This window comes from Clostridium sp. DL1XJH146 (genome assembly GCF_054819755.1).
In genome coordinates this window covers 1-57,671 of record NZ_JBTVVN010000014.1, presented here as the reverse complement: position 1 = coordinate 57,671, position 57,671 = coordinate 1, and the positions used below count along the sequence as shown (strand labels likewise).

At 29.9% G+C, this 57,671-nt stretch carries 54 protein-coding genes, 2 pseudogenes and 1 riboswitch (1 of these 57 running past the window's edge); of the genes and pseudogenes, 47 read left to right on the top strand and 9 right to left on the bottom strand.

The features are described from left to right. The 4 genes from ACVHXK_RS08785 to ACVHXK_RS08770 form a co-directional block, all read left to right on the top strand. A protein-coding gene (locus tag ACVHXK_RS08785) for an Ig-like domain-containing protein (RefSeq protein ID WP_461206006.1) crosses the window boundary here: on the top strand, window positions 1-2,497 show its 3' portion. 3,371 nt of this gene lie to the left of the window's left edge; the window shows 2,497 of its 5,868 coding nt (coding positions 3,372-5,868); the start codon falls outside the window, past its left edge; it ends in the stop codon at window positions 2,495-2,497. A gap of 180 nt (window positions 2,498-2,677) precedes the next feature. Continuing rightward, window positions 2,678-3,709, top strand: a complete 1,032-nt coding sequence (locus ACVHXK_RS08780; protein ID WP_461206005.1) for a TRM11 family SAM-dependent methyltransferase — start codon at window positions 2,678-2,680, stop codon at window positions 3,707-3,709. Window positions 3,710-3,859: 150 nt separating this feature from the next. Further along, window positions 3,860-4,825 carry an MYG1 family protein gene (locus ACVHXK_RS08775; protein ID WP_461206004.1) on the top strand — a complete coding sequence of 322 codons (966 nt, stop codon included), beginning with the start codon at window positions 3,860-3,862 and terminating at the stop codon, window positions 4,823-4,825. Window positions 4,826-4,930: 105 nt separating this feature from the next. Next, window positions 4,931-5,671 (top strand): nitroreductase family protein, encoded by a 741-nt coding sequence (locus ACVHXK_RS08770; RefSeq protein ID WP_461206003.1) that lies wholly within the window; start codon window positions 4,931-4,933, stop codon window positions 5,669-5,671. 24 nt (window positions 5,672-5,695) lie between these two features. On the opposite strand, the gene ACVHXK_RS08765 is transcribed toward ACVHXK_RS08770, so the two are convergent. Further along, window positions 5,696-6,376 carry a Crp/Fnr family transcriptional regulator gene (locus ACVHXK_RS08765; protein ID WP_461206002.1) on the bottom strand — a complete coding sequence of 227 codons (681 nt, stop codon included), beginning with the start codon at window positions 6,374-6,376 and terminating at the stop codon, window positions 5,696-5,698. A 97-nt stretch (window positions 6,377-6,473) separates the two neighbouring features. Between ACVHXK_RS08765 and ACVHXK_RS08760 the strand changes: the two genes are divergently transcribed. From ACVHXK_RS08760 to ACVHXK_RS08720, 9 genes are all read left to right on the top strand, one after another. After that, window positions 6,474-6,893: a DMT family transporter gene (locus tag ACVHXK_RS08760; protein ID WP_461206001.1), complete on the top strand. Its 420-nt coding sequence runs from the start codon at window positions 6,474-6,476 to the stop codon at window positions 6,891-6,893. Between the two features lie 9 nt (window positions 6,894-6,902). Beyond that, window positions 6,903-7,355 carry a DMT family transporter gene (locus ACVHXK_RS08755; protein WP_461206000.1) on the top strand — a complete coding sequence of 151 codons (453 nt, stop codon included), beginning with the start codon at window positions 6,903-6,905 and terminating at the stop codon, window positions 7,353-7,355. 138 nt (window positions 7,356-7,493) lie between these two features. Then, window positions 7,494-8,156 (top strand): DUF4363 family protein, encoded by a 663-nt coding sequence (locus tag ACVHXK_RS08750; protein ID WP_461205999.1) that lies wholly within the window; start codon window positions 7,494-7,496, stop codon window positions 8,154-8,156. A gap of 357 nt (window positions 8,157-8,513) precedes the next feature. Next, window positions 8,514-9,356 carry an XAC2610-related protein gene (locus tag ACVHXK_RS08745; protein WP_461205998.1) on the top strand — a complete coding sequence of 281 codons (843 nt, stop codon included), beginning with the start codon at window positions 8,514-8,516 and terminating at the stop codon, window positions 9,354-9,356. A 170-nt stretch (window positions 9,357-9,526) separates the two neighbouring features. Continuing rightward, a complete protein-coding gene (locus ACVHXK_RS08740) occupies window positions 9,527-10,189 on the top strand; it encodes a response regulator transcription factor (RefSeq protein ID WP_461205997.1) in 663 nt (220 codons plus the stop codon). Between the two features lie 117 nt (window positions 10,190-10,306). Continuing rightward, entirely contained in the window at window positions 10,307-11,509 is a 1,203-nt protein-coding gene (locus ACVHXK_RS08735; RefSeq protein WP_461205996.1) for a sensor histidine kinase, read from the top strand. 94 nt (window positions 11,510-11,603) lie between these two features. After that, a complete protein-coding gene (locus ACVHXK_RS08730) occupies window positions 11,604-12,368 on the top strand; it encodes a hypothetical protein (RefSeq protein WP_461205995.1) in 765 nt (254 codons plus the stop codon). A gap of 397 nt (window positions 12,369-12,765) precedes the next feature. Beyond that, window positions 12,766-13,749 (top strand): hypothetical protein, encoded by a 984-nt coding sequence (locus ACVHXK_RS08725; RefSeq protein WP_461205994.1) that lies wholly within the window; start codon window positions 12,766-12,768, stop codon window positions 13,747-13,749. A 119-nt stretch (window positions 13,750-13,868) separates the two neighbouring features. Continuing rightward, window positions 13,869-14,678 (top strand): hypothetical protein, encoded by an 810-nt coding sequence (locus tag ACVHXK_RS08720; protein WP_461205993.1) that lies wholly within the window; start codon window positions 13,869-13,871, stop codon window positions 14,676-14,678. Between the two features lie 71 nt (window positions 14,679-14,749). Here ACVHXK_RS08720 and ACVHXK_RS08715 read toward each other — a convergent pair whose 3' ends face one another. Then, complete coding sequence (locus tag ACVHXK_RS08715; RefSeq protein ID WP_461205992.1) at window positions 14,750-15,703, bottom strand: D-2-hydroxyacid dehydrogenase; 954 nt, start codon at window positions 15,701-15,703, stop codon at window positions 14,750-14,752. Window positions 15,704-16,463: 760 nt separating this feature from the next. Here ACVHXK_RS08715 and ACVHXK_RS08710 point away from each other — a divergent pair. The 8 genes from ACVHXK_RS08710 to ACVHXK_RS08675 all read left to right on the top strand — a co-directional run bounded on the left by ACVHXK_RS08710 (window position 16,464) and on the right by ACVHXK_RS08675 (window position 27,742). Then, window positions 16,464-16,892, top strand: coding sequence for a MarR family winged helix-turn-helix transcriptional regulator (locus ACVHXK_RS08710; protein WP_461205991.1), 429 nt, complete (start codon window positions 16,464-16,466; stop codon window positions 16,890-16,892). A gap of 68 nt (window positions 16,893-16,960) precedes the next feature. Continuing rightward, window positions 16,961-17,617 carry an oxygen-insensitive NAD(P)H nitroreductase gene (gene nfsB / locus ACVHXK_RS08705; RefSeq protein ID WP_461205990.1) on the top strand — a complete coding sequence of 219 codons (657 nt, stop codon included), beginning with the start codon at window positions 16,961-16,963 and terminating at the stop codon, window positions 17,615-17,617. A 206-nt stretch (window positions 17,618-17,823) separates the two neighbouring features. After that, entirely contained in the window at window positions 17,824-18,240 is a 417-nt protein-coding gene (locus ACVHXK_RS08700) for a MarR family winged helix-turn-helix transcriptional regulator (protein ID WP_461205989.1), read from the top strand. A 57-nt stretch (window positions 18,241-18,297) separates the two neighbouring features. Next, window positions 18,298-20,553: an endopeptidase La gene (lon, locus tag ACVHXK_RS08695; RefSeq protein WP_461205988.1), complete on the top strand. Its 2,256-nt coding sequence runs from the start codon at window positions 18,298-18,300 to the stop codon at window positions 20,551-20,553. A 23-nt stretch (window positions 20,554-20,576) separates the two neighbouring features. Continuing rightward, window positions 20,577-23,924: an Ig-like domain-containing protein gene (locus tag ACVHXK_RS08690; RefSeq protein WP_461205987.1), complete on the top strand. Its 3,348-nt coding sequence runs from the start codon at window positions 20,577-20,579 to the stop codon at window positions 23,922-23,924. Between the two features lie 379 nt (window positions 23,925-24,303). Then, entirely contained in the window at window positions 24,304-26,376 is a 2,073-nt protein-coding gene (locus tag ACVHXK_RS08685; RefSeq protein ID WP_461205986.1) for a hypothetical protein, read from the top strand. Window positions 26,377-26,419: 43 nt separating this feature from the next. Beyond that, window positions 26,420-27,223, top strand: a complete 804-nt coding sequence (locus ACVHXK_RS08680; protein ID WP_461205985.1) for a prolipoprotein diacylglyceryl transferase family protein — start codon at window positions 26,420-26,422, stop codon at window positions 27,221-27,223. A 219-nt stretch (window positions 27,224-27,442) separates the two neighbouring features. After that, window positions 27,443-27,742, top strand: coding sequence for a hypothetical protein (locus tag ACVHXK_RS08675; protein ID WP_461205984.1), 300 nt, complete (start codon window positions 27,443-27,445; stop codon window positions 27,740-27,742). A gap of 86 nt (window positions 27,743-27,828) precedes the next feature. On the opposite strand, the gene ACVHXK_RS08670 is transcribed toward ACVHXK_RS08675, so the two are convergent. Further along, window positions 27,829-28,065: a hypothetical protein gene (locus ACVHXK_RS08670; protein ID WP_461205983.1), complete on the bottom strand. Its 237-nt coding sequence runs from the start codon at window positions 28,063-28,065 to the stop codon at window positions 27,829-27,831. A 250-nt stretch (window positions 28,066-28,315) separates the two neighbouring features. Between ACVHXK_RS08670 and ACVHXK_RS08665 the strand changes: the two genes are divergently transcribed. From ACVHXK_RS08665 to ACVHXK_RS08645, 5 genes and pseudogenes are all read left to right on the top strand, one after another. Beyond that, entirely contained in the window at window positions 28,316-28,579 is a 264-nt protein-coding gene (locus ACVHXK_RS08665) for a hypothetical protein (RefSeq protein ID WP_461205982.1), read from the top strand. 181 nt (window positions 28,580-28,760) lie between these two features. Then, a riboswitch (molybdenum cofactor riboswitch) is annotated at window positions 28,761-28,878 on the top strand. Window positions 28,879-28,924: 46 nt separating this feature from the next. After that, window positions 28,925-29,164: an aldehyde ferredoxin oxidoreductase N-terminal domain-containing protein gene (locus ACVHXK_RS08660; RefSeq protein ID WP_461206037.1), complete on the top strand. Its 240-nt coding sequence runs from the start codon at window positions 28,925-28,927 to the stop codon at window positions 29,162-29,164. Between the two features lie 11 nt (window positions 29,165-29,175). Beyond that, complete coding sequence (locus ACVHXK_RS08655; RefSeq protein ID WP_461206036.1) at window positions 29,176-29,586, top strand: aldehyde ferredoxin oxidoreductase C-terminal domain-containing protein; 411 nt, start codon at window positions 29,176-29,178, stop codon at window positions 29,584-29,586. Continuing rightward, window positions 29,565-29,903, top strand: a complete 339-nt coding sequence (locus tag ACVHXK_RS08650) for an FIST N-terminal domain-containing protein (RefSeq protein ID WP_461206035.1) — start codon at window positions 29,565-29,567, stop codon at window positions 29,901-29,903. Before ACVHXK_RS08655 ends, ACVHXK_RS08650 begins: the two co-directional genes overlap by 22 nt. Window positions 29,904-30,068: 165 nt before the next feature. Then, window positions 30,069-30,182 (top strand): annotated as a pseudogene (locus tag ACVHXK_RS08645) (hypothetical protein); the annotation flags it as partial. A gap of 220 nt (window positions 30,183-30,402) precedes the next feature. Here the strand turns inward: ACVHXK_RS08645 and ACVHXK_RS08640 are convergent. Together ACVHXK_RS08640 and ACVHXK_RS08635 are read right to left on the bottom strand one after the other, a co-directional pair. Further along, complete coding sequence (locus ACVHXK_RS08640; protein WP_461205981.1) at window positions 30,403-32,130, bottom strand: methyl-accepting chemotaxis protein; 1,728 nt, start codon at window positions 32,128-32,130, stop codon at window positions 30,403-30,405. Window positions 32,131-32,148: 18 nt separating this feature from the next. Then, window positions 32,149-32,640 (bottom strand): chemotaxis protein CheW, encoded by a 492-nt coding sequence (locus ACVHXK_RS08635; RefSeq protein WP_461205980.1) that lies wholly within the window; start codon window positions 32,638-32,640, stop codon window positions 32,149-32,151. Window positions 32,641-33,057: 417 nt separating this feature from the next. Here ACVHXK_RS08635 and ACVHXK_RS08630 point away from each other — a divergent pair, with 417 nt between their 5' ends. The 3 genes from ACVHXK_RS08630 (at window position 33,058) to ACVHXK_RS08620 (ending at window position 34,172) form a co-directional block, all read left to right on the top strand. Continuing rightward, a complete protein-coding gene (locus ACVHXK_RS08630) occupies window positions 33,058-33,384 on the top strand; it encodes a PAS domain-containing protein (RefSeq protein ID WP_461205979.1) in 327 nt (108 codons plus the stop codon). A 93-nt stretch (window positions 33,385-33,477) separates the two neighbouring features. After that, window positions 33,478-33,777, top strand: a complete 300-nt coding sequence (locus ACVHXK_RS08625) for a PAS domain S-box protein (protein ID WP_461205978.1) — start codon at window positions 33,478-33,480, stop codon at window positions 33,775-33,777. 20 nt (window positions 33,778-33,797) lie between these two features. Then, on the top strand, window positions 33,798-34,172 hold the full coding sequence (locus ACVHXK_RS08620) for an EAL domain-containing protein (protein ID WP_461206034.1): 375 nt from the start codon (window positions 33,798-33,800) through the stop codon (window positions 34,170-34,172). 80 nt (window positions 34,173-34,252) lie between these two features. Here the strand turns inward: ACVHXK_RS08620 and ACVHXK_RS08615 are convergent, their stop codons facing one another. Further along, window positions 34,253-34,429, bottom strand: coding sequence for an IclR family transcriptional regulator domain-containing protein (locus ACVHXK_RS08615; protein WP_461205977.1), 177 nt, complete (start codon window positions 34,427-34,429; stop codon window positions 34,253-34,255). Between the two features lie 473 nt (window positions 34,430-34,902). On the opposite strand from ACVHXK_RS08615, the gene ACVHXK_RS08610 reads away from it, so the two are divergent. Together ACVHXK_RS08610 and ACVHXK_RS08605 are read left to right on the top strand one after the other, a co-directional pair. Beyond that, window positions 34,903-36,570 (top strand): SulP family inorganic anion transporter, encoded by a 1,668-nt coding sequence (locus ACVHXK_RS08610; RefSeq protein WP_461205976.1) that lies wholly within the window; start codon window positions 34,903-34,905, stop codon window positions 36,568-36,570. Between the two features lie 90 nt (window positions 36,571-36,660). Further along, window positions 36,661-37,098 (top strand): DMT family transporter, encoded by a 438-nt coding sequence (locus tag ACVHXK_RS08605; RefSeq protein ID WP_461205975.1) that lies wholly within the window; start codon window positions 36,661-36,663, stop codon window positions 37,096-37,098. A 79-nt stretch (window positions 37,099-37,177) separates the two neighbouring features. Here ACVHXK_RS08605 and ACVHXK_RS08600 read toward each other — a convergent pair whose 3' ends face one another. Next, window positions 37,178-37,861, bottom strand: a complete 684-nt coding sequence (locus ACVHXK_RS08600; RefSeq protein ID WP_461205974.1) for a hypothetical protein — start codon at window positions 37,859-37,861, stop codon at window positions 37,178-37,180. Window positions 37,862-38,064: 203 nt separating this feature from the next. On the opposite strand from ACVHXK_RS08600, the gene tpx reads away from it, so the two are divergent. Both tpx and ACVHXK_RS08590 read left to right on the top strand, forming a co-directional pair. After that, window positions 38,065-38,574: a thiol peroxidase gene (gene tpx / locus ACVHXK_RS08595; RefSeq protein WP_461205973.1), complete on the top strand. Its 510-nt coding sequence runs from the start codon at window positions 38,065-38,067 to the stop codon at window positions 38,572-38,574. 232 nt (window positions 38,575-38,806) lie between these two features. After that, the gene (locus ACVHXK_RS08590; RefSeq protein ID WP_461205972.1) at window positions 38,807-40,258 is read left to right on the top strand and encodes a leucyl aminopeptidase; all 1,452 of its coding nucleotides are present in this window, start codon (window positions 38,807-38,809) and stop codon (window positions 40,256-40,258) included. 209 nt (window positions 40,259-40,467) lie between these two features. On the opposite strand, the gene ACVHXK_RS08585 is transcribed toward ACVHXK_RS08590, so the two are convergent. Then, window positions 40,468-41,196, bottom strand: a complete 729-nt coding sequence (locus ACVHXK_RS08585) for a YaaA family protein (protein WP_461205971.1) — start codon at window positions 41,194-41,196, stop codon at window positions 40,468-40,470. Between the two features lie 405 nt (window positions 41,197-41,601). Beyond that, window positions 41,602-41,667: pseudogene (locus ACVHXK_RS08580) on the bottom strand (helix-turn-helix domain-containing protein); the annotation flags it as partial. Window positions 41,668-41,774: 107 nt separating this feature from the next. Between ACVHXK_RS08580 and ACVHXK_RS08575 the strand changes: the two are divergent. The 14 genes from ACVHXK_RS08575 to ACVHXK_RS08510 all read left to right on the top strand — a co-directional run. Further along, complete coding sequence (locus ACVHXK_RS08575) at window positions 41,775-42,416, top strand: TetR/AcrR family transcriptional regulator (protein WP_461205970.1); 642 nt, start codon at window positions 41,775-41,777, stop codon at window positions 42,414-42,416. Between the two features lie 13 nt (window positions 42,417-42,429). After that, on the top strand, window positions 42,430-43,284 hold the full coding sequence (locus tag ACVHXK_RS08570) for an ABC transporter ATP-binding protein (RefSeq protein WP_461205969.1): 855 nt from the start codon (window positions 42,430-42,432) through the stop codon (window positions 43,282-43,284). 1 nt (window position 43,285) lies between these two features. Continuing rightward, window positions 43,286-44,320, top strand: a complete 1,035-nt coding sequence (locus ACVHXK_RS08565; protein WP_461205968.1) for an ABC transporter permease — start codon at window positions 43,286-43,288, stop codon at window positions 44,318-44,320. 11 nt (window positions 44,321-44,331) lie between these two features. Then, window positions 44,332-45,333 carry an ABC transporter permease gene (locus tag ACVHXK_RS08560; RefSeq protein ID WP_461205967.1) on the top strand — a complete coding sequence of 334 codons (1,002 nt, stop codon included), beginning with the start codon at window positions 44,332-44,334 and terminating at the stop codon, window positions 45,331-45,333. Between the two features lie 217 nt (window positions 45,334-45,550). After that, entirely contained in the window at window positions 45,551-45,757 is a 207-nt protein-coding gene (locus ACVHXK_RS08555) for a hypothetical protein (protein WP_461205966.1), read from the top strand. 311 nt (window positions 45,758-46,068) lie between these two features. Next, entirely contained in the window at window positions 46,069-47,133 is a 1,065-nt protein-coding gene (locus tag ACVHXK_RS08550) for a GGDEF domain-containing protein (protein WP_461205965.1), read from the top strand. Window positions 47,134-47,409: 276 nt separating this feature from the next. Next, entirely contained in the window at window positions 47,410-49,467 is a 2,058-nt protein-coding gene (locus tag ACVHXK_RS08545; RefSeq protein ID WP_461205964.1) for a methyl-accepting chemotaxis protein, read from the top strand. Between the two features lie 243 nt (window positions 49,468-49,710). After that, on the top strand, window positions 49,711-51,162 hold the full coding sequence (gene rlmD / locus ACVHXK_RS08540; protein WP_461205963.1) for a 23S rRNA (uracil(1939)-C(5))-methyltransferase RlmD: 1,452 nt from the start codon (window positions 49,711-49,713) through the stop codon (window positions 51,160-51,162). Between the two features lie 136 nt (window positions 51,163-51,298). Further along, complete coding sequence (locus ACVHXK_RS08535) at window positions 51,299-51,562, top strand: class B sortase (protein ID WP_461205962.1); 264 nt, start codon at window positions 51,299-51,301, stop codon at window positions 51,560-51,562. Between the two features lie 284 nt (window positions 51,563-51,846). Further along, window positions 51,847-53,016 (top strand): 5-bromo-4-chloroindolyl phosphate hydrolysis family protein, encoded by a 1,170-nt coding sequence (locus ACVHXK_RS08530; protein WP_461205961.1) that lies wholly within the window; start codon window positions 51,847-51,849, stop codon window positions 53,014-53,016. 77 nt (window positions 53,017-53,093) lie between these two features. Beyond that, window positions 53,094-54,179 (top strand): toxic anion resistance protein, encoded by a 1,086-nt coding sequence (locus ACVHXK_RS08525; protein WP_461206033.1) that lies wholly within the window; start codon window positions 53,094-53,096, stop codon window positions 54,177-54,179. A 14-nt stretch (window positions 54,180-54,193) separates the two neighbouring features. Next, the gene (locus ACVHXK_RS08520) at window positions 54,194-54,805 is read left to right on the top strand and encodes a nitroreductase family protein (RefSeq protein ID WP_461205960.1); all 612 of its coding nucleotides are present in this window, start codon (window positions 54,194-54,196) and stop codon (window positions 54,803-54,805) included. A 169-nt stretch (window positions 54,806-54,974) separates the two neighbouring features. Then, a complete protein-coding gene (locus tag ACVHXK_RS08515; RefSeq protein ID WP_461205959.1) occupies window positions 54,975-55,688 on the top strand; it encodes a LytR/AlgR family response regulator transcription factor in 714 nt (237 codons plus the stop codon). A 286-nt stretch (window positions 55,689-55,974) separates the two neighbouring features. Beyond that, window positions 55,975-57,671: InlB B-repeat-containing protein (locus ACVHXK_RS08510; protein ID WP_461205958.1), on the top strand; the 1,697-nt coding region annotated here is incomplete at its 3' end.

Sequence of the window (57,671 nt, the reverse complement as noted above, 5' to 3'; positions counted from 1 at the left end):
AGAAGTACATTATACCTGGTTTTCAGATGTGAATCCAATAGGTGATTTTAGAGTAGAGGACAATAAAATTTACTACAAACCTAGAAAAGATAGGAATGGTACAGTTAATCTTGCTTATAAAATATCTGATGGCAGGGGAGGTACAACTACAGGGAATATTCAAATTATTGTAGAGCCAGTAAGTGATTATGATCCGGTGGCGTATGATGACCAATATCAAACATCAGAAGATAGTTCTTACAATATATTTAAGGTATTAGAAAATGATAAGGATGAAGATGGGGATAATCTTACAATAGAGAGTGTTAATCAAAGTCAGAATTCAGGAGTAAGTGTTAGCCAAGATAAAAAAGAGTTGTATTATTATCCTAATAAAGATTTTAATGGTGAGGATACCTTTACTTATACAATTAATGATGGATATGGGAACCTGGCAACAGCTACAGTTAAGGTGATAGTTGAGTCTGTGAACGATGCACCGAAAGTAGAAGGCGATAGTTTTGAAGTAGATGAAGATACTCAAGGTAATATCTTCAATGTACTAGACAATGATTGGGATGTTGATGGAGATAATCTAACAATAGAAAGTGTTGTAGAAAGTCAAAATGGGGTAGCCACAATTGGAAATATTGAGGATGGAAATAATACGATTGAAAATAAAACAATAGTATATACTCCAAATAAAGATTTCAATGGGCAAGATTCTATAACTTATACTGTTAATGACGGTAATAGTGGTAAATCAACAGCTACTATAAATATAACAGTAAAAGCTGTAAATGATGCACCAGTAGCAGAGGCTGATCAATTAACATTAGATGAAGATAGTGTAGAAAATGAAATTGACGTACTAAGTAATGATTGGGATGTTGATGGAGATAATCTAACAATAGAAAGTGTTGTAGAAAGTCAAAATGGGAAAGCTACAATTGGTGATATTGAGAGTGGAAATAACACTATTGAGAACAAAACAATAATATATACACCAAAGGCAGATTTCAGTGGAGAAGATGTTATAACATACACCATTAATGATGGAAATGGTAAAACTTCAAGTGCTACAGTAAATATCATTGTAAATAATATAAACGATGCACCAAAATGCGGTAATCATTATTATACGGTTAATGAAAATAGTGAAGTTACTGTACTTGATGTATTAAAAGATGATACTGATGCAGATTCTGATCAATTAACTATTGAAAAGGTTCAAGCAGCAGGGTCAGAGAGTAAAGGTACATTTGCTATAGTGGACAATAAAATTCAGTATAAACCTAATAAAAATGTATATGGTGATGATGAACTTAAATACACTGCATCTGATGGAAATGGTGGAACTGATATTGGATATATTTTTGTGACAATAAAGAGTGTTAATGAAGCACCTATAGCTCAGAATGACCAGTATTCTGTTGATGAATTTAGTATTGATAACGAATTTGATGTATTACTAAATGATTTGGATTCAGATGGAGATACTTTGAGTATCACTTCTGTAGATGATCCAGAGGGATTTGCTACAATAGTGAACAATAAAGTTTCTTATAATGCAAGTAGTGAAGGTCAGCACGTAATTACTTATACTATTACAGATGGTAAAGGAGCAACTTGTACAGCAACAGTAACTATAATAGTTAATTCAGTTAATCACGCTCCAGTAGCTAAAGACGATAAAATTGATATAGAAATGTATAGCGTTAATACCTTGCTAATAGATGTACTTGCTAATGATTCTGATGCGGATAATGATATTTTAACAATTGATTCTGTAACTAAACCAATATATGATGGGGAGGTTTTTATAGAAGGAAATAAGATAAGATATGCTCCATATAATTACGATAATGGAATAGATTCTTTTACCTATACTATTAAAGATGAGAATGGACTTACATCTACAGCTACAGTAGAAATAACATTTGTGCCAATGAACAATCCACCAACAGCTCAAGATGATCAATATGAAGTAGACCAAGGAAGTAACTACAATGAATTTAATGTAGTTGCTAATGATGAGGATATTGATGGTAATATACTAACTATAGAAAGTGTTGGTGAAAGCCAAAACGCCGCTGTTGAAATTTTCAATAACCAAATATTATATACTCCAATTCCATGGTTTACTGGACAAGACACTATTACTTACAAAATAAATGATGGCAAAGGATATACTTCAGAGGCAACAATGTATGTAACTGTAAATCAACGAGATACTATATTTGAAGCTAAAAATGATAAATATGAAGTAGAATCAAACAGTATAAATGATTTGAATGTATTGTCTAATGATCTTAATTGGAGTGGAAATACCTTTTGGATTGAGTCGGCTAGTGACAATACAATAGGTTCCGCTTCATTAGTAGGTAGGAGTATTGAATACAGTTCATATGGTATTGATGATGAAACATATGATTCTTTTACTTATACAATAAAAGATGCTATAGGACAAACATCTACAGCAAAGGTGTTTGTACACGTCATACCTGCTGATGAATAATATTTTACTATTGGATTAGGTACAAAATTAGTCTCAACCTCTTAGGGTAAACTAAAAGTGGTTGAGATTTTTTTGTTCACTTTTTTTGAGTGATGTATTAAGTTTTATCTATTAATGGTATAATGTTAAAAACAAAATGTTAACAAATAATAAAGATAGTAAGAAATGAGGAGTTTTAATATGAATAGATACGCAATACTTGCAAATCCAGGACATAATCGCATTTATTTTGATGCAGCACTTAAGATTGCTATAGCTGAGCTAGAAGCTATTGCTACATCTTATGATATGGAGATTAGTGAAATTGAAGAGGGAAATATAGATCTTCCTGCTTCAATATGTTTTACTTCCAATAAAGAACTTAAAGAGGAAGCTTTTAAAGCTTTAGGTTTTTCATCAATCTATTATGCACTATTTGAAATAGTGCATGGAGGACTTTTAAAACCTATTAATGTACCTGATTTTCGTACATTTCCAGAAAGTATGGTTCAAATTTTGAAATACAATGGTAAGACAAATGAGCAATTTACTAGACTTATGGTAAATATTGCACTTAGTGCATGTAATACAGGTAGTGACAAGATTACTATATTTGATCCAATGTGTGGTAAAGGAACTACTTTATATGAAGGTTTTATAAGGGGATTTGATGTTAAGGGAATAGAAATAAATGAGCAGTGGACTCAAGAAACTCAAACCTATGTTGTAAGATTTTTAAAAGAAGGCAGATACAAACATAGGGTTCAAAAAACAAAGCAATCAGGTTCAAATGGAAAGAAAATAGCAAATATATTTAACTTAACAGCGGCAGCAGAAAAAGCGGATTTTAATGCTGGTGATGTTCAATCATTTCAATTATTCAATGGGGATACTAGGAAATCAAATATATTTTTGAAGAAAAAATCTTGTGATATAATTGTAGCTGATTTACCTTATGGAGTTCAACATGGAAGTAAGAGCGAAAATGAAATTAAAATGTCTAGAAGTGCATTAAAACTTTTAGAAGAAGCTTTGCCTACCTGGCATCAAGTTTTAAAAACAAGAGGAAGTATTGTATTGTCTTATAATGAATTTACTATGAAGTATGATGAAATTGCAGTAGCACTAGAGGAAAGTGGATTTAAAGTACTTGATGAAGCTCCTTATATTAATTATCTTCATAGAGTAAATCAATCAATAAATAGAAATTTGATAGTTGCTAAAAAGGCATAAAAATATCTACAGATATTTGTTTAGCTGAGACATTTGTACTAAGGGAGAAGTTATATAGAAATATATTAGATTGTTTGTTATTTTTATATTAGAAAAGTGATATAAATGGAATTATACAAAAATAGAAATTAGAAGGTAGTTGATATTACATTGAAAAAAAAATTTAAGAAGATAGGAACTCATGATGGGAAATTTCATGCTGATGAAGTAATGGCCACGGCTATTCTTAATGAGATTTTTGAAATAGAGTTAACAAGAACAAGAAATAAAGAAAAATTAAATGAATTGGATATAGTTTATGATGTCAATGGTGGAGAATTAGATCATCATAATGTAGACAAAAAACTTAGACAAGATGAGATACCATATTCTTCTTGTGGCCTTGTATGGGAAAAGTTTGGACGTGATGTAATTCAGGTTAAAGCTCAAAATTTAAAGGAAGATGAAATAGAGGATATTTTCAATTATGTAGATAGAAGTTTAGTTGAAGGAATAGATGCATTAGATAATGGTGTGTGGATAGATAAAACAGAAATTCCTTTGATGAATATTTCTACAATTTTATCAGGATTTAATCCGTTATGGTACGAGGATAATAATGAAAATGAACAATTTAATAAAGCTGTTGAATTTGCTACAGCTATATTAAATAATAAAATAAATTTTAAAATATCTGTGCTTAAAGCAAAAGAAAAAGTAATAAAAGCTTATGAAAATAGGGAAATGAAACAAGTTTTGATAATTGATACATATTGTCCATATATAGATGCCCTTAAAGAAGTTGATAAAAACGAGGAAATACTATTTGTAATTTTCAAATCAAAAACTAATTATTTATTGCAAGCTGTACGAGGAAAAGATGGAGAGGACATAAAAAAACTTCCAGAAACTTGGGGGGGTAAAAGAGAAGAAGAACTTGCGGAAGTGACAGGAGTAAGCGACGCAGTATTCTGTCATACAGGAAGATTTATCGCCGGGGCTGTTTCATTAGAAGGAACTAAAAGATTAGCACAAATAGCTATTTATGAACCTATTGAATCTCGTAAATCCGAAAATATAATGGATAAAATCATAAAAGGTGTAAGAAAGGTTTTTCCTAACAAGAGAAGTTCGTGATATAAGTAATAAAGAAAATATTCAAGGTTTTTAATTTTATAGTAAGATATTTGTTGTAAATAATAATAACGGTAAAATCACGATAATGCTGAGGGGACTAAGATTATGAATGATGTTATAAAACAAATAAAAAACAGAAAATCAGTTAGAGTATTTGAAAATAGAATAATCGAAAGTGATGTAAAAAAGGAAATATTACAAGCTGCTATTGAAGCTCCAACTGCAGGGGCAATGATGCTTTATACAATACTAGATATTACAGATGAAACATTAAAAGAAAAATTAGCAATAACTTGTGATAATCAACCTTTTATTGCTAAGGCACCTTTAGTCCTTGTTTTCCTCGCAGATTATCAAAGATGGTATGATTCTTTTAGTTTTGAAGATTGTAATCCAAGAAATCCATCAGAAGGAGATATTCTACTTGCTTGTGCTGATGCTATAATAGCGGCTCAAAATACAGTGGTAGCTGCAGAATCATTAGGAGTTGGCTCTTGTTATATTGGTGATATAATTGAAAACTGTGAAGAAGTAAGAGAATTATTAAATCTCCCAGACTATGTTTTACCTGCAGCAATGGTGGTTTATGGTTATCCCACTAAGGGACAAAAGAATAGGAAAAAACCAGCTAGATTTGAATATAAACATATAGTTTTCGAAAATAAATATCACAGATTAACTAAAGAAGAGCATGTAGAAATGCATAAAGAAAGAAACGATAAGAGAGGATTTATTGATAAAGATATTAGCGATGACATAAAAGCTTTTTGCAACAGAAAGTATATGTCTGATTTTTCATTTGAAATGAATCGTTCAGTAGCAGAATACCTTAAGAAATTTAAGTGAACAATAGGGAGGTGTACTATCTCCCTATTTATAGAGTTCTCCAGCAAGAGCTACAAGAGCTTCCAAATCTATTATTTCAATTCTTTTTTTACTACTCTTAATAATTTTCTTTTCATTTAATCCTTTTAAGGTTCTAGATAAATGTCTATAACTTGTTCCTAAAAGTTCAGCTATATCAGAAAAAGAAGAAACTAATTCAAAAGATTTCTCCCCTGAAGAAATATGATACAGATAACTTGCTAGTCTATTCTCTAGAGGATATAAAATATTAATGGAGCTAATATTTGATAGACTATTTAATTTATCACTTAAATTTGAGCAAAGATATCTAAGAAAGGTAGTGTCATCAAGACAATACTTATTAATATCTTCAATAGAAATACTAACACAGAAGGTATCTGTTAGAGCTTCTACATTTGTCTGGTAGTGAGTCTTCTTTAGAAGTTCTAAGTCGCCGAAATTATTAAAAGGCTCGTAAAATTTTAAAAGAAAAGATTTCCCATTCTCTAGTAGAATATACACCTTTGCATTTCCCTCAACTAAGAAATAAAAATTCAATATTTTTTCTTCATAACTGCAAATATAATCTCCTCTTTGAAAATGATAAAGTTCAGCTTTATTTAAAGCCAGTGGAGGAACTATTTTGTCGATTTCATATTGATTTATATAAGTATTTAATAGGTTGGTATTGTTAATTATTCTCATTTGAATTTTCCTCTATTAAATAGGACAAATGTCCTAAAGATATATTTGAAACTATGATAACTTATTATTTGTAGAAAGTAAAGTAGGGGGTAAATATATGTTTAAGGGATTGGCTGTTTTTGATGGAATGTTAATTTCAATAATGATTATGATAAATGGATTATTAGCAATAACTATAGGTGATTATGATTCATTAATAGTTATTCATTTAGTTGGACTTGTGATGATTACTATAATTATACTTATAAAAAAGAAAAAAATAAGTTTGGTAAATATATCATTTATATTGATGATGGGAGGAGCAGTTGGAGTATTTACTGTGTTTTCCAATAATATCTGTGTAAGTGAATTAGGGTTAACTTTAACTTTAGGTCTTGGGCTTTTAGGTCAAATAATTGTTTCTTGTTTTGTTGACCATTTTGGTTTATTTGGTGTTAAAAAATATAAATTTATACCTAAAAAAACTTTTGGTATTTTATTAATGTGTATTGGTATTTTTGCAATGATAAAATTATAGGGGGCATATATGTATATACTATTAGCGTTAGTAACAGGCGGAACTGTTATAATTACAATAATTTTGAATGCTAAACTAGCTGAAAAAGTTGGAATACTTGCGAGTACATTTGTGAATTATTTAGTAGGATTATTAGGCTCTATACTATTGTATGTTGTTATTAATAAAGGCTTTGGCCTGCAGTTATTACAGCTTAACGATATTCCTTTACTATATTTAACTGGTGGATTATTTGGAGTAGCGATTGTTATGATGAATAGTGCAATACTACCTAAAATTCCAGTTGTTTATACCACTATTTTAATATTTTCAGGTGAACTTATTATAGGAATTTTTATGGATTATTTTTATTTTAATCAAGTTCCTACAGGTAAAATTATTGGAGGAGTTTTTATTCTTTTGGGAATTTTATATAATATGAAGGTGGACAAGGCACAGGGCATTATAGATGTTGCTCCTTAGATTTTGTAGAGAAATAAGTTGAATTTAATTTATTGATGAAAAAATTATCGTATCAATTAAAGAAGCTATTCATAAATCAAAGGCCTACGGGGAAACCTAGTATTATTAGGAGTGACAGTCCTAGAGGTGGTGATATATATGAATGAAGCTCTAGTGGTTCTTTTTAGAGGAATTATAAGTTTCTTCACACTTTTAATTTTTACAAGAGCCTTAGGAAAACAGCAATTAGGTGAGATATCATATTTTGATTATATATTGGGGATTACTATAGGAGCTTTTGCTGCTGAGCTTACTGTTGATTTAAGTAGTACAGCATGGCCACATTGGGTTGGTTTATGCACTTGGACTATTTTGGGTATTTTAATGCAGTATATTTCTCTAAGGTCTATTAAAATTGCTAAGTATATCAACGACAAACCTATAATTGTAATTCATAATGGAAAAGTATTGGTAGAGAGTCTAAAAGAAATAAAATTCACTTTTCGTGAGATTCTAGAACAACTCAGATTTAAAGATATCTATGATATTAAAGAAGTTAAAGATGACGTAAAGGGTACTATTACAAGAGTAGAAGAAAATATATTTAATGAACAATGGCATCAAGCGGAAAAGGATATAGATGATTTGCAACAGGCGTGGACAATAGTACAAAATAGAATCCAATTTGTTACTGAAAAGAATGTATTAGAAGAAATGAATGGTAATATATCTAGACTTCAAGGAGCTATTATAGCCCAAGATAGAGCAATGGCAATTATAGAAATAAGTGAAATAAAATTGATATGGAAAGAATTAGGCTAGAATTTATTACTCTTAGATAGATATACATAGTATACTATATAGTCCTTTGATTTCCTAGTACATAGTAATCTTCTAGCGATATATAGCTAGAAGATTTTATATGTTATTCTATTAAAGGATTTTTAGTGTTTAGGAATTGGTTTATGTTTTAGATGAAGGTTAATAAATGAGAAATGCGTATTCTAGTAATTCTTCTGAATTCTACACTTTGACATTTAACAAGAATCCTTTATGATGGTTACACATGATGCAAACTTTTTCATAGTTACATTATTGTTACATTCTCGTGCTATAATTCAGCTATAGTAAAAATAAAAACAAAAATATAAATAAAAATAAAAAGAAAAGAGGAAATATATGAAAAAATTAAGTATTATGGTTATGATCGTTATGATGGTTGGTACATTAGCTGCATGTGGAAATAATAGTGACAATGTAGATTTAACTGCGGCATCTAATTGGGATGAGGCAATTGTAGATTTAGAAGGACCTACAACAGAAGAGGTTGATAAAGAAGTACCTGAAACAAAAGAAACTGAAACAAAAGAGTCTCCAGACGAGGTGGATACAAAGACACCTGAAAAAACAGAGGTAGTTACAATAAACTCAAACTCTGATAATACAGGAGGGGATGTGACATCAAGTGAAGAGTTGAGCGGCGAGGCAAAGGTTAGCGAGAATGAAGATGGAACACTTACAGTGGATTATGTAATTACGGCTAATGATGGAACTACACACAGCTTCAGCGAGAAGCCTGATTTCAATAAAAGTTGGTATGAAATGTATAAAGAAGCTGGTGGAGAATTATACGAGTTTACAGATTTTAATTTCGATGGTCAACCAGATATCAGAACTCAGCAATATGGTGCAATGGTAAACCAGTACTATAACATTAGAATTTGGAATGCTAGCATAGGTGAATTTGAATTGAATCAAGATTATATGGCACTTTCTAATCCAGAGGTAAATGAGGAGAAAAAACAGATTTTTACTACAAATTATGACCGTGGTTTAGGGAACTACAGCCTATATGAAGTAAAGGACGGAGTTCTTACAGAAATTGCTGCTATAGAAGTGGAAATTAATAATGATGGATCAATTGGATATACTGAAACTATAGGTGCAGGTGAAGGCAAAACAATCACTTCAGTCTCTGAGATAGACAGTATCTGGGAAGGCTACAAGGTAAATATTCAGTAATATGGTTAAACCACAAAAGGTAAGTTGAACTAAACTCAGCAACAATATCTACTGCAGATTGATACATTCTGACGCTATATATTGTTGTTGGAGGTCAACTAAATTACTTTTTGTGGCATAACCGTAATAAATATTTTGAAAAGAAAAAAACTTGAAACGAGAGGTAACTTATGGCTAGAATTCTGATAGTTGAGGATGAAAAATCCATAGCAAATCTGATAAGGTTATCATTAGCAAAAGAAAGGCACACCTGTGAGTGTGCCTTTGATGGCAAGGTGGCATGTGACTTGATAGAGGAGCATAATTATGATTTAATGCTTTTGAATATTATGCTACCCTATGTTGATGGTTTTGAGGTAATGGAATATGCTAAAACAATACCGATTCCTGTAATTTTTCTTACAGCTATGGACACTACCGAAAACAAGGTAAAAGGTCTTAGAATGGGTGCAGAGGATTATATCACTAAGCCTTTTGAAATAGCTGAGCTTATAGCTAGAGTGGAAAATGTTTTGCGACGTGGGAAAAGTGTTCGAGTAGTATATAATATTTATGAATTAAAAATCGATGTTGATAAAAGACTTGTTACAAGGGACGGTGAGGTGATAGCATTGACAGAACGAGAATTCGACTTGCTTACTTATTTTATAGATAATATTGAAAAGCCATTAACTAGGGAGCAAATATATGAAGAGGTATGGGGTGGTGAATTGAATGCTGAAAGCCGAACTGTAGATATGAGCATAAGAAGACTTAAAAAGAAACTTGGTTGGGACAAAGAGCTTGTCAGTGTTTACAAGTTAGGATACAGATTGCAAAAAAATATTGGTTAAAACTTGTGAGGTATAGTAATTATGAAAAATTATTATCGAATATACGGTGTATTGATGCTTCTGGTCACTGCAGTTTTTATTTTTTTTGAAGTAAGTTCGCTGAGCTTGAGCTTCCAAATGTCTCTTGAGCACGAGACAGAAGTTAATCAAGAGGCAAATCTACGTTTTGCAAATATGCTGAAAAACTCAGTGGATATGCTTAATGATACCAGTGTTGTTAACGACGAAGAAATGATGGTATACCTATGTGACAGCATATATCGTGGTATGGAAAATCATAAGGCTATATATGTGGTTAGTGATGAGGAAAAGAATATTTATACTAGCCGTTTGTTTGATATAAAAGAGAGTGATGTTTCAGAATATGGAAGTTCTGACGAATGGTATACTGAATATTTTGAAAGTGGTGACAAGCACTATATGCAAATTACCAATCCTATAGAATCTGCCGGTAAAACCTTGTATGTACTAACAGTATCGGATATTTCAAGTGTTTACATAGAACGAGTTGAGTTGCTTAGTCGCTATAGAATTATTGTGGTTACTGTATTTATATTGCTAGCATTAGGCATGTATATTCTAACTAGAAGTTTTGAAAAAAATATACGAATTTCTGAGGAAATGAAACAGATTGAGGTTGCTTCAAAAAGGCAAGAGGAATTTAGTGCTTCCTTTGCACATGAATGCAAAACTCCGTTAACCTCAATCATAGGTTATTCTGATATACTTCGTACTATGGATTTGAGTGAGGATGAGCAGAAAGAATCTATAGAGTATATTTTTGAGCAGGGCAAACGACTTGAGAGACTTACCAAGCAAATGATGATGCTTTCTAATTTGAGTGAAGGTGAAATTGCAAATAATAATGTAGAGGTTACTGTTCTCATAGATAATGTATTAAAGGTTGAAAATGAGCAAATGAAGAAGAAAAATATTGAATTCACAGTTTCAACAGAAAAAGGAACTATACTAGGTGAAAGTGATTTATATCAGTCAATGCTTACAAATATTCTTGATAATGCGCGTAAGGCCTGCGAGGAAAACGGTAAAATTGAGTTCACCGGCAAAAGTAAGGGAAACTACTATGAAATTACGGTTGTTGATAATGGATGTGGTATGAATGGGGAGACTATAAAAAAGATGACAGAGCCGTTTTATATGGCTGATAAGGCGCGTACACGGCGAGAAGGTGGTGCGGGACTTGGTATGGCTATAGTGGGAAAAATAGCAAAAATCTTTGGTGTTGAAGTTGAAGTACAATCCGTATTGGGTGAGGGTACGACAATAGCACTACTTATTCCTAAGTCACGGGAGGTGTAATATGAGAAATAGAATACATAGTTTTAGCAGCGTTACTGTTCTTATTTTGTTACTTGTGGTGACAATCTTTGCACCGTCGGTGTTTTTTAACATATTGGACAATGTACGCGAAAATCAAATTATAGTAACTCAAAAAGATAAAGATACTAATACTTCAGAGAATAGTAATAACGAACTTGGTAGCCTTGAACAGGCTATGCGGCTCATTGACAATTCGGGTTCACAAAATATGCTTGCTATACAAAAGAAGAGGATGACTGACAGTGAATTGAAAGGACTTGAACTTGAGCTTAGTAAGCTACATAATAGTGGACTGATTGAAGGGATTTCGCTAACAACTCTTGCTAATAATATTGTTTATGTGGCGTACTATAATGTAATTAATCCCACTTCGGAGGAGCTAAACGTAGATACACTCTCTGTAAAAGAATACAAATTCAGTGATTATGGCAGCTTTGAGTATAGTTTCTGGGTGGACAGCGAAAGCGGCAAAATCTACGAGGTGACTCTTATAGACGATAATTTAGATTTTGCTTTGTTCAATATAGACTATATGAACGGAGTTAGGGAATACTACGGTATTGATAATATCAGCCCACTTGAATTGAAGGAAGATAATCACATAAAGCAGTTCCAAATTAGTATAGATGATTATCAGACAACATCATATTATAGCGAATTTTCAATCTACAATCCTTCCACTGGAAGTTTTGTTACAAATAATAACGGAATTAATTGGAGCGTATTCTCAACGTCGCTTACGGAAAATACAGTGATACCACTTAAGGAGACTAATGCTTTTAAGGGAATTCATGTGGCGATTTTATATACTATGATGAGAGTGGACAATAAAGCTTAGCTAAATATTGATTGATTTATGTTTACTTGATAAAAAACACTTCAAAATGAAGTGTTTTTTTTATGGTTAATTTTATTTGGGGTATATAGAGTTTCTCTAAAAATTAATAAGAGAAACTCTAGTTAATGAAAAATAATTATCTTAAACATATTATATCGTATACATTGTTTATTGTCAACAATATGTAATAAACAAAGTTAGTTTTATTTAAATCTTTCTACTATTAGGGTGATTTAGGATTTTTTATTTTAATTATTGCCCACATGGCTAAAAAAAAGTGAAAAGTGGCTAAATTAAAGTGACTAGTAGTGAATGGTATTAAACATATTTCAATACTACAATAAATATAATAGTAAATAATAGTAAATATTATAAAAAAGGAAGGGAGGATTTTAACATGAGCAAATCGCATAAAATTGATTTTAAACTTTTCAGAATTGTAGCAATTGTTATAATTTTATCATTTTCAGTTTTGGGATGTGCTGCAAAAGAAGAAGCAATTGAAAAAAATAATGATAATAAAGAAAGCATAATGAATAGTGAAGAATTAAATGCGACAGATGAATTAGAAGAAGCAGTAAAAGAAATTGAAGATAAAGAAGAAGATACACTAAAGAATTCAGATATTGTTAAATGTGGCGAAGAATACAATGCAGGGGACTTGAGCTTTAACATTATCGAAGCAAAAATAGAAAATAAAGTTTTAATAATTAGTATGGAGGTATTTAATAATTCAGGAGAAGATATAAACTTTTCACCTATGGATAGATTAACAGTTTTTAATGAAAATGGTGAAGAATGTTCTTGGAATATGATGGTCGGTAAATTAGGTGGACTTATAACTCCAAACAATAAAATTGTAGGTGAAACTGGATTTGATATAGCAGATATGGAAACAGATAATTACGTACTACATATTGGAGAATCTTTTGAATTTAAGCCCGCTATAGAAATTTCTAGTAGTGATATAGGTAAAGCGTTTACTGAAATTTTTGAAGGCGGTGACCTAGAATCTGAGTATACTATTGGTGTTCCAGTAGAATCAGAAGGATTTGATATGCTAATTACTAAAGCAAGTGTTAAACCAAGCGATAAAGAAGGTCAGGAAATTGTTTTAATAGAGCTATCCATGACTAATAATGATACTGAGTCACATGCTTTAGCATTTGAGATAGGTGGAGTTTATACTGCTTCTGGTACTGAGTTAAAAGCTGCATATAATGATTGGACATTTAGAAATTATGATATAGAGAGTAGTGAAACTGCAACAGGAATAGTATCTTATTACTGCGATGCAGGAAATAAAGATTTTTATATGGTTGTAAAACCTGATGTTAATGATTTTAGCAGACAAGAAATAATCACATTTTCATCAAAATAAGGTGACAAGATTGAAATTCCATATAACAGGGATTATAAAACAAAAAATGAACTTGAGCCAAGACGAATTTTTGTTGACGTTTTGTGTCTTAAAAATAGTGAAAAGAAGGGATAATAATTATGAAAAATAAAATATTTGCATTATTAATTATTTGCTGCTTATCTGTAACACTTGTAGCTTGTAGTGAAAAGGAAAATGAAAAAGCTGAAGAAGCAAACCAAACTAATGTAGAGGCAGAAGTATCTAATGATGATGCAGAACCTGTAGAGGAAACAGAAGCAGAAGAAAATGAAACTGCAGAAGAAACATCAAATACGGAAGAAGCATCTAATGATTCTGACTTAGTTAAATCTATGACAACAGAAAGACCACAAACACTTAGAATAGTATCGGAAATAACTGCATATAATACAACAACAACAATGACTACCTATTACGATGGTGATAAGTCAAAAACTGAAATTGACGTTCCTAATATGCCTAAAAGTATATTAATACATATTCCTAATCAAGAAATTATGTATCAATATGTATACGGCGAGTCAACTGGTATAAAAATCACTGGTGCAGATAGAGAAAAAGCTGAAGAAATGGGACTAATGGCAGATACTTCTCTATTAACAGCATTGCAAAATGGTGAATCTGATGATGTGACAGCTAAAAGAGATTTTCTTGATGGCGAAGAAGTCATCTATATAGAGGCTACACAATCTGACGAAGATATGGGAGAAATGCTTGTAAAAATGTGGTATTCAGAGAAATATGCAACACCACTTAAATATGAAGTATATGCAGGAGGAACTCTTATGACTCAATTAAATGTTACTAAAATAAATGACAATGTAAATTTTAATGCTGATACATTTATGCCACCTAGTGATGTTCAATTTCAAGAGGTTGATATAGACGCTATGATGGATATGTGGTAAGAAGTATAAAAATAATGAAAAAAGCCATTTAAAATAACTTAAAGAGTTGTTTTAATGGCTTTTTATTATAACTAATATCCTCTATTTAATTTGTATTCATTTTTAAGGGCTTTTCCATCAATAAAGGCTTTAATATTTGGTTTTATAACTTCATATAGTTTTTTTGTATAATTAGCAGTTGGACCTGCTATATGTGGAGTAATTATAATATTGTCTAAATCCCAAAGAGGGTTATCTTTTGGCAAAGGTTCCTCTGCAAATACATCCGAAATATATAGTTTAAATTGATTGTTTTTTAAGGCTAAGTATAAATCATCTTCATCTACAGTTTTTCCTCTACCAGCATTTATCATAGTGCAAGTTGGTTTTAGCATATCAAAATATTTTTTATTAACAATATTTGCAGTGTACTCCGTTGCAGGAAGTAGATTTACAATATAATCACAGTTTTCAAAAAACCAATCCATATTGTCTTGAGTGAATACTTTTTCTACAAAGTCAACTTCTTCAACAGTTCTTTTAACTCCGTAAACCTCCATACCTAGAAAATGAGCTGTTTTTGCCAGGTGCTGGCCGATGGATCCAAGACCCAGTATCCCTAATTTTTTACCACTAATTTCATCTTGAGGACTTATGTTCCAACGTTTTTCTTTTTTATCTTTTTCAATTATAAATTTGTTAAGATTTCGAGCAGATACTATCATCATACTGATTATATACTCAGTTATATGAGATTTATGGGCTCCTCTTGCTGTAGTTATTACAATATCACTATTCTTATTATTGATTTTAGTTAAAGGTAAAAAATCAACGCCTGCTGTCATTGCTTGAATCCATTTAAGTTTTTCTGCTTTAGCTAGTGCTTCGTCAGAAAGCTTAAAAGTAATTAGTGCATCTGCATCTTTAATTTCCTCTTTTATTTTATCTTCTTCTTTTTCGAATACAAAATGTGCTTCCTTGAAATCTTCTTGCCATTGATAAAAAACGTTTTCATTAAATGGTTTAGCGTTTACTAGTATTTTCATATAAATCTCCTTTTGTTAAGATTTTTAAATATAAATTTCTCTAATGTTGAGATAAACTATTGGCAATGTAAAAATTATATTAACAATATTATACCTAGAATATTATTGGTTATCAACAATATAGAACATATAATATGATAAAAACAATAGAAAAATGTTAAATTAATTAGGGAAAAAGTGAATATTAACAACTATTAAATTTATAATTTAAATTCAATTAAAAATGATATCAAATGATGGGGAAGATACTTATACGCTTGTAAAGAATGTAGATATTGAACTATATAAAGCACTTTTTTTTAATGAGATTGAAATTTATTATAAGCCTCAAGTTAATCAATTTACTAATAATATAAATTGCTCGTGAATTCATATCTCAAATTGGTATAAGTGAAACAAGTGAAAAAATTATATCTTCAATAATTAGTTTAATAAAAGATTGGCTTATTTGGGTTTAGGTAACAAATACGCCAATGTAAAAAAAGTATGTTAATTAGTTATAAAAAGTATTGACAAATAGATTAGTTTGCAGTAATGTTTGTATATACAAACTTTGCACATACAAACATTGCATGTGCAAAAAAAATAATTTTATAGTAAAGGACAAATTGTTGCTTTTTAAGTGATTAGATGTATAATCGACTTCAACCCAACCAATTTTGTTTTAAGTGGACTTGATGAAATAAATTGAGATAGATAAGAACATTGATTGGGTAGTTTTGAAATAGATGTTAGTGCATAGGAATGAGGTGATTGTGGAATGAGTTATTTTGAAAATTGTATGTATTTTTCAGCAAACCAACTTGCAAGACATTTGACGAGTATTGCTGATGATATTTTTAAAGAAATAGATATTACTGTTACACAAGGATTTACACTAATAGCAATTAGTAAACTGGATAAGCATACACCCTCTGAAATTGCTGTAGAGCTTGAAATGAAACCAAGTACTATTACAAGGTTTTTAGATAAATTAGAAAAACTGGGGTATGTGAAAAGGACATATTTGGGTAGAAAAACAGATGTTGGTATTACACAAACTGGTTTAGATAAAATAGAGTCAATTTCTGAAGCTTGGGAAAAAATTCATGAAATGTATTATAAAACACTTGGAGATAATATTTCAGAAAACCTGACAAAAGAAATAGTAAAAGCAAATAAATTATTTAAAGAAAACAAAGACATATGAAAATTAAAAACATATCAAAATATAAAAAAATATAGAAATAAAAACACAAAAATAGAAGGAGAAAAAACATGAAAAAATTAAATGAAGTTTTAAATACACGTTATACAGTAAAAGAGTTCGATCCATCAAAAAAAATTTCGGAGGAAGATTTTAATAAAATAAAAAATATTTTAAGACTTAGTCCATCTAGTGTTAATAGCCAACCATGGCATTTTGTAATTGCAAATACAAAAGAAGGAAAGAAACAAATAAGTAAAAGTACTCAAGGATTTTATTCTTTCAATGAAGGCAAAGTATTAAACGCATCTCACGTTGTTGTATTTTGTGCAAGGACTGATATGGATGAAAAGTATTTACTTCATGTATTAGATGAGGAGCATAAGGATGGACGGTTTGCCAATGAAGAATTTAAGGATAACCAACATAAGGCGCGTTCAACATTTGTAAATATACATCGTAATGATTTGAAAGATTTACAACATTGGATGGGAAAGCAAGTTTATTTAAATATGGGTACTCTCTTGTTGGGGGCTGGTTCTATAGGCATTGATGCTGTACCAATGGAAGGTTTTGATGCAAAAGTTTTAGATGAAGAATTAGGTTTACAAGAAAAAGGATTTACAGCCGTTGCTATTGTTGGACTAGGTTATCATAGCAAAAATGATTTTAATGCTCAATTACCTAAGTCTAGATTAAAAGAAGATGAAGTTATTACTTTAATATAAAGGGTTACCAACAAAGCATATAATAATAGATTTAAATAATAATATATAGCGTATTTGGTATAGATACCAAATACGCTATAGTATTCCATGAAATATTAAATAATATTTAAAAAAAACAAATAATGTTAAAATAAATAATTGACAAATGTTTATTTAAGTATTATTATATAGTTAGGTACAACCTAATTAGTTGCAGAGGTGATGAATTGGACAGTAAAGAGAAATTATATAAAACATATTCTTACCTTATGGAAATAAAAGGTGAATGTTCATGTACATTACTTGAAAAATTTAATGTTTCAGAACTAACTATTAGACAAATCAGTTACCTTAGAAAATTTGATGAGTATGAGTACATAACCAGTAGCGAATTGGCAGAAATTTTGAACTTATCAAAACCATCTGTTACAGAAATGATAAAGAAATTTATTAAACTAGATTGTGTTTATAAAAAGCAGTGCAGTAAGGATGGTAGGGTGCAGTATATTCATCTTACTGAAAAAGGTAAGTTTATAGCAAGAATTGAAGAACTTAAGATTAGAGGGATGATTGACAGAATAATAGAAAGTCTTGAGGATGAGGAAATAGACAACCTTGTAAAATTATTATATAAGATTAATTAAAAAATTTAAAGAAATAGTTAGGTTAAATTAAACTAATTAATTTATGGAGGGAAAATTATGAATAAAAACAATATACCTAGAGAACTACCGGTAATAGTTATACCTTACAATATATTGATGCATGGCGATGAAAGAACTATTAGAATTAACAAAGAAACTGGTAATGAAATCTACAGAAGAGTTGAGAATGATGATTTTTATGGACTAGCTCTTGGAGTTAAAAATGAAAAAGAAATTTTAGAAATAGATGATTTTTATAAAGTAGGAACTTTAGTTAAAATCAAAAATGTTAAAGAATTAGGGAAAAATTATGAAGTTAAAATTGATGTAATCGAGAGAATAAAAATTGAAGAATTTAAGCTTGAAGGAGAAGAATTTAGGGCTACCTATAATTTTATAGAGGATATTATTGATTTAGATGAAAAAAATGAAAGAGAAATGCTTGATTATATAAAGGAAATAGCAAGAGATGTAAGTAAAAATTTTGTTGGTTCTGAAACATATATGGAGTATCTTGAAGGAATTGATAGTATAAATAAAATGATTCCTTATATTCTTCCATATATAGATTTATCCTACGAGGAAATGCAAGGATTTTTGGAAATACGCTCATTGAAAAAGAAAGCGCTTCTTTTCTTAGATTATTTAATAGAACATAAAGAATCTGTAAGATTTAAGATGGAAATAGCAGCAAAATTCAATGAAGATGCGAATAAAAATTACAGAGAAAAAATGTTAAGAGAGCAGCTAAAAGCTATACAAGAAGAATTAAATGAGGAAGATGTAGAAATCCAAAATGCGAAAAAAGATTATAGAAAACTAATTGAAAATGCAAAAATGCCAGAAGAAGTAAAGGAAGTTGCTTTTAATGAATTAAGAAAATTTGAAAGACAAGGTGGAGGCAGCTCAGAGGCAAATGTTATTCAAAATTATTTAGATTTATTAGTAAGTTTACCTTGGGGTGAGAGTGAAATTAAAGAAGTAGATATAGATAAAGCTAGAGTATTATTAAATGAGCAACACTATGGTTTGGACAAGGTTAAGGATAGAATAATTCAGCATTTAACAGTAATGAAGTTGAAGAAAAATAAGCAAGGTTCTATTCTACTTTTAGTAGGACCACCAGGGACAGGTAAGACAAGCCTAGGTAGAAGTGTTGCAGAAGCTTTAGGAAGAAAATATGTAAGAATAAGCTTAGGAGGAATTCGTGATGAGGCTGAAGTGAGAGGCCACAGGAGAACCTATGTAGGAGCTCTACCTGGAAGAATAATTCAAGGAATGAAGAAAGCAGGAGAAAAAAATCCGGTGTTTATATTAGACGAAATTGATAAACTAATAGCTTCAGGTAATGGAGATCCATCTAGTGCCTTGCTTGAAGTATTAGACCCAGAACAAAACAATACCTTTGCAGACCACTACTTAGAAGTACCTTACGATTTATCAGATGTATTTTTTATTGCAACAGCTAATTCTCTAAACACTATTCCAGCCCCACTAAGAGATAGGATGGAAATCATTGATATTAGTAGTTACACAAGTAGGGAAAAATTCTATATTGCAAAAGATTATTTAGTATCTAGCGTATTAGATGAGCATGGTTTAAATAAAGACCAACTTCAGATTGAAGATGAAGCTTTAAGAGAAATCATTGAAATGTATACAAGAGAAGCAGGCGTAAGAGGACTTAAGAGACAACTAGCTACTGTAGCTAGGGTAACTTCTGAAAAAATTGTTTCTGGAAAAGTGGAATTGCCATATGTGGTAAAAAAAGATATGCTATTCGATGTACTTGGGCACGAGATAACTAGATACGATAAAGTAGGTAAAATGAATCCACCAGGAGTAGTAACAGGACTAGCGTGGACACCGGTAGGAGGAGATATTCTATTTATTGAAGGAGCAATGATGCCAGGAAATGGACAACTAATGCTAACAGGACAATTAGGAGATGTTATGAAAGAGTCAGCTAAAATTTCTCAAAGCTTAATTCGTTCGAGATTGGCCTTTAATATGAAGAAAATTGATTTCTCTAAATATGATTTGCATATACACGTTCCATCAGGAGCAATACCAAAGGATGGACCATCGGCAGGAGTGACACTATTTACAACTATAGCATCATTAGTAACTGGACTTCCTGTAGATTCTAAATTGGCAATGACAGGTGAAATATCACTAAGAGGTGCAGTTCTCCCAGTTGGTGGAATAAAAGAGAAAGTAATAGCAGCTCATCGTTCAGGAATAAAAAGAATAAAAGTATTTCATTCTCTTATCAATTGCAAGTTGCTATTGATGATAAAGGAACCGGATTAATAAATAAATCTGGAGTAGGGTATATGGCTGCTATCACAAATGCTGAGGCACACAAATATATCCGCCTAAAATTAACAGCAACAGACGATGGAGTTGGTACACCAAGTACAGAAAGTTCAAGTGCATATTCAGTGTGGAGGCTAGTAGAAAATACAGCACCAATTGCAGAAGAAAGTACTTTAACAACTGATGAGGATACAGCAAAATCAGCACAATTAGCAGGTAGTGATGTAGATTTAGATAGCTTAACTTATATCAAAGTAACAGACCCATCACATGGAACAGTTGTAGTAAATGCTAACGGAAGCTACACATATACACCTAATGCAAACTTTAACGGAGAAGATAGTTTTACCTTTAAAGTTAATGATGGAGTTGCAGCTTCAGTTGGAGGAGCACTAGATTCAAATGTAGCAACAATAACAATAACTGTTAATGCTTTAAATGATGCACCAGTAAATACTGTAGTACCAAGTTATTCAGGAACAATGAAAGTAGGACAAGAATTGACTGCTGATAAAGGAACTTGGAACGATATTATTGATACAGATGTATCAGGAACATCAGAAATTTCCTATGAATATCAGTGGGAAGTTGCTACAGATATTAATGGTACTGATTCAGCGAATATAGATGGAGCGATAAGTAGCAGTTTTGAAATAACAGCTGCTGAAGCACACAAATATATTAGAGTAAAAGTAACAGGGACAGATAGTGGAGTTGGTCCACATAGTACACAAAGTACTATTGCTTATTCAGTTTGGAAGTTAGTAGAAAATACGGCTCCAATAGCAAGTGATGGTATATTAACTACAGAAGAAGATACTGAAAAAACAGGAAATCTTGTAGGTAATGATGCAGATGGGGATACATTAACTTACAGTAAAGTAACAGACCCATCACATGGAACAGTTGTAGTAAATGCTAATGGAAGTTACACATATACACCTAATGCAAACTATAATGGAGAAGATAGTTTTACCTTTAAAGTTAATGATGGAGTTGCAGTTTCAGTTGGAGGAGCATTAGATTCAAATGTAGCTACAATAACAATAACAGTTAATGCAGTGAATGATGCACCAATAGCAAGTAATGGTACATTAACTACAGACGAAGATACTGTAAAATCAGGAAATCTTATAGGTAGTGATGTAGACAGAGATGCAAATGGAGTTGGAGATATATTAACTTACAGTAAAGTAGATGATCCATTACATGGTTCAGTTATAGTTAGAGCAGATGGAAGTTACACTTATACTCCAAATGCAAACTATAATGGAACTGATAGCTTTACTTTCAAAGTGAATGATGGAGCTTCATATTCAAATGAAGGAGAATTAGACTCAAATATATCAACAATAACAATAACTGTTAATGCTTTAAATGATGCACCAGTAAATACTGTAGTACCAAGTTATTCAGGAACAATGAAAGTAGGACAAGAATTAACTGCTGATAAAGGAACTTGGAACGATATAATTGATACAGATGTATCAGGAACATCAGAAATTTCTTATGAATATAAGTGGGAAATTGCTAAAGATATTAATGGTACTGATTCAGAGAATATAGCTGGAGCAATAAGTAGTAGTTTTGAAATAACAGCTACTGAAGCACACAAATATATTCGAGTAAAAGTAACAGGTACAGACAGTGGCGTTGGTACACCTAGTACACAAAGTACTATTGCTTACTCAGTTTGGAAGCTAGTAGAAAATACAGCACCAATAGCAAGTGATGGTATATTAACTACAGATGAAGATACAGAAAAAGAAGGTAATCTTGTAGGTAGAGATGTAGATGGAGAAAGTTTAACTTACAGTAAAATAACAGACCCATCACATGGTTCAGTAAGTGTAACTGGAGAGGGCAATTACATTTACACACCAGATGCAGACTACAACGGAACTGATAGTTTTACTTACAGCATTAGCGATGGAACATTAGATTCAAATGTAGCAATGGTAAATATTAATGTTATTCATCATGAAAGTACTGTATTTATAACATTAACTTCAAATCCAACAAGTATTGTAGGTAATGGAGTGGAAACTGCTATATTAACTACAAATATATTTGATTCAAATAATGAACCAGTAATAGGAGTAGAAGTTAAATTTAATGCAAGTTTTGGAAGTTTCCCAGATGGTAAAACAGCAATTACCGATGAAAATGGAATTGCTGAAATCACATTTAAAGCTCCTAAAATTGAAGGTATTGAAAGTGTAGTTGAATTAGTAAAAGCAAAAGTAATTGATAGTTCTAAAAATTTATATGCTTATAATGAGTTACAAGTCACTTTTGAGCCAAGTAGTATTCAAGGTATAGTAATAGACAACGATCTAAAATTTCCTGTCGAAGGTGCAATTGTTGAAGTTTCAAAAGACTTTGATGGAGATGGAATAGTTGATTTTTATGCTAAAATGATAACAGCAGCTGATGGCAAGTATAAAATAGCTGTGCCAAAAGGAAATGTCAACTATGATGTGTTTATTACGAAACCAGTTAAAATAGGCAATGAAATTAAAGAAGTAACCTTTAATCAATCATGTCCTATAGGGAGTATTACTGGAGTAGGGTCGGATATCTTTGACGCTGGTAACTCTATTGGTGGTTTAGTATTAATAAAAACTCCAGATGAAAGCACAAAAGCATTAGAGGAATACGATAAGTATACTGTTAAAATAAGGGACAGTGAAGGTAATATTAAGTATGCTGCTTCTTTAAATAGTAATTCTTTATATCAAGCTGATGGACTGGAAAAGGGCAAGACTTATGATTTGGCAGTAACATATTCTTTAGGAAATGGCGAAGAAATAGTTGTTGGTGAATCTAAAGTAACAGTTAAGTCCAATGGTGAAATAAATATAAGTACAATACTTATAGATCCATATGGGATAATAACTGATGCTGATACTAGAGAGGTTATTGAAGGAGCTAAGGTAGTACTTTATTATGCTAATACTCAAAGAAATATTGATTCAGGGAAAATACCAGATACAGAAGTAGACCTTCCTATAATTAAAGGATTCGAGCCTTCTGATAATGCGAACCCTCAATTTAGTAATTACTTAGGGCAATATGCATACATGGTGTTTCCAAATACTGATTACTATATTGTATCAGTTAAATCAGGATATGAAACATTTATTAGTGAAACAATTATAGTTAATGAGGAACTAGTACAATATAACTTTGAGATGAAAAAAGAAAATAAAGCGATTACTGAAGAAAAAATTAACAGTAGCGAAAATGTTCTTCCAAAAACAGGTGTATTATTTGATAATGAGTTAATGTTTTTGATAGGAATTCTGTTTGTGATTTTAGGTACTTTCCTTTATTTCTTCTCCAAAAGGATTAAAAATAATTAAAACTAAAAGATACTCACTAAAGTCTATATAAGAATTTAGTGGGTATTTTAATATATATAATAATATATTTATTAATATATTATTATATATGTGGTATTTTTTATGTTTTTAGTTAATAAATAATACTAATAATTGAAATATTAACAAATGTAATATATAATTGTACTGAAAGTTAAAATAATACAAATTACCATAAAAGCAAGTCTTATGCCTATAAATAACCTTTCATTAAAATCCGAGAACAAATTCATCTGGTAATAAATTCATACGTTTTGATACGAGTCAAAAGTCATTTAACAGTATATTAGACAAATATAAAATTTTCATAGGGGGAGGTTTTATTATTAAAAAACTAGTAGCTATAATTGTTGTATTATGCATGACTTTTTCGATTTTAGCAGGATGCTCTAAGAATGAGGTAGAAACAAAGATTCAAACATTGAGTCAGGATAATCTTGAAGCAGAATTCGACGGTGGCAAGATAAAAATATCATCATTGACACTAGAAGAGGAAGCAGAGTGCTCTATTGAAAAAGTTGAGGTTCCACCAGTTTTAGGAGAAATTGAAGCTGATGCTTACAATTTTTCTATAGATACAGAAGAAGAACTAGCAGGAGTTCTAGAAATAGTTTTGCCTTATGATAAGAGCAAAATTGAAGAAGGAATGACTGTTGCTGAAAGTGTTGGTGCAGGTTACTATAATGAAGAAACTAAAGCGTGGGAGCCTGTAGTTTATGAAATCAATGAAGAGGACGAAACCATAACTATTACAACAGACCATCTTTCAATCTATGGGGCCTTTATTGTTAATAATGAGAATACAAGGGCAGCTAAAGTAATATGTGCAAATCAAGCACTTTTTACAGATTCAAATTCTATGGAAGATTATATTAGGGTTATAAATGAAGCAATAGATAATAATATGCAACCAGGTTCTTCAGCTTTAGAATTAGGGACATCTTGGATTAGTAGTTCATTTAGTGATATTGGGGTAGTATTAACCTTCGAAGAAGGAATATATGGTTCTGCTTTTGCTACAAATATGTCTAATGCATTTACAAATTTAGGTTTAGGGGTAGCAATAGCACAGGCGGCTGTAGACCTTTCCAATGGAGACCAAGCAGGTTTTGTTTATAATGCACTAAAAAATGGAGCCAATTTTGCGATATCTAAATGGGGTTCTTATATTCTCCGTTCAAGCTTTGTAGGAGTTTATTTTATTGATTATGCTTTAAGCAGTTTTTTAAATGAAGCGAAGCAAGGGAGAAAAGATATATATTCTGAAGCATATAAATTATATTATGAACAAGAAGGAGAGGCCAAACGTTCTCCAAAAGATTGGTATAAAATAATGTTGGCTCTTACAGAACAGGCTAAATCAACTGAAGAATTAAATGATATTATTATGCAAGAAGTAGATAAATATTGCAATATGTTTTGGCAAGATGAAACAATGGTCGCTTTTTATCAGGATAAGGCTATGGAAAATGGATTTACTGGTGGTGGCGGACTAAATGAAGAGATGAAAAAAGAAATCTCAGAAAATCATAAATATGAATTATTTACAGGATATCTACAACCTGTTTTTGCTCAAATAGGGAAAAAGCTCAAGTTACAGCAACAACAAGAAGTAACTAAACAATTAGATTTAATTAAGGATGAATTAAATAAGGTTATGACTATAAATATTGTAGATACAGGAGCAGAAGAGAAAAAAGAAAAATCTAAATATAGTGGTTATACAGCTAGAATAGCTCCTTTATCAGATAATGTAGAAGACCCAGAAAAGTGGGCCACTGTTATAGATGATCAAGGTAAATGTACTTTGAAATTTAGAATACTAGGACATGTAATGGCAGGGAAACCAACGCAGATTGAATTAGTTCCTCCTGGAGAAGAAACTGCAGAGAAAACTTTAGATTTTATAGTTGAGCCTCCTGAACTAACAATAGATTTAAAGGAAGAAGTTCCTACTTTAGATGAATTAGTTGGAACATGGGCAGACTCAAATATGTATATAAAAGATATTTCCATATCTGATTCATTAATACAGATGGCAGAAAATGATACATCAGAAAATTCAGAGGGTTGCGACTTAGATGTAATTGCAATGATTCAGGAATTAGAAGGACAAACCAAACCTGCTCAATTTAATTTAGTAAAGAGTGATGAGAATAGTGGAACTGTAGAGTTTTCAGGTGATGATAATATTCTTGATGGAGTTATGTTAAATTTCACTTACGAAAATGGAGTGATCAATATAAATGTTACTATGAGTCAAGAGGAAACTACTGCAGTATATGCTGCAACATTAAAAGCAGCTTATGAAAAATCTGAGGGAGCTAATAATGGAGTGACATTGCAAGGAGATTTAGAAATAAAAGTAATTCCAGAAGGTGGAGAAATAAAGCTTTCAAGCGACTTGAAAGCTAAAAAACCATTAACTAACTAGAAATATTATTATGTATAAAATTATAACAAAAAAAGGAGAAATTATGCATCCTAATATATTTTTGGAGATTTTCGGACGAAATATAGTATTAAGAAGTTATTCTACTTTTATGATTTTAAGCATGACAATAGGTTTTCTATTGTCATGCTATTTCTTGAGGAAAAATAATTATTTATGGAAAGAAATAGTGTTTAATTATTCTACTGTAATAATTTCTTTTCTAATAGGTGCAAGAGCATTAAATTATATAGTAAATTATAATTATTTTAAGATGAACAAGATAAGTTTTTTTACACTGAAAGTAGCACATTTTTCTCTTTATGGTGGCATTATTAGTTCACTTATAATAGTTATATTAATAAATAAGATTATGAAAAAAAATATCAAAGTTTTTTTAGATATTTTAACTATTCCTTTTATGATTAGTTTTTTTATAATGAGAATAGGCTGTTTTCTAAATGGATGTTGTGGTGGGATTTATACAAATTCAGTTTTAGGAGTCAGGTTCCCTAATAACTATAGTTCGGAAATAAATAAATTATTTGGGTCAAAATTTGTGCAAACAATTAGTAATATGAAAGTTTATCCAACGCAATTATTTGAAGGTGGATTTGCACTATTATTTGTAATTATTATATTATTATTAAAAAATAGATTAAGACTAAAAGAAGGTCAACTATTTTTGATTTCGGCTATATATTTCTCCAGTTTTAGGTGGTTTGTGATGTATTTTAGAGTATTGCCCTATGTTGATTATGTTAAAATTTATTTATATCCTTTTATTTATTTTAGTACTATCGTTATAGGGGTAGTATTACTTAGATGTGGTAAAAATGATATAGTATAGTATTCGCTTTTGAAGCTACACCGTATTGATAGGTTTAAATTAATGTTGTTTTTTACTGTAAATAATTTATAATAATTTTATTAAGGGTTACGATAAAAGCCCAAAATAAAATAATAAAATAGGTAATGAGAAGTTTGATATTTCATTGCTTTGTAAGAATACATTTTAAAAATATAAATGTATTTGATTATTTTGAAGGTAATTTATAAAGGAGGTATTATGAAAAAGAAAATATTTTTGTTAAGTTTAATTTTTATATTAGTTACGCTTACCTTAACAGGATGTGTTCCAGGAGATGGTAGATGTACTTCTGATAACCCAGCAGGTTTCATTTGGGGGATTTGGCATGGTTGGGTTGCCCCAATTTCTGTTGTTTTAGGATTTTTCAGTAGAGATATAAGAATTTATGAAGTTGCTAATACAGGTTGGTGGTATGATTTTGGTTTTTACATTGCAATTATAAGTGGTTTTGGGAGTGTATCTTTAGCTCGTAAGCATAAATCAAAGAAAGATGACTAGTTTATACTTACTACAAATTGTTATTATATGATAATTGATAATTTTATTATAAATATTAATAGACAACAAAAAAATATCTAAAAAAGCTATTTTTTTTGTTGTTTAGAGTCTTTGATTTTTCTGTATTTATCTCTAATTTTAGAAAATATAAATTCAAATGTTACTAGCGTTGTCACCGATATTAGCAAATATATAAGATAGTTTAATGATAAAAAATCATTATATACAATATCAAAATAATTGGTTATTTTATCTGCAACGTAAAATGCAAGTCCAAATCCAATAAAAGTAGTTATTAGTTTAGAAATTTTAAATTGTTTCATAATATACTAAGTCCCCCAGAAATTTAATGAATAATTAGATGTTAATATAAACAAACATTTTATAAGTACAATTTTAATGCAAAAACATACTTTAGTATAACATATAGAGTAAATCATATCAAATATAACAATGTTTGTATACTGCAGATTAGATAGTGGATAATAATATTTTAAAAAGGATATATATGTTATAATATCCATAATTATGAGCCTGAAAATTTAAAATATTTATAATAATAGAATATATAGGATGAAAATTGACATTAATAATCTTGGTGTTTATAAAAATGTAATTGAAAAATTAAACAGTTGTAAAATAGATATAATACAAGAAAATATGAATGAGGCAAAGAGGTTAGAAGAACAAAATGAACGAATTATAAAGGAAAAAGCAGAACTAAAAAAAGCTGAATCTAATCCTAGTTATATTGAAATACAAATGCAAATAGAAGAATATAGTAAAGTTGTTAGAGATAAGCATAAAAATCATACTAACAAAATAGAAATAGTATGAATACAAATCTTCATTTGGGCCATTTTGATCTGTTAGTATTTCTTTAAGATTATCTTTTTCTTGTTATTTTGTTACAATAGGTGAAACACACAATCCACTATATGGAACTTGAAAATTGACATGGCTATAGTAAAAGATTACATTAATGTTAAGCACTAAAATAATTTCTATATAATTATATTAAAGTAAGAATGTCCGAGCCGTATTACCTAAAATATATTTATGGTAACCGTGCCATTGAGTATGAATGGAAATTATTATGCCTCCCGTATTTGGCAAGGACACAATTATATTATTAATATCAAATATAAAGGAGGTAAGTTTATGTAAGGTTATTGGAAAAAGCTGCTAAGAATAAACCTTACAGATAATACATTTACGATAGATTCAATTGATGAAAAATACCTTAAATTATTGCTGGGCGGAGCAGCTCTGGGAGCTAAAATTATCCTAGACGAGGTTAAGCCAAAAGTAGATCCACTTTCACCAGAGAATAAGATAATATTTGCTTTAGGATTTATGCAGGCATTAAATTTTCCGGGTAATGCAAAGATGTATCAAATGAATGGGTCAAAGATGCCGTAGAAACTGGGAGCATTATCAAAAAAAAATTAGGGGATAAGAGAATTAATACTTCAAATATAGGTCCTGTAGGTTGTCATAGGCATATCCATATAACATTACCTGATGGTACAGTTCTAGATGGTAATGGTCCTGAGTATGAAACTCTTGGAATGATTGGGTCTGGACTATTAATAGATGATTTAATGGCTATTGCACTAATTAATGATAAAGCTAATCGTGTTGGTGTGGATACTATTTCTTTAGGTTCATTTATAGGTTTTATAATTAAATGTTATGAGGCTGGATTTCTAAGTGAAGAAGAAATTGGAATTGTTTCTAAATGGAGCGATAATGATACACTTCAGTATCTAATTGACAAATTAATTAAGTTAGAAGGAATAGGAAGCTCTTTAGAAAAAGTATTAGAGGCGCAGTTGAAATAATTAATACCTCCTTTATTGGTATAATTATACCAAAAGGTTTTGTTGGTGGTGATACTTTTGTTGGAATTATGGCTATGGCAGATGATGATATGGTTGTTGGAGTAGCAGGACAAGCAAAAGGAGAAAAAGCTCGTTTAACTGGTGAGGAAATTGCAAAAAAAGCACTATCAGCAGGAAAAACTACTTCTCCAGATTATTTTCATATTGTTGCACCCCCAGGAGAAGAAGAATACTATCTTAAAGGAATTACTGATGTAATTGATTGTATACCATTCTTTGGAGGAAGTGCTGACGATAATTCAATTTCTGGAGAATAGAAGATATTTACATATAAGGGGGAGCTTTTGCAGATGGTGAGCCAGCTCTTAAGAAATATGCGAAATGGAGTGGCAAGAAAGTAGATAAACTGCATAGAATCTGCGGAAAGTGTTTTAGAAGAAACATAAGAAAAATTAGGTGTACCTGCAGGTGCTTTTCATCTTGTACACTGTGGTGGACGTCGTGCTGGAATAGGTGATAGAATTGATGAGGTTGCAAAACAAATTAAAAATGCAGCAGGTGATGTACCTTTCATAGCTGAATTTACTTTTGGTTAATATGGTTATGAAGATGATGGAATAAACACATGTGGTGGATTGATGCTTTCATTTACAGGTTTTTCAAAATAGTTAAATTTTTAGACAAATTTCACATATAAAAAAACTCCTTCTTGTATACTATATCATGTAAAGTATTTATAGGAAGGAGTTTTTTTATTCATTTTATACAAAAATTTTTATGAGTTTTTTTATACAATTACTTCTTCTTGCTTAGTAATTAATACTTACCAAATTCTGAATCATTTAAATTAATTTTTTTGGAAACTGTTTTATTTGCTTCTTTATAAATCGTAGCACTAGAATCAGATGTTTTAGTAGAGTGCATATTATCAAGCATTTTCAATACTTCTGGATTTATATTGTTAAAGTCTTTATCAGAATATAATTCACTAGTGGTTTTTAATTTAAATGTTTGTACTTGTTCTTTTAATAGTTCAGCTTGACTTGAGAGTTCTTCACTAGCGGATGCTGTTTCTTCTGAGGTAGCTGAGGTAGTTTGTACAACTTCGGCTATTTGATTAATTCCTAGATTTACCTGCTCTACTCCAATAGCTTGTTCATTTGAAGCTATTGCAATATTTGAAATTAATCCATTTACTTTCGAAATACCTTCTACTATTTTTCTAAGAGCATCTGAAGTAGTATTAGCTATTTTAGCTCCATCTTCAACTTTTTTAATAGAATTTTCTATCATAGTTGTTGTTTCTTTGGCTGCATCTGCTGAACGTGCTGCTAGATTTCTTACTTCTTCTGCAACTACAGCAAATCCTCTGCCGTGTTCTCCGGCTCTTGCAGCTTCAACTGCAGCATTTAAAGCTAGTATGTTAGTTTGGAAGGCGATATCATCTATTACTTTTATGATTTTTGAAATATTGTTAGAAGAATCATTGATATCTGACATAGCTGATAGCATATCTTTCATTTGATGTGTTCCATCAGTAGCAGCTATTTGGGTTGTATTAGCAATTTCTTTAGCGTGTGATGCATCTTCTGCATTTTGTTTAGTTTGAGATGCAATTTCTTCAATAGAGCCTGTAAGTTGTTCCACTGAACTAGCTTGCTCGGTAGCACCCTGAGATAAGGATATGCTAGAATCAGATACTTGTTTTGCTCCAGAAGACACCTGCTCTGAGGCGGAATTTATATTGGTCAAAACATCATTTACATTATTGGACATAGTAGTGAAGGCTGTTGCAAGTTCTCCAATTTCATCTTTTGAATTTATATCTATAGAAATATCTAGGTCGCCTTCAGCTATTGAATTTGCTGAAACTAAAATCTTTTTAAGTGGTTTTACTATAATGGAATTAGAGATAAATATACCTAGAACTATAGCTATAAAAATAGCAAAAAAACTAAGTATAATCATTGTTAACGAAGCATTATTAGCAATTGATTTATTAGCAATTGATTTATTATAAGCATCTTCTACTTTCATAGAAGCTAAAAGATCAATAGCATCTTTTTCAGCATCTGCGGCAACGCGCATATCATCTTTGATTAAAGCAAAAGCTTCTTCATCTTTATTTTGTATACATAATTGATATAACTCGTCTAAAGATGACCTGAAATCAGCGCGTGTACCCATAAAATCATCAAAAGCTGTGCGCATTTCATCAGAAAGAATAGTTTCATCAAAATCACTTGATAAAGTATCTAATTCTTCTATTATTGTATCAATATCACTATATCTGGCATTAATTTCAGTCGCTTCGTTTTCTAGTATCATATCCCTAGTATTTACTCTGATTCGTTGAAACAACTTAGCCATTTGAGCAGTAGTTGCAACAGGAACTGTCATATTCTCATACATTTCTGTATCACTAGCGTCTAATTTTTCTATTTCGAATACGCCTACTCCACCTACAACGCCTGCAATTATTGCTATAAAAATAAATGCACCAACTAGTTTTACTGATATTTTTAAATTCTTAAACCATTTCATAATTTTCCTCCGATTAGTTTATATTTGATTTACTAGATTGAATTTCTCATCTTCATTTAGAAGTTCTTCACAATCTAAAAGCAAAACAATTTGTTTATCGTCCTTGCCTATACCTTTAATATATTTCCGTCCTTCTTTGCTTAAATTTGGTGGAGGGACAATTTTATCCTCAGGAATAGAAGTAACCTCTGATACGCTATCAATAATAAGTCCAAGATTTGTATCTCCTATATTTATAACAACAATGCATGTACGATCATTATAGTTTATAGAAGCTTTTTTGAATCTTAATCGACAATCCATTACAGGAATGATTTTATCTCTTAAATTGATTATGCCTTTTATATATTCAGGCACTTCAGGAAGTTTAATGATAGTTTGGATTCCAACTATTTCTATAACGTTTATTATCTCAACACCATAAAATTCATTTCCAACTGTAAAGGTCAGATATCTATTATCTTGAGGGTTTTCATCAAGTGAATTTTCATTAAAATTTATTGTACTCATTTTTTCAACTCCTTTTTTAAATAAACTAAGTATTAATTTAGCTTAAAATTATTATATAGTAATTTTAGCATATTTTTTTATATTAATCTGTTGAAATTTGTATAATTCGAAAAAAAAATTAATAAAATTAAAAAAACAATTTAATATTCAGAAAAAAAGTTTATTTTTGTGAATATACTTGAATTAAAGATTACATAAAAATAACATATAGAAGAAAATAGAAATAATATAATTATGTAAACAAAATGTAAATTTATATACTAAAAAGTCAAAAATAGAAATTGATACCATAATGTTTATATGATAGCATTAATTTAAATAAAAATTATATTAAACAAACTAATTTTAAAACACGTTACCGTATTAAAAGTCTATTAACTTGCAAGTAAATACGTATTCAAGAAAGTGAGATAATGAATGAAAATTGTAAATATAATACTTAATCATATAAATAAATACTTTTATAAAAACAAAATATTGTTTGATGAAATTTTTGAGTATCATAAATTTGTTATGTTAATTATTGATCCTAAAACAGGATATATAATAAATGCAAATCAAAAGGCTTTATTATTTTATGGATATTCAAAAGAAGAATTTTATAAAATGAAAATTCAGGATATAAATATTTTGGATCATAATCAAGTAAATGAAGAAATGAGAAAAGCAAAAGAAGAAAAGAGAAACTTTCTTTACTTTAGTCTTAAATTAGCTAATAGAGAAATACGAGATGTTGAGGTTTAGAGCACATCAATAAATCTTAAAGGTAACGAATTTCTTCATTCTATCATTTTTGATGTTACAGAGAATAGACTTAACAAAACCTATTTTAATCAAATGTTTATGAAAACTCCAATGGCAACAGTAATTTTAGATAATGGTAATAATATAGTAGATTTAAATAGTAGCTTTACGAAATTATTAGAATTTAATAAAAAAGATGTAGTTGGAAAAAATCTTAAATCTGTAATAGTAAATAAAAAATTGCTAGAAGATGATGTTGAAGATACCCTAAACAAAATAAAGGAAGGAATTTTAGTAACTAAAAGAAGTAAGAGGATAAGTAAAGGTGGAAAAGTATTAGATGTAGAAATCACATCTTTTCCTTTAATTAATTATGATCTGTTGTTCAATTAAAACAAGAAAAATATTCGCAGATAGTAAAAAATATTCTATATGATACAAAACTTGATTCGCAATATTCGGAATTGGAAATAACAGAAAGCATTTCTATGGTTAATTTTAAAAGCATAAAAAATACATTGAAAGAAATTAATGCTTTAGGAGTGGCAGTAGTTATGGACGATTTTGGTACAGGATATTCTTCGTTAGCAGAACTTAGTAATATGAATGTGTTAAAATTAAAAATTGATAAAAGTTTCATAAATGGTATTTCAAGTAAGTTTAATAGTCAACAAATAACAAAGGCTATTATTGCAGTGGCTAAAAGTTTAGATATCAAAGTTTTTGCTGAGGGAATTGAAACTAAAGAGCAATTGAAATATTTAAACCCATTGATTCTGAATCTATAAAGAAAATACTCAGTTAACTGTTAGTATTATAAGTTCACTATTAGTTAATTTATTTCAAAGTATTATTCACTATAACCTAGTCATTTTGATATTTCTATACCAATTTTTGAAATATGCTGTGCAACGGGTATGATTTTTTCATCAGGTAGTTGTTCTAAGGTGCCGCTAACACTTATGGCAGCAATCATTTCTCCTCTAAAGTCATATATTGGAGCGCCAATACAACGCTGCCCTAGTGTATATTTTTGGTCATCCATTTCTCAGCCTTGGGCTCGTACTTTTCGTAAGTGTTTTTTTAGTGCAGTAAGGCTAGTTATTATATTTGAAGTAAATGTTTCAAGTCAGTGCAAAGTAGTTCAATTATATCAAGAGTTCTATCGATTACTTGTACATTTTTATTATTATTATTATTTTCTGTCACAGTTCATCTTCTCCTTGAAATAGTTTTTTTCAGTTCAGAATTGATTGTATATATAATGAGTAGTCTATTTATATATGAGGATTTATACATTACAAATCGAATTTAGTATATATAATCAGAAGTGCCACAGTAAAACATTATCATAAATCAATCAGAAGAAATAATTATAAGTAGTGAATATGGTTGATAGAATAGAAAAAATATAGTAAAATAATGTGGTTGTTGTTTGCTAAAAGAGCAATATTTTACTATTATTAGCAATTTAGTACGCAAACAGCATAATATGACTTTATTGAAAGAAGTGAGTTTTTGTCAAAATTACAACCAAAATTATTTACTACGCTGAAAGATTATTCAAAGGAACAGTTTTTTAAAGATGTAACTGCAGGTATAATTGTTGCAATCATTGCTTTGCCATTATCAATTGCACTAGCTATTGCTTCAGGTGTATCGCCAGAGAAGGGATTATATACTGCAATAATCGCTGGATTTATTATTTCCTTGCTAGGGGGAAGTCGTGTGCAAATAGGTGGACCAACGGGTGCATTTATGGTTATTGTATACGGAATTGTAACAGAATTTGGTATAGAGGGACTGACTATAGCTACTATTCTAGCAGGATTAATTATGATAGTAATGGGTTTACTCAAGTTTGGTCAAATTATTAAATTTATACCTTATCCTATCACTACTGGGTTTACAACAGGTATTGCACTAACTATTTTTTCCTCTCAGATAAAAGATTTTTTGGGACTAAAAACAGGAGATGTACCAGTGGAATTTATAGGCAAATGGAAACTTTATATTGGAGCTATGGATACATTAAGTGTACAAACTACTGGTATAGGAATTTTAGCGCTACTTATCATTATACTTTGGCCTAAGATAAATAGAAAGATACCAGGTGCTTTAATAGCGTTAATTGTTACATCTGTTATTGTTAAACTTTTGGGTCTTGATGTTCCTACAATTGGAACAAAATTTGGTGAGTTATCTTCAGCTCTGCCAAGTATAAGTATTCCAAATGTTACTTTAGAAAAAGTTAAATTGTTGTTAGCGCCTGCTTTTACTATTGCAATTCTTGGTTCAATTGAATCTTTATTGTCTGCAGTAGTATCAGATGGTATGATAGGTGCAAAGCATAGGTCCAATATGGAACTTGTGGCACAAGGTGTGGCAAATATGGCTTCTGGATTATTCGGAGGGATACCAGCTACTGGTGCTATTGCAAGAACCGCTGCAAATGTTAAAAATGGTGGACGTACTCCTATAGCAGGGATGGTACATGCTGTAACAATTTTATTAATAATGGTGCTTTTTATGCCTCTTGCTAAAATGATTCCTTTATCAGCTCTAGCCGCAGTTTTAATAATTGTTTCATTTAATATGGTTGAGTGGGATGAGTTTGAAGCTTTGTTTAAATCACCTAAAAGTGATGTTATTGTTTTATTAGTTACTTTCGCAATTACTGTTTTAATCGACTTGGTAAAAGCAATTGAAATTGGGATAGTGCTTGCTTCATTCTTATTTATGAAAAGAATGGCCGATGTTTCAAGCGTTTCTATGACAAATATGGATGCTTCTGAAGATAATGATGATGGAAAAGATTTTGATTTTATAAAAGAGAGTAATAAAATCAAAACAGCAGATAATGTTCAAATTTATGAAATAAATGGGCCATTTTTCTTTGGTGCTGCAGATAAATTTATAGAAGCAACTAGCCAAATAGGATTGAAAACTAATACTTTAATAATTAGAATGAGAAATGTTCCTGCAATGGATGCAACAGCTCTACATGCTTTTAAGAGAATTGTTTTTATGTGCAGACGAAGACATATTAAAATTGTGATTTCGGGGATTAATGAACAACCGTTAAAAGTATTGAAAAAAGCAGAACTTGTAGATGTAATCGGAGAAGAAAATTTCTTTGCAGAAGTTGAGGGAGCTATTAAATATACTGAAATAAATCTTTCATAAGTATATTTAGACATAATTTATACAGAATTGATAAATTGTTTGAATTTATAATTTGGATATGATTTTTTATAAATGTGGGGGTACTTTTTTATGAATAAAGGAGTTGCAATACTTTTAGCTATTGTTTGTGGTGTTTGTGCAGGATTACAACCACCTATCAATGCAGGATTAGGTAAAGTTATAAATTCTAAGAATGCAACACTCTTAAGTATTAGTGTAAGCTTCATAATTATATTAACTATAGTGTTATCTAGTGGGAATGTGAAGGAAGTTTCAAAAGCAACTAGTATTTCTCCTATATACTGGATTGGAGGTATACTAGGAGTTAGTATGGTATTTATTTCACTAAAAATAATTCCAATTTTGGGTGCAACGGTTACTTATTCAGTGATTGTATCAATTCAATTAATTATAGGCGCAATAATTAATCAGCTAGGATTATTTGGTGTAACGAAAACACCAATGACGTTAACTCAATTAGGAGGTATAGGCTTTCTTCTTATAGGAGTTAAATTGATCTTAAATTAATTCATAAAACAGGACAACTTCAGAAATCAAAGTTGTCCTGTTTTTTTTGTATACCTTATGCAAAATAAATTTTGTGTTTTTATATTGCTATTTCTTCATATGAAATTGGTGATTGGTTCATTTCTTTATATGCAACCCAAACGATCCATAAATATGCACAAGTTTTAGGAATCATTAGCATACCTAGTAAAGGTATTGTTGAAGCAAATAAAACAACAGGAATATAGAACAAGAAAGACAAAACTACTGAAATACCAATTTGAAGAAAAACTTTATCATTATTAGAAAGAGATTGTTTCAAAATAATTGTTACTATGATAATACCCATTATAATGAATGGTATGTTTCTGTAGATACCCCAACTATATGATGAATTAAGGCTTGTCCATTGGTTTTGTGGAAATAAGCACAAAGCTATTCGTGTGAAAGCAAGTAAATAAATCGTAAAATCTAATAGTTTAGATTTGTTCTTTTGAAATCTGCTTTTATATAAATCGTATAAGATTAAATAAAAGATTGTCATAGTAATTGAAGTTATTAGTTTACCTATACCAAGAGCTAAGGTGTAGGCTTCAGGTTCATTAGTTAATAAAGAATACATTCTTGGAATTAAGTGAAAAGCATCACCAAAGCCTAGGATAAGTGCCATAATTCCAAATTTTTTTATATAAGAATTTTTACCTTTTTTAATCATTTGAATACCTAAAGTAATAACTAGCACAAGATAAGTTATATCAAATAGTGGTTCGAATATTCGTTGCATAAGTTCCTCCTTAGTTTATAATTAATAATCTTTATTTAATAATAACATAATTCCATTAAAAATAAAACGATTAATAAAAAATTAAGAAAATGTTAATAATAAAATTATCTTATTTATTTGTGTTGACAAGAAAATAAAAAAAGAGTATCATGATAATAAATATTAAATGATAATAAATATTGATTATATAGGAGGGAATTACAATGGAAAAAAGAAATAATGTTGTAACACTTGGGGGAAATGCAGTTACTTTACTAGGGACGGAAATTAAAGTTGGAGATAAAGCACCTAATTTTACTGTTTTAGATAATAATTCTAAGCCTGTTACATTAGAAGATGCAAGGGAAAAGAAATTAATCATAAGTGTAGTTCCGTCTGTTGACACACCAGTTTGTGCAGCTCAAACAAGAAGATTTAATGTAGAGGCAGCTAAACTAGAGGGAGTAGAAGTATATACTATAAGTGTGGATTTACCTTTTGCACTTTCTAGATATTGTGCAGCAGAAGGTATAGATAAAGTAAAAACTCTATCAGATCATAAAGATTTGTCTTTTGGCGAGGGATATGGATTTGTTATTGAAGAAGCAAGACTTTTATCAAGAGGCATAGTAATTGTAGACGAAGAAGGAATAGTTAGATATGTTGAATATGTAAAAGAAGTTAGTGACTATCCGGATTATGATAAGGCATTAGAAGCAGTAAATAATTTATAATATTTATGGGAAACTAGAGAAGGTGCATTATGTAATCTTCTCTTTTTCTATATATGTTTTAAAGAGTTATTGATTTATATGGTACTGTTTTATTAATGGAAGCATTTTTTATTAGATTTAAGTATAATGATATAAATTGGACAAGTATTGGGAAAAGCTAGGCAATAATAATATAGTAATGTATAATAGTAAAGAGATTTAGACATTATTATTAGAATAAAAGGAGAATATAATGGATATTTTATTGAAGAATGAATTAGATACATCTAAATATGAAGGTTTAATTATTCCTATGAATGAAGAGGAATTAATATTAGAAGGAATTAAATTGCCTTTAGAGCAACTTAAAGCGTCAAAAAGATTTGAAGGTAAAATGGGTAATTTATATAAAATGACTTTACAACAAGAAAACACACTTTTAGAGGTTGTACTTGTTGGCTTAGGTAAAAAAGGTGAGATTAAGTATAGAAAATTATTAAATAAATTAGCAGATGCTTATAGAATGATTAAGAAGCAAAAGGTGTCTACTGTAGCAATTACTTTAAATAATAGTAATCTTCAGGTAGATGAATTATTAGTTAGAGCAACTGTTGAAGCAGTAATTATGGGTGATTATAAATTTGATACTTATTTGTCTAAGAAAGAAGAAAAAGATGATGTCAAAGTAGATTTAATATTGTCAGGGTATGAGAAGTTTAAAGGAATAATTAACGAAGCAACTATAATAGCAGAGTCTAATGTTATTTCAAGAGACTTAGTTAATGAACCGGCAAATGTTGTTACTCCAGTAACCCTTGCTCAAAGAGTAGTAAAATTAGGTAGTGATAAAGGTTTTGAAGTGGAAGTATTAGGCAAAGAGCAGATTACAGCTTTAGGCATGGAAGCTTATTTAGCGGTTTCTAAAGCATCTCCTATAGAACCTCAATTCATAATTATGCGTTATAAGGGTGACACTGATAGTGAAGATGTTCTAGGTTATGTTGGGAAAGGATTAACTTACGATGCAGGTGGTTTATCAATTAAACCTACATCCGGTATGGTAACTATGAAATCTGATATGGGTGGCGCCGCAGCGGTTATTGGAGCTATGTCTGCCATTGCCCAAAATAAACTTAAGAAGAATGTAACTGCAGTAGTAGCTGCTTGTGAAAATGTAATAGATGGATATGGATATAAACCAGGGGATATAATTAATTCTATGGGTGGCAAAACAATTTTTATCGGAAATACTGATGCTGAAGGTCGATTAACTTTGATAGATGCTATGCATTATATCGTTACTAAGGAAAATGTAAGTAAAGTTGTTGATGTTGCTACATTAACAGGGGCAGCACTCCATTGTACTGGAGATGCAGCATCACCAGCTATTAGTAATGATGATTCATTTTTTAATTCTGTGAATGAAAGCTTTGCTAAAAGTGGTGAGCAGATTTGGAGAATGCCAATTTTTGATGAATACAAAGAGCTAATAAAACATAAAGAAGCAGATTTAACTAATACAGCTGGAAGACCAGGTACAATTACAGCAGGACTATTTATTGGTGAATTCAATGGTGACCTTCCATGGGTGCATATTGATATTGCCGGAACAAGTTGGGCTGAAAAAAATGATGGTATATTCTCAAAAGGCGGTACAGGAGAAGGAGCAAGATCTCTATATTATTTAGCTAAAGAAAAATTTTAATAAGATATAGAAATGAGGTAGCCCATATGGACTACCTCATTTTATGTAATTTAACTAAATATGTTATTGTTTTGGGTATATATTTTTCATATACTTTTGATACATTTCTTCATAAGTTGCGATAATTGTACCAGCTTCAAAGCCAACTACAACTCCATCTATATATTTTTGATTTTCTTTTTCAAATTTTCTACTCTATTAAAATTTAACTAACGTGTAAATATAAACTCTTTGTTATTTGAAAGTTCTTCATTGAAGACATAATTCATAGCAGAGAGGTTTTTTATATCCTTGATTTTAGATACATTTTTTGTTGTCATTTCACGTAGAAATTGTCCTCTTGCCATTTTGGCAAAAGTTCCGATAGTTTTATATTTGTTATCTTTATAATCTTTAAAATCTATTTTTATATAGGGCTTATTCAATTTTTGTATATCAATAAGTTTTCGATATTCAGAAGAAGCTAAATCAATTATATAATCACATTCTTGATTATTAATATATTGATTAATGTAGGGTTTCCATTGTTTTGACAGATTGACTATATGGGGAGCAAGTGAATTGTTCAAATCAAGTCTATATGGAGTAATAGCTTCTTTTGCTTCCACAATTCCATACAAAGCTGAAAATATCATAAGGTGATTATTAATATAATCCTTTTCTTCTTTTTTTAATGTTGAGTAATTTAGATTTTTAAATACGGCTCCATTAAAAAGTTCAATTGACTTATAATATTTTTTTTCTCTGTTAGCTTTTATGGCTTCAAGTGCTATCTTATCGCTACATTTATATAAAGTCTTTAAGGAGTCGAAATCCAAGTTTATTAAAGTACTATATAAATTGTCAGTTAAGGGATTTATATTTTCTTTATGTATATAATCTGTAGAATCTATTGACGAATAATTCATAGTTTTACTAGGACTTATTATGATTTTCATACTATTTATACCTCACATTTTCAATAGAAATTATATTTAATTATATGAAATAATTATAACGTTTTAGGTTATGTTTTACAATATAGTCTGAAAGATATAATAGGATGTCCTAGAGTTTACATTTTAATGTTTTAAAAATGAAATTTAATGTGGAAGAATGGATTGATTTTATTTAGTTGGGTTTAATTAGTGGATATTTTTGAACTAGAGAGTTTAGAAGATTTGGAAAAATATTTTTAAAATTGGAATTCTAAAAAAATTAGCCTTATAATGATAAACTCACTTCATTATACACGTTAAAATAACAAGTGGTCCAGAAGGTCACTTCTTAAAAGCACCTATCTTAAAAGCACCTATACTAATTAATGAATTATAATTTATTAACTAGTATAGGTGTTTTTGCATTTAATCATCAACATATTCCAAAATATCCCCAGGTTGACATTCTAATGTTTTGCAAATGGTATCTAATGTAGATTATATTGACATGAAACCGTATATATTATACAATGTGACTATAAGGTCATGTGACTTTGAGGTCATATAAATAACGAGTTATAAGAAAGGAGGGTGATAAAATGCCAAAAGATACTTTTTTCAATTTAGACCAAGAAAAAAGGTCAATGATTGAAAGAGTTGCTATAGATGAATTTGCTGAATACGGCTATGATATAGCAAGTGTTAATCGAATTATAAAAGAATGTAGAATAGCTAAGGGAAGTTTTTATCAATATTTTGAGGATAAATTAGACCTTTTTAAATACTTAATGCAGAGAATGGCTGAAGAAAAAATAAAATATATATCAGACGTTATGAAAAACCCTAGTGAGGTTGATTTTTTTACATTAATAAGAGAGTTGTATTTGTCAGGTTTGAGATTTGCTCATGCCAATTCAAAACTAGTTACAATAGGCAATAGAATTCTTAAAGATAAAGATAATCCTGTTTACAAAGAAATTATGGGAGAAAATATGACTAATGCTTATGGTGTTTTTGAAGGGTTATTAAAACAAGCAATAGCAAAAGGTGAAATTCGAGAAGATATTGATGTTAAGTTTGTGAGTTATATAATATCTTCAATGAATGTAGCTACATTAGAGTATTATCAAGATATTTGTATAGATGATAGTGTAGAGAATGAAAAGTGGGATGAAGGTATAATGGAAACGGTTAATAAGTTTTTAGAATTTGTGAAGTATGGAATAAAGGCTTCAAACTAAGGGGGTAATGTTAATGATTAAAGTAGAAGGATTATATCACTCTTACACGAAAGATGAGAATTACTCAGTTAAAAATGCAAATTTTGAGGTTTCAAAAGGTGAGGTGTTCGGTTTTCTTGGTCCATCAGGTGCAGGTAAGTCAACTACACAAGGTGTTCTAACAGGATTATTGCAATTACAAAAGGGAAATGTAACCGTTGCAGGATATGATGTTAGAAAGAAAAATCGTAAAATGTTTAATAAAATAGGGGTATCTTTTGAACAATCTAATGTATATGGAAAATTAACTGCTCTTGAAAATTTAGAATTTTACCGTAAGCTTTTTGATGTAGATACAGTAGATCCAAAAGAATTACTTAAACTTGTAGGGTTAGAACAAGTAGGAGATAAGAAAGCAGGAGAGTTCTCAAAAGGGATGAAGCATAGACTTACTTTTGTCCGCAGTATGCTTAATAATCCTGAATTATGGTTTTTAGATGAGCCAACAACAGGACTTGATCCGGCTATTGCAAGTGGGATTAAAGAAATTGTTAAAGAGAAGAAAAAACTAGGAACTACAGTATTTTTAACAACACACAATATGTTTGTAGCAGATGCACTTTGTGATAGGGTTGCTTTCATTATTGATGGGGAAATTAAACTCATTGATTCACCTCGTAATTTAAAACTTCAATATGGTGAGAAATTAGTTGAGGTTGAATATAGAGAAGGCGAAATATTGAAAAAAGAATCTTTATCATTAATAGTTGAAAAAGAACGTTTGAAACTAAATGATATTATAAATAGCGGAAATATTGAGCTTATGCATACAAAAGAGGCTACTTTAGAAGAAATCTTTATTAAGGTCACAGGTAGGGGGCTTAAATAATATGAAACTCTTATATAACTTCCTTAAAGATATGAAATTATCCATGAAAAGTTTTTACTTTTATGTGGAAATAGGCTTCGCACTTATTATAGTCGCAGTTTTGCTTTTAGTTGTACCTGAGAATTTTGACAAGTCAATGGAGGTATATACTAGTATTGAAATTGAAGGAGCCCTAGGAGACACGGTTAAAGAAGCATTAAATGAAAGCGATGATGAATTCATTATATTAGAAACAAATGAAGAGGTGCTTGAAAAAGTTGAAGATGAAAAAAGTAGCGTAGGGTTAAACATATCACAAGAGAATGGCAAAGTTATTTATGACTTTGTACTTCAAGGATATGAGGATGAAAAGTTTAGAAATATTTTAGAGACTTCAATTCAAGCAGCATTTGCAAAGGAAGTACCTGGATATGAAGATGTTACTACAATTACAACCTTGGAGGATAATTCAGAGAAACTAAGTGATCGTTTGAATATATTGCCTGTTATTTTAACATTAAATGCAGCTTTTATGGGATTATTTATAATAGCCTCTTATATTTTTTTAGATAAGGAAGAGGGAACAATTCGTGCACTTGCAGTAACACCTAGTAGTATGTGGCAGTATTTACTGGGAAAAGTAGGGGTAATTATGGTATCAGGTATTATATCGGGATTTATAATTTTGCTTCCAATTGCAGGCCTGAAGGCACATTATTTCCACTTTACATTACTGTTAATTGCGACTAACTTATTTGGGTCAGCTGTAGGACTATTTATTGCAAGTTTCTTTGATAATATGACTAAAGCTATGGGATGGCTATATATGAGTATTATAATACTAGGATTTGCTTCAGTTTCCTATTATATGCCAGCTTTTTCACCACTTGTTATTAGAATATTACCATCTTATCCAATGCTTTTTGCTTTTAGAGAGACAATGCTTGATAGTCCAGATATAGGGCTTATTTATACTAATGTAATTGGTTTTGGTTTAGCGGCAGTTGTTATTTTTATACTAGCCAATCAACGATTTAAGAAAACATTAACGGTATAGGAGGTGACAATATGATAAAGAGAATATTTGCAATTATGCTTCGTGATTTGAAAAGTGGTACTAGAGATTTTCTGATTATCTATATTATGCTTGCCCCGTTCTTGTTGGCTTTTATTTTAAATGCCCTTATACCAAGTGCAGGTTCAGCCACTATTAATATAGCAGTTGATGATACTGTAAGTACGACGATGATTACTTATTTAGAGGAATATGGAAAGATAGAGATTCTTGATAATAGAGAAAACATTGAAACACGTGTAACTAAAATGGATGATGTTTTTGGATTAGTTAAAACAGAGCAAGGCTATGAAGTTATTAATCAAGGGAATGAAACTGAAGGCGGAGCCCAGATGTTACAATTTATAGTAGATTCCTATGAAAACAAAGATTTGGAATTGCCTATAGAAGTGAAAATTTCAGATATAGGTAAGACATTATCGCCACTTAAACAATATGGAGCTAATTTCCTAATAATATTTGGATCTGTATTTGGTGGTATGATAATTTTGCTTGCTTTGGTAGAAGAAAAAATGGAGAATACCCTTGCTGCTGTAAATGTAGCGGCAATATCTAAAACGGAATTTGTAATTGGAAAAGGGTTGCTTGGATTCATTGTCCCTATAATAGGAACGGTAGGTACCCTTTGGATACTAGGATTTAACGATTTGAATATTGGAATGACAATGGTGACAGTAATTAGTATAGCAATTATTAGTGTGATTATTGGTTTTGGAGTTGGTGTTGTAAATAAAGAGCCAATTGGAGCAATTGCTAGTATGAAGATGGTTTTTATACCAATTATGGCCTCTGTATTTGGTGGAATATTCTTAGCTGATAAATGGCATTTCTTATTATATTGGTCTCCATTCTATTGGGCCTATAGATCTATTGATGCCATAATTTTAAAAGAGGCTACTTGGAATACTATCTTATTAAATTCTGGGTTGATTCTTGGACTTACAGCTATTGTATTTTTGTTGTTGAGTAAGAGAATTAGAAATGGACTGAACTAATTATAAGAGCAATGCACAATGCACAATGCACAATGCACAATTGAGGAGGATTTTGCTGCGCAAAATCTTTAATTTAAATAAAGATTTTCTGAGTAAAGGGGAAGAAAATAATCATTAATTGCAAATTATAAAAAAAGAATAACTTATATAATAATAAAACTAGTTTATTCAAGCAATTCTTTAGAATAGAATCAAAAAAAGAAGAGGGGGAAGATTTATGAATGTTTATGCTTTACTTGGAATATTAGCAATACTTTATGTTGTGGCTGTGGTTTATATTGCAGTTAAGAAACCAACAAAAATATGGGAAATGGCGAAGATTAAAATATTTAGAAAAGTACTTGGAGATAAGGGTACTGTAATATTCTTTTATGTTTGGGCGGCTGCTTTTGTAGTGCTTGCGATCTGGCTATTTACATTATAATAAAAAAATAGTAAAAAAAGGCTGCGTTTTAAATGTAGCTTTCTTTTTTAGGTTATTTTAAAGAATTATTGATTTATAAGTTATTATTTCAGGCGATAGTTTTGTTTATAAAATATCAGCAATTAAAATGGTTAGTTAGGTATACAACTTCAACATAAATTTATGAAATTCCAAAAATCACAGAAACCTGAGGTTTTGAAACACATAGATCAAATAATAAAAATTATTGTAGGATAATTATTAAATGTAGAAAAATAATCCATATTATTATATACTTATATTATTAAATACAAAAGAATAAGGGGAAAAATATGAATAATAATGATGAACTAAAGAAGGAGATATTTAAGATTATAATAATGTCATCAGTAATTATATCCTCCATATGCATAATTGGAAATATAATCTCTGGATTTCCATATGTACTTAATGTAAAATGGGTTATTGTCAATATATTATCCATAGCTACATTAATTGACTTTAAAAGAAATAAAGAATTCAATTACTTTTTTCAATTTTGCTATTTTGTATTCATAATATGCATTATAATACCAATCGGGTGGCTCGAATCAGGAGCAACTAGTAATGCTGTGGCGTATATATTTTTAATAATGATATGCGCAACTTTTCTATTCGAAAATAGACAAAGGTTTACACTTTTAATTTTATTAATTTTTGTTTTTATAATAGTGTTATCTTTAAAGAGTTATTATCCTGAAATGTTTAATACATATAGTGAAAAAGTTCACTTTATAGATACATTGATTCAAATTCCACTTACGTTAATTGGTGGATATTTATTATTAAAGCAGTTTGATAGTATATATTTGAAAGAGAAAGAAATAATAAATAATTATAGCAGTAAATTACAAGAAGCTAACACAAAACTTGAATTTATGGCTAAGAATGATGAATTATCAAAGTTACCTAATAGAAGAGTATTTGATGATAGGCTTATACAAATTTTTAATGGAAGGGAACATATAAAAAATGATATATATGTGGTGCTCTTTGACATTGACCATTTTAAAAGAACAAACGATACTTATGGACATGTTTATGGAGATGAAATAATTAAGAAAGTTGCAAGAGCTACAGAAGGAATTATATCAATTGGAGATAACATAATTTCTAGATGGGGTGGAGATGAGTTTGCAATTATTTTATTTGGTAACCTAGAAGAGGTAGAATTATGTTTAAAAGAGTTATATATAGCAATTAAAGGAATTACATTACAGAATAATGAAAATATAACAATAAGTTGTGGAATAACAAAAATAAAGATAAATGATAATGTGAAGGATGTTTTCAAAAGAGTTGATGAAGCACTTTATAAAGCCAAAGAACAAGGGAAAAATAGATATACTATAGTCTAGAGAAAGTATATTTAAAATTCAAAATATGTATGGAAGAGTTGTGGAAACAGAAAATAAAGCATCAATAGACTTTTGTAACTGAACAGAAAAGATAGTTTTGAAATGGGATAGAGAATAATTTAATAATAATTGTAATAAAGTTATAAATAACAATAAATTTTTATTAAATTTACTTATAGGAAGCTATAATTTCTTTCTATTTATGTAGAATTATATTATAATCATTAGTATAAACAGAATTGATGTCGGGAAAACGACTATAATAGGAGGCATAAAATGATTGGTAATTTTAATAAAAAATTAGCAAATAAATTAAGTACATTAATTGTAGGAGTTGTCATTTTAACTTTTGTAATAACTGGTGTGGCAGTATATAATTCTACAAGAACGAAATTAGTAGAGAATATTGAAGAAACAATAGCACTAAAATCGAATGTAGCTGTTGCAGAAATATCATCTATTTTTGAGCAGAGCACAAGAATAACTGAGCAAATGGCTATTAATAAAGCAATGACAAGGTTTATAGATGATGTTACAACTAGAGAAGAAATCACAACACATCCTATGTTTGCAATGGTAAGTGAAGATTTGTACTCTATAAAAGAATCTTATTCTTTACTAGGAAATGCATGGATAGCAAAATATGATCCTAGTTTTAGCGTAGATTATAATGGTGATATATCAGGAGAAGACTATGATGTAACATCCCAACCATGGTATGATGCTGCTAATTCCTCAGATGAAGTGGTTTTTACTGATCCATATGTATCAAGTAGTGGAGAAACGATGATTTCAGTAATCAAAGCTATAGAAAATATGGATGGTAATAAAATTGGAGTAGTAAGTGTAGATTTGAGTTTAGATGTTATTCCTGATATTATGGAGAATGCTAAAATAGGAGAGGAAGGCAATACTATTTTAGTTTCAGCATCGGGTACATATATTTATACTAATGAAGAATCAAAGATATTAGAAGAGAAAGCGACAGATGATCCTGTCTTGAAAGAATATGTACAAGCGGCCCTTAATGGAGAACAAGATGGAGCAATAATAAAATATAATGATGAAGATTATTATTTAGAATATGAGCCAATAACAGTAAATGGATGGGCAGTTCTAACATTAATTAATGAAAAGGAAATCTTATCCGGATTATCTAGTACAATAATTTCAATATTGATTATATTTTTAATTGGTTGCATTTTTCTTGCAACTGTAATATATATTTTAATTGCAAAGAATATAAAGCCTGTAGAAAAAGCTACTGAAAAGTTAAAAGTATTTGCATCAGGTGATTTTTCTTTAGAAATTTCGCAAAAAGATTTGAAGAGAAAAGATGAGATTGGTGCTTTATCAAAGGCACTTTCCGGAATAGTAGATAACTTCAATGAAATGGTAAATAATATAAATTCGGCTTCAGAGCAAGTTGCAGCAGGGTCAAGACAGGTATCAGATTCTAGTACAGCGCTATCACAAGGTGCGACAGAACAGGCTAGCTCTGTGGAGCAATTATCTGCTTCTATCGAAGTGATTAATTCACAAACTAAAGATAATGCTAAAAGGGCAGAGGAAGCAAAAGATATTTCAGAAAATGCTCTAGTTAATGCAGGTGAAGGAACTGAGAAAATGCACGAGATGCTAGGAGCTATGAAAGAAATTAATATTTCTTCAAATAATATTTCTAAAATTATTAAAGTAATTGATGAAATTGCCTTCCAAACTAATATTTTAGCATTAAATGCAGCTGTTGAAGCAGCAAGAGCTGGAGAGCATGGTAAAGGCTTTGCGGTTGTTGCAGAGGAAGTTAGAAATCTAGCAGCTCGTTCTGCAGAGGCTGCAAAAGAAACAACAAGTTTAATTGAAAACTCAATAAGAAAAGTAAATGATGGTACTAATTTAGCAAGTATCACTTCAGAAGCTTTAAATAATATTGTTAAAAAGATAGAAAAAACATCTCAATTAATAGGAGAAATAGCAATAGCATCAAGTGAACAAGCTGTTGGAGTGGAACAAATAAATAAAGGAGTATCTCAAATTGCCGATATTGTACAAGCAAACTCAGCTACTTCAGAAGAAACTGCAGCTGCTAGTGAAGAACTTGCAAGTCAGGCTGAGATGCTTAAAATACAGATGAGTCAATTTAAATTGAAAGATACTACAAAAACACATGACGATATAGGATATAATGACAAATTTGAGCAACTAAATCCTGAGGTTTTAAAAATGCTTGATAATATGAATGATGTAAATAAAAATGTAGAAGATAATAGTAGAAAAAGGAATAAAAAAGTAAATGAAATAAAATTAAGTGACGACGAATTTGGTAAGTATTAGCTAATTATATTTAAATAACTAAAGCTCTTTACATTGGATAACTAATCTTTATGTATGGAGTTTTAGTTTTTTTATGATTAGATTAATAAAGTGGCATTATAAAATTTTTTATGCATTGGCTATTATTTAGAATGTTGTTGATAGATATGTATTTTTAAAGCTATTTCTTTGTATGAATACTATAACAATGCTATAATATAAAAATGAATAATATAATATAGAGTAATAAAAGGATGAGTGTAAATGAATAAAACTAGAAATAGTAAGTCAAATAAAAACAATAAATCGAATAATAATAAGAAAAAAGTTAAGGATATAAATCCTAAAAGTAAATTTAATGATAAAAATAGTTTAAGTAAGTCAAAAAATAATAATATAGAAGTTGATTGCATAGCTTTAGATGAACAGGGCAAAGGGATAGTATTCCATAGAAATGAAAAAGTCAGGATGCCATATTTAATAAAAGGCGAAAAAGCTAAAGTTCAATTTGAGAGAAAAAGAGACTTTACATTAGGTAAAGTTCTTAAAATTTCTAAACCTTCTATATATAGAGTAAAACCGAAGTGTCCTCATTATTATAAATGTGGAGGATGCCAATTGCAGCATATGTCCTATGAAGGTCAATTAGATTTTAAACAAAAATTTGTAGAAGACATTATGAAAGGGTATGGTAAGGTAAATCCTATTATTAAAATGGAACAACCTTATGATTATCGTAATAAAATACATGCAACATATGCAGAAGGAAATAATGGGGAAATTATTTCTGGATTTTACGAAGAGAAAAGTCATAGAATAATTCCTATAGAGCGTTGCATTATTCAAAATCCAAAGGCAGATGAGATAAATAAGTCTATTCGAGAACTTATGAGATCTTTCAAGTTGAAACCTTATGACGAGGAAAGAAAACAAGGGTTTTTAAGGCATACACTTATTAAAACTGGATTTACAACTAAAGAAATTATGGTTGTTTTAGTTACGGGCACTAACGTTTTTCCTTCAAAGAACAACTTTGTAAAAGCATTGCTAAAAAAGCATCCTGATATTACAACTATTATCATGAATATAAATGATAAAAAAACTAGTATGGTACTTGGAGAGAGAGAAAGAGTTTTATATGGGAAAGGAACTATTAAAGATGTGTTATGCATGTGTAGTTTTAACATATCATCAAAATCTTTCTATCAAATAAATCCAATTCAAACTGAAAAATTATACAATAAAGCTATAGACATGGCTGATTTTAAAGGAACAGAGAAAGTATTAGATGCTTACTGTGGAATTGGTACAATAGGACTTATTTTAAGTAAAAATGTTAAGTCAGTTACTGGTGTAGAATTAAATAAAGATGCAGTAAAAGATGCAATTAATAATGCTAAAATGAATGAAATAAATAATGCACATTTTTATCAAGATGATGCAGGAGAATTCATGCTCAACTTGGTACAGCAAGGGGAAAAACTAGATGTAGTAATGATGGACCCTCCAAGAAGTGGAAGTGATGAAAAATTCTTAGCTTCCTTGGTGAAATTAAGTCCTAAAAAAATTATTTATATTTCGTGTAATCCTGTTACTCAAGCTAGGGATCTAAAGTATTTAGTAGACAATAATTATAAAGTTGAAGAGATTCAGCCTGTAGATATGTTTGGACAGACTGCTCATGTGGAGAATATAGTTCTCTTAACTAATCAATAGAGCCACTTCACAAGGTTGAAACATACTAAAAACTAGTCGTTTTCCACCCGTTTTCCTCCATAAAATTTTTGTGGAGGAAAATACAATATCTGCTGAGATGAAGGCAAAATATTTAGATTATGAGAATTTCCCCACTATGATACTTTACACACCTGCTGGAGATTTCTTAATTGAGTTATTTGCTGGGGTTGTTGTCGATGGTAATTATGAGTCAGTACGGTTCGATTTTAACGATGAGCATGACTTTGAAAACTATATTGATATTTTGAAAAAAGAATCAACTTTTAAATCCAATACCATTGTAAAAAATGAGGATAGAATAATAACACTGTGTACTTGTTCCTATGAATTCAACAACGCAAGATATACATTATATGGGAAATTGAAAACTATTGAATAACTAAGATATATGGGGAGGATAAAAATATTAATTTACAGAATAACAAATAAATATTAAGCACAAAGCATCGGTTAGAAATAATCGGTGTTTTTATAGTGTAGGAAAGTATATTTTTTCTTTCCTATGTTATAAAAAATGAAGGTGAGATTAAATGTCAAAAGTACGAAGTATAAATTGAGTATATTTATTGCTACAAATTGTAATTTATATAGCAATAAGCTATAATAAGACTAGAATATTTTTATAGTTATAGTAAAATATAAGAAATAATTTGGAGGAAGTATATGCATAAAAAGGATTTTCCGTATTTAGAAGATCAAATTAAAGAAACAGTAAAAAATGCATTAGATGCTATAGATTTTGTTACCATTAAAAAAAATATTAGTGGTAAAGCTGACAATACTATAGATTCTGTAAAAATAAATTTAAAGAATAAATCACAGCAATTTAATGAAAAAATGGAGAAGAAAACACAAAATAAATATAATAATATTGCAGGAATGAATAGAAACAATAGAAGTAAAGATTCAATGTATATTAATAAAATGCCGTCAGGGAGAATACTCGGAATAATATACACAATACTTGGAACTATGGGTATAGGAGTAATGAGTATTCTTCTATTTATATTCTTTATTATTGGACTTTTAGAGAATTTTAAAGTTCTAGGAATTTTACTTACCTTTTTAGGACTGAATATTGCTTTATTGATAAAAGGTAAAAGCTTAAGAAAAAGAGTAAAGCGTTTTAACCGGTATGTAAATTCACTTGATGGTGAGAATTATTGTTCAATTAAGCAGTTATCTATGGCTACTGGGAAAAAGAATAAATTTGTTGTTAAGGATTTAAGGAAAATGATAGATAAAGGTATGTTCAAAGAGGCATATATCAATGAAGAAAAAACATACTTTATGTTAAGTAATGAAGTTTATGATAATTATTTGATAACACAACAAAATTTAAAAAAACGCAATGAACAGCAACTTAAAAAAGATAAAATAAATGATCCTGAAAAAGAAGAATTAATGCAGACAATAGAAATGGTAAAGAACTATATTGAACAGATAAAAAATGTAAATAGAGCTATATCTAAAGAAGAAATATCGATAAAATTGCAAAGATTACAGAATATTGTTAGTGAAATAATTAATTTTGTAGAAAAAAACCCTAAAAAGCTGGTAGAAGTTAGAAAATTCACTACACACTATCTTCCAATAACTTTAAAGTTAGTTAATGGGTATAAGGATTTAAATGACCAACCAGTTGAGGGAGATAATATAAAGAATGCAAAAAATGAAATTGAAAAGAGTATTGATATTATAAATATTGCTTTTGAAAAGTTACTAGATGACCTGTTTGAAGATTTAGCTTTAGATGTTTCTACAGATATTTCTGTACTAGAGACATTGTTTAAACAAGAAGGATTGACTAAAAATGATTTCGAAAGTAAATAAATAGAGGAGAGGGTTCTAAATTGAATAAGGATGTAAAGCCAACATTAACATTTGAAACATTTCAAGAAGAAGCTTTTATCACTAAATCAAAAGAAGAAAAACATGAAGAAATAAAAGAAGAGGTAATTGAAGATAGTAATTTAACAGAAGAAGAAAAACAGATGGTTGATCAATTTGTAGAGAAAATTGAAATAACTAATGTTAATTCGATTCTACAATATGGAGTTGGAACTCAAAAGAAAATTTCGGATTTTTCTGAAACAGCTTTAAATAATGTAAAAACTAAAAATTTAGGTGAAGTAGGCGAAATACTTTCTAGTGTAGTAAGTGAGCTTAGAAATTTTGAAACTCCAGATGAAGATGAAAAAAAAGGTTTTTTAGGATTATTTAAGAAAAATAAAGAAAAAGTGTCTCGGATGAAGAGCAAATACAATAAAGTAGAGGGCGATATAAATAATATTTGCATTATGCTTGAAAAACATCAAATACAACTTTTAAAAGATATCGCAATGCTTGATAAAATGTATGATATAAATAAGGTATATTTTAAGGAACTTTCTATGTATATTTTAGCAGGTAAAAAGAAACTTTTAAAATTAGAAAAAGAAGAACTTCCACTATTAGTGGAAAAAGCCCAAACTAGCGGACTTCCTGAAGATGCACAGGAAATAAATGATTTTAAATCTCTTTGTAATCGCTTTGAGAAAAAAATTCATGACTTAGAGTTATCAAGAATGATTTCACTGCAAATGGCTCCTCAAATTAGATTGATTCAAAATAATGATGCTTTAATGTCAGAAAAGATACAATCTACAGTTGTAAATACTATTCCACTTTGGAAAAGCCAAATTGTGTTATCTCTTGGAGTTGCGCATTCTAAAGAGGCAGCTAAAGCTCAAAATGAAGTGACAAATATGACAAATGAACTTTTACGGAAGAATGCAGAAACACTAAAAATGTCTACTATAGAAACAGCTAAAGAATCTGAACGTGGAGTTGTTGATATTGAAACTCTTCGAAATACAAATGAATCATTGATTTCAACCCTTGATGAAGTACTTCGTATACAAACGGAGGGAAGACAAAAACGGAAAGAAGCAGAAATAGAATTACGAAATATTGAAAAACAATTAAAAGATAAACTTTTAGATATTAGAAGCTAATGAGGGGTGTAATTATGTCAGATAAGTCAAAAGAACTAAGAATAGAAAGTGAAAAAAGAAGAAGTTACCGTAAATTCACATCTGAAGTTATTGATAGAGAAACCATTGAAGATTGGTTAATGACAGCTTCTACAGCACCAAGTGGCGCCAATAAGCAACCGTGGTATTTTTGCGTTGTAACAGATGATAATATGAAAGAAACTATACGTGAAGAAGCCGAAAAAATAGAAGAAACATTTTATAAAGAGAAAATCAGTGATGAGTGGCGTAAAGATTTAAAAATCCTTAAGACTAATTGGAGTAAACCTTTTTTAACAGAGGCTCCTTGTCTGATTGTAGTATTTAAAGAGTTGTATAAAGTAAATGGAGCTGATGAGAAAGAGAAGAATTATTATGTAAATGAGAGTGTTGGACTAGCTACTGGTTTATTAATAAATGCCATACGTCATTCAGGATACAAGAGTCTGACTTATACACCGGCACCGACGACTTTTCTAAAGAAACTGTTTAACCGACCAGAAGGGGAAACTGCCGTTATGATTTTGGCAGTAGGTAAAGGGGATTCTACATTTGAATTGCCGTCTATAACGAAAAAGACTATTGAAGAGATTGCAGAATTTCATTAGAATTGGTAGCATATTGACTATAAGATGAAGTATCGATTGTGTGTAATGAAAACTATTAAGTTATAAGAGGGAACAATATATAATGATTGGTAGCATGTATTTAAAAGGCTAAAGTCATTGAAGTAAATATATTTTTAATATATTACTAAAAAAAAGTAAGGTGACACATATGATAAATATAGCAATTTGTGATGACGATAAAGATGAGCTTGAAAAGATTTCTGATTATGTATCTAAGAACTTTAAAGATTTAGATATAGAATTTAAGATAACTTTATTTACTGAAGGAGAAGATCTTATTGAAGAAATTAATTTATCTAAAGAAGTTTATGACATAATATTTTTAGATATTTATATGCAATTTTCAAATGGCATAGATATAGCAAGAAAAATCAGAGAATTTGATAAAGCGTGTAAAATTATATTTATAACTTCTTCAAAAGAGTATGCAATAGATAGCTATGATGTTAAAGCATTTTATTATATATTAAAACCAATAAATGAAGAGAAACTTAAAAATGTTGTCAAAGAAGTTATAGAAACCTTAAGTAATGATAATAAATCAATTTTTATAAAAAATAAAAAAGGTAACTATAGAGTTATTTACAAAGATATTTTATATTTAGAAAGCAAAGCAAGAGTTGTTAATATACATATGAAATCTGGTGAGATAATTAATTTTTATTCGATACTTGATGAATTTATTGAAAACCTTAAAGATGAAAGATTTGTTAAATGTCATAAGAGCTTTTTTGTGAATATGGATTATATTTTAAAGATAGAAAATAAATTTGTTTTTTTAAAGGGCAATGTAAAAATACCTATAAGTACTGCTAATAGAATAAAACTAAAAGAAAATTACTTCAATTATTTATTTAAATGAATATGAAAAAGCACACATAAATATAAATTATGTGTGCTTTTTTTTATAATTTTTACATTTTACGTTATAAATTTTACCTTAATAGAAAAAAAGAAATATTTTGTGAGAATATATTTATTGATGGTGTAAATTTGCGAATTAACTAATATGTATTGGTACTCAATTATAATATGAAAAAGGAGGCTTTGTTTTTGGATTGAAAAAATTTGTAAAACTTGAATATTATACATTCAATAAAGTAGTGTAATAAATTCTACAATAACATTTTTTAAAGGAGGGTTTTATTGTGAAAAAAATAAAAGCACAGAAGTGGCTTTTTAGTACCATTATAATCTGCATGATGGTAACTATGTTTAGTGGAATAAACACTACTACAGTAAAAGCGCTTCGTGGTAGTGTTAATGTATCTACTGTGACAGAACTGAAGAATGCAATAGCTTCAGCTACTGACGGTGATACAATAAATATCACAAGTGATATTATTATTGATGCGGAAATAGAAATAGACAAAGATTTAATTATACAGGGTGAAAATCATACAATTAAAGTACCAGTTACAGGGCTTGATGATTCGGGAATTGCAAATACAGATCCATCAGATTATAGAGTTTTTAAAATTATTAGTACATCAGAAAGAACAGTTGAGATTAATGATTTAACTATTAAGGGTGGCAAATATTCTAATGGTGATGGAGCAGGTATATACAATCCTTTAAGTTCAACTCTCAAACTTACTAATGTTAATATTTCAAATACAATAAATAATTCATCGGGCGGGGGCATAAAGAACGATGGTGTTGTTTATCTTGTCAATAGTACTATCAGTGGCAATGTATCTAAAAATGGAGCTGGAGGGGGTATATTCAACACTGGCGTTGCTTATCTTGTGAATAGTAATATCAGTGGTAATGCGGCCTATACTGGTGGCGGATTTATGAATTATATTGATGCAAAAATGTTTATTGAAAACTCTACCTTCAGCGAGAATAGGGCAACATTGTACTCAGGTGGAACGGTAGAAAACCAGGGGCAATTATATATTAACAATTCAACATTTTCTAACAATACAGCTGTTAGATATGGAGGAGCTATATATAATTGTAATGAATCAGCTAAAGCTTATATTGTAAATAGTACCTTCACAGGAAATGTTGTTTATGGAACTTATAGTGGAGGAGCTATTACAAATGATAATGGTACACTGTCAGTTCTAAATACTTTATTTGCCTACAATTATATAAAAGGTACTACAAGCTTTATTTTAAATGATTTAAAGGAGTATACCGCTGATAAAAACATAGATGCTTATAACTGTATATATCATGCTGCAATTGATTGGGATATTGTAAATGATAAAGGTGGAAATAGTCAATATACGGGGAGTGCAGATGGTTCAGACAATAGTATATTCAAAGATGGTAATAATATTAATGTACTAGATATAAATGATTCAGTAGTTGAAGGTGGAACTGTTTTTCAACCAATTTTGGAAAAAGCAGATGGTATAGATACTCCTACAACAAGTTTTAAAGAAGGTAGCGATATACTTGTAAAAGGAATAAAAACAAGTTTTACAAATGGAAATGGAACACCTACAATAGGATATTTTGATGGAAGTACGTGGATAACACTTATTGGCAGTGATGCTGAAAACTATGAAGTGAAAAAAGACCAAAATGATGTTGATAGACGTGCAATACCAACAGTGGGGTCAGTAGAAACTACTTATGTTAATAGCTACGCAGTAACCTTCGATGTAGATGGAGGAAGCACAGTTGCGAGTGAGAGTGTAGTATATAATACAAAGGTAACAAACCCAGCAGCTCCAACAAAGACAGGATATAGTTTTGGAGGCTGGTATACAGATAATACATTTGCAACACTATTTGATTTTGATAGTGTATTGGTAACAGAAGACACAACAATATATGCGAAATGGAATATTAATAGCTATGCAGTAACCTTCGATGTAGATGGAGGAAG

Excerpts from the sequence above, each read along its gene's own strand:
- ACVHXK_RS08780 (WP_461206005.1), top strand. The coding sequence starts at position 2,678 with ATGAATAGATACGCAATACTTGCAAATCCAGGACATAATCGCATTTAT.
- ACVHXK_RS08770 (WP_461206003.1), top strand. The coding sequence starts at position 4,931 with ATGAATGATGTTATAAAACAAATAAAAAACAGAAAATCAGTTAGAGTA.
- ACVHXK_RS08765 (WP_461206002.1), bottom strand. The coding sequence starts at position 6,376 with ATGAGAATAATTAACAATACCAACCTATTAAATACTTATATAAATCAA.
- ACVHXK_RS08760 (WP_461206001.1), top strand. The coding sequence starts at position 6,474 with ATGTTTAAGGGATTGGCTGTTTTTGATGGAATGTTAATTTCAATAATG.
- ACVHXK_RS08755 (WP_461206000.1), top strand. The coding sequence starts at position 6,903 with ATGTATATACTATTAGCGTTAGTAACAGGCGGAACTGTTATAATTACA.
- ACVHXK_RS08750 (WP_461205999.1), top strand. The coding sequence starts at position 7,494 with ATGAATGAAGCTCTAGTGGTTCTTTTTAGAGGAATTATAAGTTTCTTC.
- ACVHXK_RS08745 (WP_461205998.1), top strand. The coding sequence starts at position 8,514 with ATGAAAAAATTAAGTATTATGGTTATGATCGTTATGATGGTTGGTACA.
- ACVHXK_RS08740 (WP_461205997.1), top strand. The coding sequence starts at position 9,527 with ATGGCTAGAATTCTGATAGTTGAGGATGAAAAATCCATAGCAAATCTG.
- ACVHXK_RS08735 (WP_461205996.1), top strand. The coding sequence starts at position 10,307 with ATGTCTCTTGAGCACGAGACAGAAGTTAATCAAGAGGCAAATCTACGT.
- ACVHXK_RS08725 (WP_461205994.1), top strand. The coding sequence starts at position 12,766 with ATGAGCAAATCGCATAAAATTGATTTTAAACTTTTCAGAATTGTAGCA.
- ACVHXK_RS08720 (WP_461205993.1), top strand. The coding sequence starts at position 13,869 with ATGAAAAATAAAATATTTGCATTATTAATTATTTGCTGCTTATCTGTA.
- ACVHXK_RS08715 (WP_461205992.1), bottom strand. The coding sequence starts at position 15,703 with ATGAAAATACTAGTAAACGCTAAACCATTTAATGAAAACGTTTTTTAT.
- ACVHXK_RS08710 (WP_461205991.1), top strand. The coding sequence starts at position 16,464 with ATGAGTTATTTTGAAAATTGTATGTATTTTTCAGCAAACCAACTTGCA.
- nfsB (WP_461205990.1), top strand. The coding sequence starts at position 16,961 with ATGAAAAAATTAAATGAAGTTTTAAATACACGTTATACAGTAAAAGAG.
- lon (WP_461205988.1), top strand. The coding sequence starts at position 18,298 with ATGAATAAAAACAATATACCTAGAGAACTACCGGTAATAGTTATACCT.
- ACVHXK_RS08690 (WP_461205987.1), top strand. The coding sequence starts at position 20,577 with ATGGCTGCTATCACAAATGCTGAGGCACACAAATATATCCGCCTAAAA.
- ACVHXK_RS08685 (WP_461205986.1), top strand. The coding sequence starts at position 24,304 with ATGACTTTTTCGATTTTAGCAGGATGCTCTAAGAATGAGGTAGAAACA.
- ACVHXK_RS08680 (WP_461205985.1), top strand. The coding sequence starts at position 26,420 with ATGCATCCTAATATATTTTTGGAGATTTTCGGACGAAATATAGTATTA.
- ACVHXK_RS08675 (WP_461205984.1), top strand. The coding sequence starts at position 27,443 with ATGAAAAAGAAAATATTTTTGTTAAGTTTAATTTTTATATTAGTTACG.
- ACVHXK_RS08670 (WP_461205983.1), bottom strand. The coding sequence starts at position 28,065 with ATGAAACAATTTAAAATTTCTAAACTAATAACTACTTTTATTGGATTT.
- ACVHXK_RS08665 (WP_461205982.1), top strand. The coding sequence starts at position 28,316 with ATGAAAATTGACATTAATAATCTTGGTGTTTATAAAAATGTAATTGAA.
- ACVHXK_RS08640 (WP_461205981.1), bottom strand. The coding sequence starts at position 32,130 with ATGAAATGGTTTAAGAATTTAAAAATATCAGTAAAACTAGTTGGTGCA.
- ACVHXK_RS08635 (WP_461205980.1), bottom strand. The coding sequence starts at position 32,640 with ATGAGTACAATAAATTTTAATGAAAATTCACTTGATGAAAACCCTCAA.
- ACVHXK_RS08630 (WP_461205979.1), top strand. The coding sequence starts at position 33,058 with ATGAAAATTGTAAATATAATACTTAATCATATAAATAAATACTTTTAT.
- ACVHXK_RS08625 (WP_461205978.1), top strand. The coding sequence starts at position 33,478 with ATGTTTATGAAAACTCCAATGGCAACAGTAATTTTAGATAATGGTAAT.
- ACVHXK_RS08615 (WP_461205977.1), bottom strand. The coding sequence starts at position 34,429 with ATGGATGACCAAAAATATACACTAGGGCAGCGTTGTATTGGCGCTCCA.
- ACVHXK_RS08605 (WP_461205975.1), top strand. The coding sequence starts at position 36,661 with ATGAATAAAGGAGTTGCAATACTTTTAGCTATTGTTTGTGGTGTTTGT.
- ACVHXK_RS08600 (WP_461205974.1), bottom strand. The coding sequence starts at position 37,861 with ATGCAACGAATATTCGAACCACTATTTGATATAACTTATCTTGTGCTA.
- tpx (WP_461205973.1), top strand. The coding sequence starts at position 38,065 with ATGGAAAAAAGAAATAATGTTGTAACACTTGGGGGAAATGCAGTTACT.
- ACVHXK_RS08590 (WP_461205972.1), top strand. The coding sequence starts at position 38,807 with ATGGATATTTTATTGAAGAATGAATTAGATACATCTAAATATGAAGGT.
- ACVHXK_RS08585 (WP_461205971.1), bottom strand. The coding sequence starts at position 41,196 with ATGAAAATCATAATAAGTCCTAGTAAAACTATGAATTATTCGTCAATA.
- ACVHXK_RS08575 (WP_461205970.1), top strand. The coding sequence starts at position 41,775 with ATGCCAAAAGATACTTTTTTCAATTTAGACCAAGAAAAAAGGTCAATG.
- ACVHXK_RS08570 (WP_461205969.1), top strand. The coding sequence starts at position 42,430 with ATGATTAAAGTAGAAGGATTATATCACTCTTACACGAAAGATGAGAAT.
- ACVHXK_RS08565 (WP_461205968.1), top strand. The coding sequence starts at position 43,286 with ATGAAACTCTTATATAACTTCCTTAAAGATATGAAATTATCCATGAAA.
- ACVHXK_RS08560 (WP_461205967.1), top strand. The coding sequence starts at position 44,332 with ATGATAAAGAGAATATTTGCAATTATGCTTCGTGATTTGAAAAGTGGT.
- ACVHXK_RS08555 (WP_461205966.1), top strand. The coding sequence starts at position 45,551 with ATGAATGTTTATGCTTTACTTGGAATATTAGCAATACTTTATGTTGTG.
- ACVHXK_RS08550 (WP_461205965.1), top strand. The coding sequence starts at position 46,069 with ATGAATAATAATGATGAACTAAAGAAGGAGATATTTAAGATTATAATA.
- ACVHXK_RS08545 (WP_461205964.1), top strand. The coding sequence starts at position 47,410 with ATGATTGGTAATTTTAATAAAAAATTAGCAAATAAATTAAGTACATTA.
- rlmD (WP_461205963.1), top strand. The coding sequence starts at position 49,711 with ATGAATAAAACTAGAAATAGTAAGTCAAATAAAAACAATAAATCGAAT.
- ACVHXK_RS08535 (WP_461205962.1), top strand. The coding sequence starts at position 51,299 with ATGATACTTTACACACCTGCTGGAGATTTCTTAATTGAGTTATTTGCT.
- ACVHXK_RS08530 (WP_461205961.1), top strand. The coding sequence starts at position 51,847 with ATGCATAAAAAGGATTTTCCGTATTTAGAAGATCAAATTAAAGAAACA.
- ACVHXK_RS08520 (WP_461205960.1), top strand. The coding sequence starts at position 54,194 with ATGTCAGATAAGTCAAAAGAACTAAGAATAGAAAGTGAAAAAAGAAGA.
- ACVHXK_RS08515 (WP_461205959.1), top strand. The coding sequence starts at position 54,975 with ATGATAAATATAGCAATTTGTGATGACGATAAAGATGAGCTTGAAAAG.